Origin of the sequence: Nonomuraea sp. NPDC049750 (assembly GCF_040659625.1) — a bacterium.
Classification (GTDB): Bacteria; Actinomycetota; Actinomycetes; order Streptosporangiales; family Streptosporangiaceae; genus Nonomuraea.
The window spans coordinates 172,159-229,700 of the sequence record NZ_JBFANB010000008.1; the positions used below are offsets into that span (position 1 = coordinate 172,159).

Below are 57,542 nucleotides of genomic sequence, written 5' to 3' on the forward strand. Positions count from 1 at the left end.
GTTGTAGTGGATCTGCATGATGAGCTTGCTGCCCGGCGGCAACGCGTAGCCATAGCGCGAGTCGAGCAGCGTCTCGTTGGTCCCCGGCGCCCAGTGCGCCACCCAGGAGGCGTCGTCCACGCCGGCGTCACCGAAGCACGTCCAGCCCTGACCGGGGGTGCTGTCGTCGAGCGTCTTCGCCTTGGCCGCCTGCCGGGGGTCGACCCGGAAGAAGATCGCGTGGTGCACGATGTCGGCGTTCTGCGGCTGGAACTGGGCTCCGGTCAGGAACGCCTGCTTCGTCAGCTTGGGGTCGATGACGAAACACCGGTAGTCGTCCGTGCCGCCGTTGGGGGCGTGCGGCGTGTAGGGCTCCGCCATCGTCAAGGACTCGAACCGCTCGCCGTCGCGTAAGGGGGCGGTCACCGGCGCGACCTTGGCCCCATGTCCCCCGGCGTGGCTCGGGTGGGCCGCCGGGGTGGCCGTGGTGGCCGTCCCGCATGAGGCGAGCAGGGCGACCACGGCGCACGAGGCGGCGATACGGGCTAGTCGAATCATGTTTCCACGGTCCCGCGTGACCCGGCGCGGGACATCCTTCCGGAGGACGTTCCGTGTCCTTCCTTGGAATGACCGCCGAGGTCCGCCTTCCGAATGCGGGGGAGTGCAACGTTAGTTGTAGATCGCCGTGCTCGTCAGCGGTAGATCACCGGCAGGCGAGCCGCGGATCACCGGCTTGTCAGCTGTAGATCACTGACAGGAAGCGCACCAGCACCGCCTCCCGCCGGGGCGCGGGCAGCGCGTCCAGGACCGCGTTGACCAGCGCCATCTCCGGCTGTCCCGCGCCGGGCCGCAGGTCCACCCCGACCGCCGCGGCCAGCTCGGCGAAGGCCGCGTCGTCCAGTGCCTCCAGGTCGAGGTCCACGACCAGGTCGATCAGCCCGTCGGGGAGTACGGCCGGACCGCGCGTCCGGGCGGCCGCCGCCGCCTCGCCGATGACCTTCAGCAGCGCCTCGATCCCCGAGAGCGTCACCCCGGTGACCGTGATGTGCAGGTTGGCCGGGATGCCCGCGTACGACAGCTGCGGCTGGAGGTACCAGCCGCGCCGCCGCGCCTCGTCGGCCAGGACGAACACGTCGAGCTCCGCCGAGGTGAACGCCACCAGCGAGCTCTCCGGATCGCCCAGCACCCGCAGCCCCGGGATCGCCGCGATGCCCGCGCGTAATCTGGCCGTCGCCTCCAGCGTGGTCCGGCCCAGGGCCAGGTAACCGTCGCGGCCCAGAGCCTGGAGAGTGGCCCACGCCCCGCCGAGCGACCCCGCCGACCTGGAGCTCTGCACGGTGGCGTTGATGACGGTGTAGCCGGGCCAGGCGGCCGAGGCGAAGTACGCCTTTCGGCGCGTCGCCGGGTCGGCGAACAGCACGACCGAGGCGCCCTTCGGGGCGTACCCGAACTTGTGCAGGTCACAGGAGAGCGAGGTGACCCCCGGCACCGACAGGTCGAATGGCGGGATCGCCGCGCCGGCCGCCCGCAGCCACGGCAGCAGCCACCCGCCCACGCACGCGTCCACATGGCAGCCGACTCCCGCGGCGGCGGCCACGGCCGCGATCTCCTCGACCGGGTCGATCACGCCCTGGGGGTACGACGGCGCCGAGGCGACGACCAGGACGGTGTCGTCGTCCATCGCCGCCGCCACGGCCCGCGCGCCGGCCTTGAACGTGACCGGATCGACCGGCACCGGCCTGACCTCGAGCCCGAGGTAGTGCGCCGCCTTGTGGAAGGCCGGATGAGTGGTGACGGGGAGCACCAGGTTGGGCCGGTCGCGCCCGGCCGCGTCGCGGGCGGCCTTCACCGCCAGCATGATCGACTCGGTGCCGCCGCTGGTGAAGATGCCGTGGCCGCCGCCCAGCAGGTCGGCGACGGCGCCGACGACCTGCCTCTCCATCTCCACCACGCTGGGGAACGCCGTCGGGTCGAGGCAGTTGACCTCCAGCATCTCCGCGTAGGCGCGGGCCGCCGCCTCGTGAACGCCGTCCCGGCCGCTGTCGTAGACATAGGCGGTCACCTGGCTGCCCCTGACCGGCAGATCGTGCTCCTTGAGCCGGGCCACCTCGGCCAGCAGTTCGTCGGCGGCCCTCCCGGTGTCGGGCAGGTTCACACGCTCTCCTCGTATCATGGCGCCGCCGTGGTCACGGGGTTTCGCCGGGCAGCCCGAGCATGCGGTGCACGGTCAGGTGCAGGTGGGCGCGGAAGCGGCGCAGCGCCACCGTGTCGCTCCCGCCCCTGCGGTGGCCCTCCTCGTCCAGCACGCCGCCCTTGGCGAACCCGTGCACGCACCAGATCACCGACCACATGGCGTACTCCAGGTCGACCGCGCGGTCGATCACCCCGGCCGCCACCGAGGGACGCAGGGCGTCGGTCACCATCACCACCAGCGGCTGGACGTAGTGGCGTTCGAGCTCGGTGAGGTCGCTGGCGTCGGAGAGCCAGCGGTGCATCCACAGCGCCGGCACCTCGGGATGGACCACGCAGAACTCCAGGTAGTCGTCGATCAGCCGGTGAATCCCGGTGACCGGGTCGTCGCCGCCCAGGCGGCCCAGCGCCCCCTCCAGGGCGGCGCGCTCGGCCTGGTGGGCGCGCTCCATCACGGCGAGGTAGAGCTCCCGCTTGCCGCCGACGTGGTAGTTGACGGTGGCGATGTTCAGGCCCGCCGCGTCGGCGATCTGCCTGGTGGAGGTGCCGTCGAAGCCGAGTGCGGCGAAGAGCTGTGTCGCGACTTTCATGATCACGGTGACCTGGTCACTGTCTCTCATGGAACGAAACTAATCCGGCCTCCGCCGCTCCGTCAATCACTTGATGGAGTCACTTTAGGTGCCATCTCAATTACTTCTCGTGACATTCCTTTGAGGTGGCTGTTACTGGTAATCCATGACCATCTTCTCAGGGCGGTTCGTGGTCCCCTTCCTCGCGACTCTCCTGCTCGTCCCGCCGGCCGGCGCCGCCGCGACCGCGCGCACGATGCCCGTCCCGATCTCGGTGACCGAAGCCCGTACGGCGCTCGACGGCCTGACCGTCGGCGAGAGGGGCACACTCCACGGCTACAGCCACACCCGCTTCATGCCCGAATGGGCCCCGCAGCGGGGCGCGTGCGACACCCGAGAGATCGTCCTGAACCGTGACGGACAGGCCGTCCGGCGCGACGCGTCCTGCCGTGTCATGGCCGGCACCTGGTACAGCCGCTACGACGGCAAGCTGCTCACCAGCGAGGCGAACATCGACGTCGACCACCTCGTCCCCCTGGCCAACGCCTGGCGTTCGGGCGCCGACACCTGGACCGACGCCCAGCGCCACGCCTTCGCCAACGACCTGATCCGCCCCGAACTGGTCACCGTCAGCGCCACCGCCAACATCGACAAGGGCGGCAGCACGCCGATCACCTGGCGGCCGCCGGTCGTCGCCTATTGGTGCACGTACGCCCGATCGTGGATCACCGTCAAGCGGCACTACGCGCTGCGGATCACGAAGGCGGAGAAGGCCGCGCTGCATGAGATGCTCGGCACCTGCTCGCCCTGATCACCGGGATAGGGTCGGGTGATGTTCACCCAGTAGCGCCGCCACCAGGTGCGGGCCCAGCTGATCGAGCGGGCCCGCGTGGACGACCGGATCATCGGCGCCGCGCTCACCGGCTCGGCCGCGCACGACGCTGAGGACCGCTGGTCCGACATCGACCTCTTCTTCGGCGTGGCCGACGGTGTCGAGCCGGAGGCGGTGCTGGGCGACTGGAGCGACTTCGCCTACCGGGAGCTCGGCGCGATCCACCACTTCGACCTGCGCGGCGGCTCGGCCGTGTACCAGGCCTTCCTGCTCGGGGACTCGCTCGAGGTGGACCTGGGGTTCACGGCCGCGACCACGTTCGGGCCGGTGGGTGAGGGGGCCTTCCGCACGGTGTTCGGCGCGGCGGCCGAACGGCGGTCGGCACCGGCCGATCCCGGGCATCTGGTCGGCCTGGCCTGGCATCACGTGCTCCACGCCCGCGTCTCGATCGAGCGCGGGGCACTGTGGCAAGCCGAACACTGGATCAGCGGCATCCGCGACCACACCCTGGCCCTGGCCTGCCTGCGCCTCGGCCTGCCCGCCGCCTACGCCAAGGGCGCCGACCGGCTGCCCGCCGAGATCACCGAACCCGTCGGCGAAGCGCTCGTCCGCGCCCTCGACCGCGCCGAGCTGGCCCGCGCGCTCGGCGCGGTCACGCGGGCCCTGCTGCGCGAGCTGCGTGAGACGGACCCGCGGCGCGCCGTGGACCTGGAGAAGCCGCTCCTCGACCTGGCGGCCCTTTCCTAGGGCAGGACGCGGCGCTCATCACGGAATGCGGGCCTCGATCTGCTCGCGGGCGTGTGGGCATTCGTCGAAGCGCAGCGGGCACGCCAGCGCGTGCTCGATCAGCTCCTTCGCCGTCTGCGCCTGCGCGATGCGCTGCTCGAGCACGGCGAGATGCCCCTTGAGCAGGTCGGCGTGGTCCATGGGATCGGGCGAGCCGAGCACCTCGCGCAATGCGCCCAGGCCCAAGCCGGCCTCCTTGCCCAGCAAGATCATGGCTACGCGCCGCAGATCGGCCGGGCCGTAGCGGCGGTGGCCGCTCTCGTGCCTGGCCGGATCCAGCAGCCCGGCGCTCTCCCAGTGCCGCAGCACGTGCGTGGGCAGCTCGAACCGGGCGGCCAGCTCGCCGATGGTCATGCTTGACTTCATGTGCACATTAACCTTCATCGTGGCCGCATGAGCAACCAAGCCGCACTGGCCGTCACGCGCGTGGCCAACTCGTGCGTACTCCTCGAGATCAACGGCCATGCCGTACTCACCGACCCGTTCTTCACCGAACGCTGGCACCTGCACCGAGGCGAACCGCTCGGCATGACCGTGGCCGAGCTGCCCCGGCTGGACGCCATCATCGCCAGCCACTCCTACCCCAACCATTGGGACCTGCGCGCGCTGCGGACGTTCCCCCGCAAGGCGGCCACGCCTGTCTTCGTGAGCAGCGCCCGGATGGCCCGCCAGGCGCGGGACCTCGGCTTCCGGCAGGTGGAACACCTCGAATGGGGGCAGAGCGGCCACCCCACCGAGGAGCTTTCGATCGAGGCCACCCCCGCCGGGCGCACCCTCCTGTGGCGCCACAACGCGTACGTGCTCAGCGGCGGCGGGCTCCGCGTCTTCTTCGGCGGCGAGATCCGCGACGTGTCGCTTTTGGAGCGCTACCGGGCCGAACATCCGCCGGTCGACCTGGCGCTGTTGCCGGTCAACGGGTTGCGGGCGTTCGTCGGGCCGCCGATCGTCATGGGGCCCGAGCAGGCCGTGGCCGGGAGCAGCGCCCTGGGGGCGCGCGTCCTGGTACCCGTGCACGACGCCCACAGTGACGACGACCTGCTCGCCCGCGTGATCCGCCGCAACGGCACCGGTATTGAGGCCAAGTCCCTGGCGGACGCCCGCGCGGAGGGACCCGACGTGGTGAACCTGCCGACGGGCCGGAGGTGGACCTACCCCGCGGTCAGCCGTTCGTGATCGACAATGGGGAGGTCTGAGCCCAGCTGGAGGAGATCGGCATGACCATCGCCGCGTACACCGTGACCGCACCCGTCGCCGAGCACGGGGAGGGCCCCGTGTGGTCCGCTCGCTGGGGCGGCCTCCGGTTCGTCGACATGATGGCCGGCGACGTGCTGGCGCTCGACCCGGACGGCTCGGTCCGCCGCCGCCACGTCGGCGCGGTCGCGGCGACGATCCGCCCGCGCGCCGCCGGCGCGGGCTACGTGGTCGCGGCCGAGCGGGAGCTGCTGCTGGCCGACTCCGACGAGCTGGACGCGCCGCTGCGCTCGCTCGGCGAGGCGTGGAGCGATTCGTCGGTACGCATGAACGACGGCGGCTGCGACCCCGACGGCCGCTTCTACATCGGCAGCATGGCCTACGACGAGACCCCGGGACGCGGCTCCCTCTACGTGGCCGAGGCCGGTGGCGGGCTGCGCGTGGTGCTGCCGGAGGTCACGATCTCCAACGGCCTGGACTTCAGCCCGGCCGGCGACCTCGCCTACTACGCTGACACGACGACCGGGCGGGTCGACGTGCTGGACTACGACCGGGAGAGCGGGCTCACCGGACGGCGGCCGTTCGCGGTCGTGGACCCGGCCGACGGCGCCCCCGACGGGCTCACGGTCGACTCCGAGGGCGGCGTGTGGGTGGCGCTGTGGGGCGGCGCCGCCGTACACCGCTACAGCCCGGAGGGCCGTCTCGAGGCCGTCGTCCGGCTCCCGGTTCGCAAGGTCACCGCGGTCGCCTTCGGCGGCGACAACCTCGACCAGCTGTTCATCACCACCTCGGCCCTCGACGTGGACCGGGTGGAACAGCCGGCCGCGGGCGCCCTCTTCGCCGCCGAGCCCGGCGTGCGCGGCCGCCCCGTCCTGCAGTGCGCGCTCTGAACGGCCGCACTGTGGGCGCTCTGAAGGGACTCGCTGTGCGACGGCCCCTCAGCTTGACGAGCCCGCGCGGGCGCGGACGCCGTTGGCCAGGGCGACGCGGGACGACACGCCCAGGCGGGCGTACACCTGGCTGATGTGGTACTCGACTGTCTTGACGCTCAGCAGCAGCTCGCGGGCGATCTGCCGGTTGGTCAACCCGGTGGCCACCAGCTGGGCCACGGCGTCCTGCTGCGGCGTCAGGCCGAGGGGGGAGACCGCGTGCTGCTGCCCGCACGCCGCCAGCTCGATCTCGCAGCGTTGCGCGTAGGGCACCGCCTCCAGGCGGTCCAGCTCCCGCAGCGCCTCCTTGAGCTGTTCGGCCGCCGCAGCCCGGCGGCCGAGCCTGCGCAGGAACGAGCCGTACGCCAGCAGGGTCCTGGCCCGGTCGAACGGCTCCCCGGTCTCCGCGCACGCCACCTCGAACGCCGTCGTGGCCGACTCGGTCTCGTGCCCCGCCGCCAGCAACCGAGCCCGGACACCGGGAGAGACGGCCGGTACGTCACCGGCCCGGCGCAGGTCGCCCTCCGTGATGAGCGCGTCCAACAGCAGATCGCCCCACGGCAGCAGCCCGCGCTCGGCCTGGTTCGTTGCGTCGGGCAGACCAAGCTGGGGATAGGCCGTCGCGTCGGGCTGGGCGGACGCGGTGCGGTTGGGCGAGACGTTCGCGGTCCGGTCGGGTGAGGCGGACGCGGGCGCGGTGACCAGGTCGAGCAGCGGTGTCAGCAGGGCGATCACCTCGTCCGGCCGGTTCCGGGCGGCGGCCAGGTGGGCCGCGGCGTACGCGGGGCCGATGACCGCCACCGGCGCCGTCGCGTCCCTGGCCAGCCGCCGGGCCGCCTCGGCGTGCTGTCCGGCGCGCTGCCAGTCGCCTCTGGCCGCGGGCACGAGTGACGCCACCGCGTGGGCGTGCGCCGACATCCAGCAGGGACCGAGCTCGTCGGCGACCGCGGCGGCGAGCTGCCCCAAGGCCGCGGCCTCGTCCCAGCGCCCCTGCTGGAAGTCGGCCAGGCTGCCCATCACAGCGGTGAGCAGCCTGGCCGGTGGCGAGCCCCCCAGCCCGCCGGAGTGACGCATCAGCCGCAGATAGTCGCCGGGCTCGGGACGGCAGCTCCAGGCGTCGATCCTGGCGAGCAGCGCGGGCCGCGCGCACCGCTCCCGCGCCTCGGCCAGCGCCGCCACCGCCTCATCGGTACGGCCGGCGTAGTGAGCGAGTACCCCTCGCGCGAAACGACCGTCCGCTGTGTCGACCCTGAGGGCCGTCGGGGAGGCCGCGCCGACGCCGAAGGTCGAGGGGGACGCCGCACCTGGGGCAGGGCCGGTGCCGGGTTCGGCGGGCGTCCCTGAGGAAGCCGTCGCAGAGGTGCCTGGCCGGGTGGTCGGCTCGTTGGCGCCGAGCCGTACCGCCAGAGCGTGGGCCTCGGCCGGGCGGCCGTCGAACAGGAGGGCCTCGACGGCGTCGGCGCCCGGCTCCCGGTCCAGCCGGGCCGCCTGCGCGAGCAGCCGCGCCGCCTGCCCCCACTCGCCCGCCGCGGCCCTGCGCCGCCCGGCCGCCGCGATGTCCCGCACGAGCTCCGGGCCGGGACGTTCGGCGGCTCGCAGCAGGTGCTCCAGCCGGGTGGTCTCGTCCTCGGTCAGCGTCGCCGCCGCGGCGTGCAGCCGCAGCCGCTTGGTCGGGCCCATGTGCTGATAGACCGCCCCCTTGAGCAGCGGGTACGAGAAGCGGATCAGGATCCCGGCACCGGTCGGCCGCTCCACGAGCAGCCCGGCCCCCAGCGCCTCCTCCAGCGCCGAGAGCGGCGCCCCGACGCCCGCCAGCTTGGCGGCCGCACCGAGCGAAACCTCGCCCACCGCGCGTCCGGACCCAGTGAGCGAGATCTCGACCCCCGCCCGGCCGGTGCCGCCCGGCGCGATGTCGCAGGCCAGGACCGCCGCCGCCTCGACCAACGACCGGGCGGGCTCGCTGCACCAGGCCAGCCGGGCCAGGGCGTCGCGGGCGTGCTGCCCCGGCACCGGCAGCGGGACCTGCGGGTCGGCCAGCTCATCGAGGTCCGTCTCCTCCAGGACCTGCAGGATGTGCCGGGGGTTACCGCCCGTGTGCTCGCACAGCCGCCCGGCCGCCTGCTCGGTCAGGGGCAGGTGGGTCAGCGCGCGCACCTGCCGGGCGCCGATGCCGGTCAGCGCCAGCCGTACCGACATCTCGCGGGTGAGCAGCGGCTGGAGTGAGGCGGGCTGGTAGGGGTCCGGGCTGGTCAGCACGGCCAGGACGCGGGCGGGCCGCAGCCGTCGCCAGGCGAACGCGAGCGCGGTGAGCGAGACGGAGTCGGCCCAGTGCGCGTCGTCGACGGCGATCACCACCGGCCGCGCCTCCTGCAGCTCGTCGAGCCGGTCGCGGAGCCGGGCCCCAGCCTCGAACGGATCCGCGGGCTGCAGACCGGCGATCCTGGTGAGCACGCCGTACGGCAGGACCGACTCGCTCTCCACGGCGTCGGCGGCGATCACGTGCGCCTGGTCGTCCAGGGTGGCCAGGAACCGGCGCAGCAGGGTGCTCTTCCCGATGCCGGCGGGGCCGTGGATCAGGACCAGCCCCGGCTCACCCCGGCGGGCCAGCTCGAAGCGGTCCGTCAGCGATTCCAGCTCTCGTTCTCGCATGCGCACACAGTGCTCTTGCGCGCTCGCAGCTTCCTTGTCGCCGACTGCAAGCGAAGATTAAGCGGCGCGAGCTATACCAGCATCGGGAGATTTAGCGCGACATGCGAGGGGGCTTGCATGGCTGGGGAGACGTTCACGATCGTGCTGAGGGGCGGGGCGATCCGTCCCGACGCGAGGCTGGGGGTGTTCAGCAGCCTCGACGGCTGGCGGGCCCGGGTGCCCTGCCGCTATGTGGAGGGTGCGGACGAGTGGCGGGTGGAGCTCGACAGGCCGCCCGCCGGGACGGCCGTGGAGTTCAAGTTCCACTGTGACGGGGCGTGGGAGGCGCTGGACGGCAACCGTACCGCCTGGCCCGCGGACATCGCGGCGGGCGAGCGGATCGAGACGATGACCGGCACCCAGTCGGAGCTGTTCCCGACCCGTGACGACATCATCGTCACCAACCCGCTCCCGGCCCGCCGCCACTTCGCCCCCATGCTGGACGAGGCCGTGGTGTACGACTACATCCTGGTCGGCAGCGGCATGGGCGGCGGCGTGCTGGCCCATGAGCTGACGAGGATGGCCGCGGCCAAGGGCGGGCGGATGCCGCAGATCCTCGTGCTGGAGGCCGGCGGGTACCTGTTCTCGACCCACGTCGGCAACATGCCCAGGCAGCAGAGCTCCAGCGCGGAGGCCGACCGGACCGTCTGGGGCCTGTGGTACCAGTACCGGTCGGCGCGCTACCGGACGAGCTCGTCCGGGATGCAGGTCGCCGAGGCGTTCTGCCTGGGCGGCAAGTCGGTCTTCTGGGGGGCGCTGATCCCGAAGATGGACGGGCGGGAGTTCGAGTCGTGGCCGCGCGGCGTCCGCGAGGAACTGCGCACCGAGTGGTACGACGAGGCCACCGATCTGATGCACGGCACGCGCCCGACGCTCAGCGACTACCGCAGGACGATCAAGGAGTTGCTCCGCACCCAGATGAAGCGCTTCCGCCAGCACGAGGTGCAGGTGGCGGCCGAGAACTCGGTGGCGCACCGGCTGGGCATCCCCTCAGGGATCTTCTCGACGGCGGCGCTGCTGATGGAGGACCGCCTGCGCGACGGCTGGAACAAGAGCCTGCACGTCAACCTCAACCACGAGGTCGTCGGGTTCGAGTGGGACCGCTCGGGCGGCCGGACCAGGGTGGCGGCCGTGCGGGCCCGCGACCTGATCGCCGGGAAGGACCGGGTGTTCCGGGTGGCCGACGGCGGGCGGGTGATCATGGCGGCCGGCACCGTGGGCAGCGCCGTGCTGGCCCGCCGGGCGCGGGTCGACAACGAGTGGGTCGGCAAGGGGATCACCGACCACCCCACGTACGTCTGGAAGTTCACGCTGCCGAGCGACGCGCCCGGGTACGCCGCGCACGACTCGGTCAAGATCCTGCTGCGCGGCTCGGTCGGCGCGATGCCGCTCAACGTGGTGGTGGAGATGGGTGTGGGGCTCAACCAGTACCGGGTGGACGAGGACGCCGTCCCGGCGCACGCGGACGTCTCCAGGATGGACTGCGAGATCGTCTTCTTCCCTTCGGTGCCGCTGCTCGACGGCAACACCGTCGAGTTGGACCCGGACACCGGCCGGCCGGTGATCACGATGAAGCCGGTCGAGATCCCCGGTTACCTCGCCGCGGTGCGGGAGATCGGCGGCCGGATCATCCGCATCATGGGCGGCGACCCGGCGGCCTCGGAGCCGTTCGCCGCCGATCTCGGGGCGGTCGGTCACGAGGTCGGCACGCTGCGGATGAGCGAGGACCCCGGCATGGGCGTGGTCGACCCCGACCTGAAGGCGTGGGGGCACGACAACCTCTACGTCTGCGACCTGTCGGTCTTCCCGACATCGCCGGCCGCGAACCCCTCGCTGACGCTCACGGCCTTGGCGATGCGGTTGGCGGACCACCTTTCTGGTTGAGCCGGATTTAGTTGACGGGCTGGTTCGTCAGGACCAGCGCGGACGCGGGAGGCAGATCCTGCAGCTCGATGTGGCGCGAGGCACCCGGGCCGGGCAGCACGGTCACGGCCGACCTGAGCGGGTGCTTCGTCACCCCGCCGATCTCGGCCGTGTTGGCGACCACGGTGAGCTCCTGCGTGCGGGCGTTCAGGGCGCCGTCGATCTCGACAAGGGCGCCGCGCGTCTCGGTCAGGCTCGGGTTGACCACGCAGACCACCTCGGTCCCGGCCAGTACGCGCGACCAGCACAGCACGTCGCCGGGCCGGGGGAGCGCGTAGCCGCCGTCGGCCCGGCCGAGCCTGCGCAGGTACTGCCGCCCGGCCCGCAGCGCCCGGTGGGCCGCCCGCGCGGCCAGCAGCATCCTGATCCGTTGGTAGATCTCGTTGTCCTGGTCGAAGACGTGGTGGCCCGTGGTGCCGTACGGGCCGAACCCGACCATATCCATGTCGAACAGGTGCGCCGCGGTCGGCGACTCGCCATCGGCGGGCCGCCCGGCGGCGCCCGCCTTGCGCGGATGCTCCGGCCCGAACATGGCCTCCCGCAGATACCGATCCCCCGACAGCTCGCGGCGGCCCCAGCCCTCGCCCATGAGCCACCCCCGCTCGCTCTCCTCCGGGCCCGTCAGCCCCTGCTCGATGCCGTAGTAGAGGCACGGGATGCCCAGCGAGTACAGCAACAGCGCCACCCCGACCGTGACCTGGCGGGGATCGGGCTCACTGTGGCCCGGTGGCGTCAGCGCGCCGAACCGGAGCTGGGGATCGATCGACAGATCGTCGTGATCGTCCACCATCGAGACGTAGACGGAACCGAGAGAGCGATGAGAGACCCCCTGCGTGGCGAACCTGCGGAAGAACTCCTCGACGGCGTCGGGGAAGGGGAAGTCCTCCCGGCCGAGCGCGACATCGCGCAGGAGCCGCCGCGTCTCGCCGGTCTCCAGGACGGCGCTCAGATTGCGCCCGATCAGGTCCAGGTACCGCTCCTCGATCGTGTCGCCGCCGCCGACCTCTCCCACGATGAGGAAGTTCGCCTTCCCCAGCCCGTCGGCGAACTCCCTGAGCGCCCCGCAGAACAGCGTGGCGTCGCGCGGCGGCACGTGCTTGAGCGTGTCGATGCGCACGCCGTCGATGTCGGTGAGTGCCATCCAGTAGGTCCAGATCCGGATGAGCGTCTGGAGCTCTTTGGACTGGTCGAGGTCCCGGCTGAACCAGTCGGCCCGCCGGTAGGGCGCGTCCGGCTCGTCGTCGCCGCCCTGGCCCCAGCCGAGCCCGTCGCCGCCCGCCCTGGTGTAGGCGTCGGGGTCGTGCAGCTCGCTCGGCCACACGCCGTGGTCGGGCTCGGTGGGCGCGGTGCCGTGCGGCAGGCGCCCCCCGGTGCCGTCACGCCAGGCGCCGAACGGCAGCTTCCCGTCCCGGCCCGCGTACGGCGGGCGGACCACGTACTGGGGGGAGCCCGGGGTGCCGAGGTCGTAGTCCCAGTTCTCGCCGCTGTGGTTGATGAGGATGTCGAGGATGACGCGGATGCCGTGCTCGTGGGCCTTGCCGACCAGCTCCACCAGGTCCTCGCGGGTGCCGAATCTGCGGTCGACGTCCAGGAAGTGCTGGATGGAGTAGCCGTGGGGGTCGTCCGGCGCGGGGACGCCGTCCACGGTCGTGACGGGCCGCTGCTTCCACACGGGCGCGATCCACAGCGCGGTCACGCCGAGCTCGCGCAGGTAGCCGAGCTTGGAGATGACCCCCCGCAGGGTGCCGCCCTGGAAGCGGTCCCGGCCGGAGGCCGCCCACTGGTTCCACATCCACCCGGCCGGGCGGGAGCTCGCCGGCCGGGCCCGCTCGACGAGCTCGCGCTGGTGCTCGCGGCCGTCGCTGAACCTGTCGGGCAGCAGGAAATAGATGACCTCGTCCCGCCAGTCGGACGGCGACGGGTGGTAGCTCTCACGCTGGGGCCAGACGGCCTCCCAAATGCTTCGGGGCGGGGCTTGGCCGATGATCTCGTCGATGTTCGCCATGGCGCCGGGCTCCTTGGCTGTGTATTCCTGCCTGTCTGCCCAATCTGAACCGGGTTACAGTCGCAGGCAAGAGGAGAGGAGAGGCGTGGACATCCGGATTCTGGGCACGTTCGACGTCCTGATCGAGGGCGACTCCGTCGCGCTCGGCGGACCGCAGCGGATGGCCATTCTCGCAGTCCTCCTCCTCCACCAGGGTGAGGTCCTCAGCTCTGACCAGCTCATCGAGTACGTCTGGAGCGGGACACCGCCCAAGAGCGCCCTCAGCGCGCTGCACGCGCACGTGTCACGGCTGCGCAAGGCGCTCAACGGCGCCGACATCCTGCAGTCCTACGGCTCCGGCTACCGCGTCGTCGTCGAGCCGGAGAAGGTGGACGCCTTCCGCTTCGAGCGGCTGGTCGAGCAGGGCGCCCGCGCGCTGGCCCAGCAGGACTGGGCGGGGGCCGTGGCGCTGTACAGCCAGGCGCTGGAGTTGTGGCGCGGTCCGGCGCTGACGGAGTTCGCCACCGAGCCGTGGGCGCAGTGCGACGCCATCAGGCTCGAGGAGTTACGCTTCAGCGCCGAGGAGGGCAGGACCGACGCCGAGCTGGCCCTGGGACGGCACGCCGAGGCGCTGCCGCGGCTGGAGCAGCGCGTCAGTGAGCATCCGCTGCGCGAGCGCTCCGTCGCCCAGCTCATGCGCTCGCTCTACCGGTGCGGGCGGCAGGGCGACGCGCTGAACGTCTACGACCGGGTCCGCCGGATCCTGGCCGAGGAGCTCGGCGTGGACCCCGCCCCGGCGCTGCAGGCCACCCACCAGGCGATCCTGCTGCACGATCCGGGACTCGACGGCAGCCCCGCCCCGCCGCCGCGCCAGGACGCCCCGCCGCGGCGGATCATCAACCTGCCCTCGCGCAACCACGTGTTCTCCGGCCGCCAGACGATCCTGGCCGAGATCGAGGGCGCGCTGACCGAGCCGACGACGCGCCCGCCGCCCCGGGTGGTGGCGCTGCACGGGCTCGGCGGCACCGGCAAGACGCAGATCGCCCTGGAGTACGCGCACCGGCACGCCGCCGACTACGACGTGGTCTGGGAGGCGCAGGCCGCCGAGCCCGTGGCCTTCTGGAGCGTGCTGGCGGAGCTCGCGCTGCGCCTGGGCGTACGTCAGCAGGCCGATCGCGGCGAGATCCTGGCCGCGCTGGCCGAGCGCCTGGCCGGGATGGACCGCTGGCTGCTCATCCTCGACGACGTCGAGGACGGCACGCTGATCGAGGCGTTCCTGTCGTCCCTGCGGGCCGGGCACGTCATCGTGACCTCGCGCAACCCCGCCTGGGGCCAGCTGGCCGTGGGCGTGCGCGTGGGCTCCTTCTCCCGGGCCGAGTCAGTCGATTTCCTGTCCACCCGCGTGGCCAGGACCAGCGGTGCCTGGACGCTGGCCGAGCAGCTCGGTGACCTGCCCTTCGCGCTGGAGCAGGCCGCAGCCTACAGCGAGCAGACCGGCATGAAGCTGGATGAGTACGGCGACTTGTTCCGCCGCCGGGCGGACCAGTTGCTCACCCGCGACAAGGCGTTCGCCACGGTCTGGCAGCTTGCCTTCGAGCGGGTCGCGCAGGCCTCGCCGGTCGCCATCGAGCTGCTGCACCTGTGCGCGACGCTGGGCCCCGGCGGCGTCTCGCTCGACCTGCTGGACTCCATGCCCGAGGTCCTGCCGCCCGCTCTCAGGGACGCGGTCGAGGACGAGCTGGCCCTGCAGGACGCCATCGCCCACCTGCTGCGCCACTCGCTCGTCGAGCGCGACAGGGGACGGCTGCGCATGCATCCGCTCGTCAAGGCGGCGGTCTGGGCCAGGCTGCCCGACGAGGAACGGCGTACCTGGGTGACCTGCGCCGTCAAAATCCTGAGCTCGGTCGTGCCCGCCGACGCCGAGAACCCCACCACCTGGCGCACTTGGGACAGCGTCATCCCCGACGTCATCCACCTCGGCCAGGAGGCCGACAGCGCGGACATCGCCGTGCCCGGTCTGCCGCGCATGCTCTGCGGCTCCGGCCACTACCTCACGGTACGGGCGGCGTTCGAGCGGGCGCAGGAGCTGTTCGAGCTGGCGCTGCGGCTCGTCAGGCGCCAGCCGGGCGCCGACGCCGACCTGGCGGCCGTGCTGTCCGACCACGGCAACCTGCTGGAGCTCACCGGCGACGTCAACGGCGCCCGCGCCGCCCAGGAACAGGCGCTGGTGCTGGCCGAACGCGCCCTGGGCGGCGACGACCCAGCCGTGGCCCGGGTCCTGCGACGGCTCGGCAACGTGCTGGTCTGCCAGCGCCGCCTGCCCGAGGCCAGGCGTACCCTCGAACGCGCCCTGGCCATCCTGACCGCCCGGCAGGAGCCGGACCGCAGGGAGATCGCCCGCGTCAGCCGGGAGCTGGGCTTCGCCGCGTGGACGGCCGGCGACCTGCGCGCCGGCCAGGAATGGCTGACCAAGGCGCTGGCCACCGCCCGGACGATCCTCGGCCCCGACCACCCGGACGTCGCGCACACCCTGTCCGGGCTGGGGCTGATAGTCCAGGACACCGGCCGCCCGCAACGGGCCGTCAAGTTGCAGGAGCAGGCCGCGTCCATGCTCACCGCCGTGTACGGCGACGAGCACCCCGAGGTCGCCCACACGCTCGACAAGCTCGGGTACGCGCTGCGCCTGTCGGGCCACTTCGAGGAGGCCAGGGTCAGCCACGAGCGGGCGCTGTCGATCCTGGAGTTCTGCTACGGCCCCGGCCACGGCGAGGTCGGCATGCCGCTGACCAACCTCGGCCTGGTCTACCTGGACACCGGCGAGCCGAAGCTGGCCAGGGACCACCAGGAGCGGGCGATCCAGGTGTTCAGAAACGCCTACGGCGACGACCACGCCCACGTCCACCTCGGCGTCCGCCGGCTGGGCCAGGCCATGCTGGCCGACGGCCGGGCCGCCGAAGCGCGGGACCTGCTGCGCAGCGCGCTCACGGGCACCGAGCGCGTGCTGGGGAGTGGCCATCCCGACGTCGCGGGCACCCTGCTCGACCTCGCGCAGGCGTACGAGGTGCTGGTAGAGCAGGAGTCGGCCGACGCCTGCCGGGCGAGGGCCGAGCGAATTCTGGCCCGTGGCAGGAGCCCCATTCAGGGTTAGCCTTCAGCGTTGTCAGCTTTCAGCGTTGTCAGCTTTCAGCATTGAGGGTTAGCCCTCAGCCGTCACCTGAGGCCGGATTCGCTCACGGACCCGACTCTGGGGACATGCCGGATTTCACGGACGCGTCCCCGGAGCACCGGGTCATCTCCGCCGAGGTGGAGCCGGTGCCGGGACGACGGCACCAGGCGGCGGCCGTGTTGAGCCGGCTCGGCCTGCGCGTTCTGCACCTCGGCCCGACGATCAGCGTGAGCGCACCGGAAGAGGTCTGGGAGCGGACGTTCGGCCTGCCTGAGCCCGCCATCCCTCGCGAACTGCGGGGACTTGTCACAGGGATCCATCTCGCCGGGCCTCCCGACCTGCACTGACCCACTGACATGCCCCGAGGGGGAAGCATGACCACGATCATCGAACGCCGCGAGTCCACCGTCCACTTCGAGGCAGTGGTGCGGCCGCCGGGCCGGGCCTCCATGTTCGCCGAGTCGTCGGCCGTACAGGCGGCGGGTCTGGACGACCTCATGCCGCCGCCGGAGCGGGCCGCGCAGACCGCGCTCGCGCTGCAGCGCAGAGGGTTCGTCGTCCGGCACGTCGGGACGTTCTCCATCAGTGCGGAGGGCCCGCGCCGGCTGTGGGAGGAGACGTTCAACACCCGCGTGGCCGTCAGGCCGCACACCCTGCGCGGCGCGCCGGCCGCCGAGCCGGGTGATGAAGTCTCCTATCTTTCGCATGTGTCCGGGGTCCCGTTCACGCTGCCCGCCGACCTGGAGCCGCTGGTCGAACGGGCCTACCCGCAGGCGCCACCGCAGTTCTACGGCTCGCCGCTGCCGCCCAGGGTCTCTTATCACCACCTGCGCGTGCCGGACGATGTCGGGCTCCTCCTGCGTGCCTGCCACGTGCACGAGCGGGGGGTGACCGGCCGGGGGGTGTTCGTGGCCATGGTCGACACGGGCTTCTACAAGCATCCCTTCTATCCGCATCACGGCTACAACTACAACGCCACCCTCGCGCCGGACGCCGCCCGCGTGGACCACGACGAGTACGGCCACGGCACGGCCGAGGCGGCCAACATCTTCGCCTGCGCGCGCGACGTGGACTTCGTCGGGGTGAAGATGGGCGGCAACGCCACGCTCGCGTTCAAGACCGCCGCCGACCTGTCGCCCGCCGTTCTGACCAACAGCTGGGGCTACGACCTCAACGGGCTCACCGGGCTGCCCAACTTCCTGCGGCCGCTGGAGTTAGCGGTGCTGGAGGCCGTACGGGTGCGCGGCATCACGGTCTGCTTCTCCGCGGGCAACGGCCACATCTCCTTTCCCGCGATGATGCCCGACGTCATCGCCGCGGGCGGCGTGTACGTGGAGGAGACGCAGGTCAACGGGGAGTTCAAGATGGAGGCGTCCGACTATGCGAGCAGCTTCGACAGCCTCATCTATCCGGGCCGGCACGTGCCCGACGTCTGCGGGCTGGTCGGACGGCAGCCCAGGGCGCTCTACATCATGCTGCCGACCGAGCCCGGCGATGTCATCGACTCCTCGCTGGCCGGTCCCGGCTACCCGGTCAAGGACGGCACCGCGCCCGACGACGGCTGGAGCGTGATCAGCGGCACCAGCGCCGCCGCGCCCCAGATCGCCGGGGTGTGCGCGCTGCTCAAGCAGGTCCAGCCGGGGTTGTCGCCCGACCTGGTGAAGGCGCTGCTCAGGGCCTCGGCGCGGGACGTCGTCGACGGAAAGAGCGGGACGGGGGAGCTCGCGGGGGAGAGCTTCGACGGGGCGACCGGGGCGGGGCTCGTGGACGCCGCGGCGGCGTACCGGCTGGCGCGCTCGGTCACGCCGCGCAGCCTGCACACCGTCCCGCCGCCCGTCTGACGGGCCGGACTTCTGATGGATCGACGGTCTGACGGGACGGCCCTCTGACGGGACGGCCCTCTGACGGGCTTGCCGTCTGATGGGTTGACGGTCTGGCGGGCCCAATGACTGGCGGCCCTGCCGAGGGGCGGGGTTCGACCGGCGGGGGCCGCGATGGTGACGCGGGGGCGGCCGCCGCGGCCCCGATCGCTCTTCCCGGGACGCTGCGCTCGTTCCGGGAAGAGCGCCGGGGGTTCGCCGGTTGCATCCGTACGTGGACGAGATCGACGTCGTGGTGATCGGGGCGGGGCAGGCCGGGCTGTCGAGCGCGTACTTCCTGCGCCGGTTCGGCTTCGAGCCGCTGGTGCTGGACGCGGACGACGGGCCGGGCGGGGCATGGCGGCACCGGTCGCCGTCGCTGACCATGGACAAAGTGCACGGCATCTTCGACCTTCCCGGTGCACGGCGCTCCGATCCACCGGTCGCCGCCTCGCCCGGAGCTGGTCGGGCTGATCTGTCCGGGGCCGATGGGCGGCGGCCCGCCGCCGTGGTCGTCCCCGAGTACTTCGCGGACTACGAGCGGGAGCTCGGGTTCGCTGTGCTACGGCCGGTCAAGGTGACGGCCGTGGCGCCGGGGGAGGGCGGGCGGCTCCTCGTCACCTCCGGGGCGGGGGAGTGGGCGGCGCGGGCCGTGGTCAACGCCACCGGCACCTGGACCCGCCCGTACTGGCCGTACTATCCGGGCGCGCGTTCCTTCCGCGGCCGTCAGCTGCACTACGCGGCGTACCGGGGGCCGGAGGAGTTCGCCGGGCGGCGGGTGGTCGTCGTTGGCGGTGGGACCTCGGCCGCGCACGTGCTCTCCGAGATCGCCGGCCTCGCCGCGAGCACGCTCTGGGTCACCCGCCGGCCGCCCGTGTTCCGCCCGCTGGACGACTTCGGCGAGGACGCGCGCCGCGACGCCGTCGCCCTGGTCGAGGCGCGGGTACGCGCCGGGCTGCCGCCGCAGAGCGTGGTCGCCGTGACCGGGCTCGGGTACACGCCGGTCGTCCGGCAGGCGCTGGCCAAGGGGGCGCTGGAGCGGCTGCCGATGTTCGGCCGCATCAGCGCCGACGGGGTGAGCTGGGATGACGGACGGTACGTGGAAGCGGACACGATCATCTGGGCCACCGGCTTCCGCTCGGCACTCGACCACCTCGCCCCACTGCGGTTGCGCGAGCCAGGGGGCGGGATCAGGGTGGACGGCACCGAGGTGATCGCCGAGCCGCGCCTGCAACTCGTCGGCTACGGCCCTTCGGCGAGCACGATCGGCGCCAACCGTGCAGGCCGCACCGCCGCCCGGAACATCCGCCGCCTCCTCGCCCAGACCCCCTCCGTTCCGGCCGCCTGACCTATTGACGTCCCCGCCTCCTCGCCGCGCCCCTCCATTCCAGCTGCCTGACCTACTATGAGAAGTAGTAAAAATACCGATTGAGGCAGAGGCCGGTAGCACTCTCGACACGGGGTGTTACCACGGGATAGCGTCGGGTGAAAGGATCTTTATCCGTCTCTGGAGGTCCCCCCGATGGATGTTCCCGGCTACACCGAAATTCGGGAACTCGGACACGGCGGGACCGGACGGGTGATGCTCGCGTTACGCACGTCCGACGGGACGCCTGTGGCGATCAAGCACCTCGCCGCGCGATTACGCGACGACGAGCTGTTCGTCGAACGCTTCCGCGCCGAGGCCGGGCTGATCCGCGAGCTCGACAGCCCGCACACGGCCCGCCTGCTCGACTACGTCGAAGGCCACGACGACGCCTGCATCGTGATGGAGCTGGTGGACGGCATCACCTTGCGCCGCCTGTTGCAGCACGCGGGCGCCACCGGCCCCGAGGCGGCGCTGGCCGTACTGAAGGGCGCCCTGCTCGGGCTGGCCGAGGCGCACCGGCACGGCGTCGTACACCGTGACTTCAAGCCCGAGAACGTGATCGTCTCCCAGGACGGCCAGAGCAAGCTCGTCGACTTCGGCGTCGCCGCCCACACCGGCGAGAACGCCCCACTCGCCGGAACCCCCTCCTACATGGCCCCCGAGCAGTGGGCGGACGCCCCGGCGGGGTCGGCGTCGGACGTGTACGCGGCGGCCGTGGTGTTCTTCGAGTGCCTGTCCGGGCACCGGCCGTTCATCGCGGACAATTTCGCCGCCCTCGCCTACCAGCACCAGCACGCCGAACCCCCGCTGGCCGACATCGAGGAGCCGATGCGGGCGCTGGTCGGGCACGGCCTGGCCAAGGACCCCGCCGAACGGCCGGAGTCGGCCGAGGCGTTCCTGGCGGAGCTGGAGGAGGTCGCCGACTCCGCCTACGGCACCGGCTGGGAGGTACGCGGCCGCGCAGGGCTCGGCCTGCTGACCGTCCCGCTGACCTCTTTGCTACCTCTGTCGCGGCCGCTGCCCACGTCGGGGAACGGCGGCACGAGCCTGTTCAGCAGCGCGCTCGCGCCGGTGACCAAGTTCGCGGTGACGGGCGGCCTGGTGGTCGCGACCGCCGCCGCGGTGGCGTCGGCGTTCGTGATCTGGAACGACGCGCCGGCGGAGCGCCTCGCCGGGCTCCCGCCGGTCAGCGCGCCCGCCGAGTCGGCCCTGATCCCCACGCCATCCGGTACCGCGGAGCCGTCCATCCGCACCCCGGTGCCCAGCGACCTCGCCAGCCCCCCGCCCACCACCGACGCCGCGGACCCGGTGGTCACCGGGGACCAGACCGAGCCCACCGAGCCCACCGGCACCCATTCGCAGGAGCCCACCCGTACCCGCTCGCAGGAGCCCACCCGCAGGCCGGAGCCGACGCGGACTACGCGCCCAGCCACCTCCGCACCCGCCACTTCCAAACCGACCACCCAGCCGCCCACCAAGCAGGCGTCGCCGACGAAGCCCGCCACCAGCGAGCCCAAGCCCTCCGCCCGCCCGGCCACCACCAGCCCCCCGGACACCCAGGCCCCCGCTCCGACCAAGGCCGCCGGGCCGCTGGTCTCGGTTTCGGTCAAGGTGTCGATCGACGTACCCGTGCTCAAGGGCAAGGACGGCCTGCTCGACGTCGACCTCGGTCTCGGGCTCGGGAGCGGCCTGCTCGGCTCCGTGCTGGTCCCCGGTTCCGCGCTGCTCGGCCGCCACTGGGCCGTCCGCAGAGCCAGGCGGGCGCGGTCCTCGCACACGTCGTCCTGTCCTCCGCCGGACATCGACAAGCCGTGATCCGCGCCGCCCGCCGGCAGCGAGGCGTTCGCGGAGACCGCTGTACTACGGAGACCGCTGTACCGCGCGAGCCCGCCCAAGCGCCCGCTTGCCGCCCCACCGCCCGACATTTCGCCCATACCAAAATTTGCTGATTTGCCGACCGATACAGGTGATCCCCTACTATCTAGCCTCGGATAGGGGGCGTACTTCTGGGCCCCGCAGTTCGGGCGAAGGAGAAGTGTGGCGGTTGCATGCCCCGCCGACCGGCGGCGCCGTCCGATCCTCACCAACGCGCTCACCGCGATGATCACGGCGGTGTTCCTGTTAGTGAGCCTGGCCACGCCCGTGCACGCGGCCCCCAAGCCGACGATCAAGCAGCTCAAGAAGGAGCTGGCCGCCCTGGGGAAGCAGTCGGACAAGCTGATCACCGAGTACTACAACGGCCGCATCGCCCACCAGAAGGCCGAGAAGGCGGAGAAGGCCGCCCAGGACAAGCTGGCCGCCGCCCAGGAGGTCTATGACCGAGAGTCGGCCGAGCTCAGGCTGATGGCCGTCGCCCAGTACACCAACGGCGGCCCCCCGAGCCCCGCCACCATGCTCTCGGCGAACGAGGACCCCTCCGCGCTCATGAGCCGCCTCGCGCTCTCCAACCACCTGGTCGACCAGCAGAGCGCCAGGCTGGCCGGCTTCGCCAAGGTCAGGGACGACCGCAAGCAGGCTGAAGGGGAGGCGGCCGCCCGCGCCAAGGAGCTCGGCGACCAGGTCGCGGACCTCGGCAAACGCAAGGACAAGGCCGAGCAGCTGATCAAGAAGATCAAGGACAAGATCGACAAGCTCTACCAGGCGCCCGGCGTCCGGCGGTCGGACGGCACCTGGGTCCCGCAGCTTCCCGGGGGCTCCGACAACATCACTCCCCGGATGCGCCTGGTCAAGACCCTCGTGAAGGAGCGCTTCGCCGTACCCAATGGAATCGGTTGCTACCGGGCGATCCAGGACGGCGGCGAGCACCCGCTCGGGAGGGCATGCGACTTCATGCTGAGTCGCGGCGGCTCGATGCCGACGGCCGCGGAGGTGGCGCGCGGCAACGAGATCGCCGCCTGGGCGATCAAGAACTCCAAGCGGCTGGGCATCATGTACATCATCTACCGCCAGCGGATCTGGCACGCCAGGACCGGTGCCTGGCGCACGATGTCAGACCGCGGCGGCACCACGGCCAACCACTACGACCACCCGCACATTTCGGTGTACTGAGTGTGCTCCCGCTCTCCGGACCGGACTCCCGCACGAGGGGCGCGTGAACGGCGCGTTCGCTGAGGGCGGTTCGGATGCCGAGAATCATGGACAAGCATCGGCCGTCGCGTCGAGTTCCGCGTATCGGGCCTGGCAATCGCGATAGAGCGGAAGCAGCCCGCGCTCCTCGGCTTCGCGCAGGGAAGGAGCGGTCCTGTCCATGTCGGAGAGAATGAATTCGTGCTCCCGCGGCCAGGGCACGTTCAGCTCCGGGTCCAGCGGGTTGATGGACACGGTCGTGCTCGGCGAATAGAGGCTGGAGCAGAGATACCAGACGGTCACCTCCTTCGTCAGCGCGAGGAATCCGGCGGCGAGCCCCTCCGCGACGTAAAGGGCCTTCCTACTCTCGGCGGTCAGTTCGACCGCGATGTGCTCGCCGTAGGTGGGCGAGCCGATCCTGGTGTCGAGTACGACGCAGAGCATGGCCCCGTGCGCGCAGCAATTCAAGACTCGCGCTGAGAGAGATCATCGACATCTCCGAACACACGATGTCTCCGACACTGCATCGCATCGTCGAGAGAATCGCCGGACTGCGTGAGGAGTTCCCAGAGTACGACGGCGTGATCAAGCCACCGTCGTTCGTGGCCCGGCTCATCGAAACGCCGGAGATGGGGTACGCGATCATCGTGGCCACCAAGCCTGAGCGCCTGGCGGGGAGCTAAGCCTTCGCCAGGGCCGCGAGCAGCCGATCCTCGGTCACCTCGGCGCCGTTGAGCTGCTCGCTGATCGCGCCGTCGCGCAGGACCACCACGCTGTCGCAGTTGCCCGCCAGCTCGGCCACGTCCGAGGAGATCAGCAGGATGGCCAGCCCGTCGACGGCCAGCTCGTCGAGCAGCGCCTGCATCTCCAGCTTGGTGGCCACGTCGACGCCGCGGGTCGGCTCGTCGAGCAGCAGCACCTTGGGGTGCATGGCCAGCCAGCGGGCCAGCAGCACCTTCTGCTGGTTGCCGCCCGACAGCTCGCCCGCGGGCTGCCGGGGTGAGACGGCCTTGATGCCGAGCCGCTTCATGAAGGTCGCCACGATGCCGTCGATCTGCGCGTCGGAGACGATTCCGGCGCGGGACAGTCGGGGGAGCGCGGCCAGGGCGATGTTGTCGCGCACCGAGAGGGTCGGGATGATGCCCTCGGTCTTCCTGTTCTCGGGCACGAGGCCGACGCCGGCGCGGATGGCGCTCCTGATCGACCACTTGCGGGCCGCCGCCCCGGCCACGGTCACCTGGCCCGCGTCCACCGGCATGACACCCGCGATCGCCCTGGCGGTCTCGCTGCGTCCGGCGCCGAGCAGGCCGCCGAGGCCGACGACCTCGCCCGCGCGCACCGCCAGCGACACGCCGTCCAGCACGTGGTGGCGGGTGAGCCCCTTCGCCTCCAGGACGGGGTCGTCGCCTGGTTCGTCGGGCTGGGCAGCGGAGTACGGCTCCTGGACGGGGTGGAACGGCCTGCCGAGCATGAGCGACACCAGCCGGAGGCGATCCAATCCGGCCAGCGGGCCGGTGTGTACGACGCGGCCGTCACGCAGCACGGTGACGCGGTCGCAGACCTCGTACAGCTCCTCCAGCCGATGGGTGACGTAGACGACCGAGCGGCCCTCGTCGCGCAGCCGGGCCACCGCGCCGAACAGCGTCTCCAGCTCGGCGTGTTCGAGTGCCGAGGTGGGCTCGTCCATGATGACCAGCCGGGCGTCCGCGGTGGCCGCTCTGGCCAGGGCCACGAGCTGCCTGGCCCCCTCGCCCAGCGTGCCCAGGGGTCTACGGACGTCGGTGCGCAGGCCGTACTCGGCCAGGATCCGCTCGGCACTGGCGTTGGTGGCCGTGAAGTCGATCAGCCCGAGGCGGCCGCGCGGCTCCCGGCCGAGCAGCAGGTTGCGGGCGATGCTCATGGTCGGGACGAGGTTCGTCTCCTGGTGGATGGTGGCGATGCCGGCCCGCCTGGCCTCGGCCGGGCTGCCGAACCTGACGGGCTCGCCCAGGTAGCGCAGCTGGCCCGCGTCCGGCTGGCACACGCCGGAGAGCACCTTGACCAGGGTGGACTTGCCGGCGCCGTTACCGCCGATCAGCGCGTGCACCTCGCCGGGGCGCACGGAGAGCGTGACGTGGTCGAGCGCGGTCACGCCCTGGAACGTCTTGAGAACTCCAGCCACCTGTAGCACGGTTGCCTCCGCCTCGATCGTGGTCGCGGTAGGAAACAATCCAGTAACAGAAGTGTCACATTCGATCAGATCCGGGCGACGTGCAGCCTGACGCCCCTGCCGCTCAGCTCGTCGAGCACGTCGCCGGGGGCGCCCTCATCGGTGACCAGGTGGTCGATCTGCTCGGCGGCGACGGTCTGCACCATCGTGTCGACGCCGATCTTGGTGTGGTCGGCCAGCACCACGACCTCCTCGGCCGCCGCGGCCAGCGCCCGGTCGACGCCCGCCACCTGCATGTTGGGCGTGGACAGGCCGCGCTCGGCGGTGAGCCCGTTGCCGGAGATGAACGCCCGGCGCACCCGCAGTCCGGACAGCGAGTGCTCGGCCGCACTGCCCACCAGGGCCAGGATCGAGCCGCGCAGCGTGCCGCCGGTCAGCATCACCTCGATCCGCGGCGAACCGGCCAGAACCTGGGCGACGAGCAGGGAGTTGGTCACCACGGCGAGCTCGGCGTGCCTGGTCAGGCGGCGGGCGAACTCCTGCGTGGTGGTGCCAGGGCCGATCACGATGGCGTCGCCGTCCTCGACCAGCGCCGAGGCGAGGTCGGCGATCGCGCCCTTCTCGGCGGACTCCAGCGAGACCTTGTGCGCGTAGCCCGCCTCCCGCGACAGCTCGCCGGGCAGGGTGGCACCGCCGTGGTGGCGGTTGAGCAGGCCCTCCGACTCCAGCGCGCGCAGGTCGCGGCGGACGGTCACCTCGGAGGAGTGCACGGACTGGGCGAGTTCGCGCAAGGACACGGCGCCGTTGGCGCGCACCAATTCGAGGATGCGCTGCCGGCGTTCTGCGGCGAACACCGGCCGTCGGCCGTCGCTCTGCGTGTCGCTCACGTCCCGATCATAGTCGAATGCTCAACTCCGGCTCACCTCTGATCATATGAGAACGAATTTGATCGGAAATCTTGACCGGCTCGGTCCATCGGTGCTTATTTGGGAGCCAGGCAGGGTCATAACCTGTCCGATCCTGATCGAAGGACATGCCATGCGTCTTGTCTGTCCGGTCGTCATCCCGCGGTCCTCCGCTTGCTCCCTCCGCCCCCCAGCGTGAAAGGACACTCCGTGCGAAAGTCACTCGCGGCTATGATCGCCGTGCTGCTGGCCGTGTTATGGCAGGTTCCCACCCCCGCGGGCGCCGCGGCCGAACGGCACGGGCTGCGCGGCGACTACTACCTCGCCTCGGCGCCCGGCGCGTTCGACTTCGGCGAGCTCAAGGCCAGCGTCGTGGATCCGAGCCTCGAACAGGGCGATCTCAACCCCGTGTTCAAGCTGCTGGCCGGCCGGGAGGACGACGTCACCGTCCGGTGGACCGGCAAGATCCGGCCCGCGTACTCCGAGACATACACCTTCTCGATCATCGGTGACAACGGCTTCCGGCTCTGGGTGGACGGCAAGGCCGTCATCGACCACTGGGTGGACGACTGGGACAGGGAGCAGGTGAGCATCCCCATCGTGCTGGAGGCCGGCAAGGACTACGACGTCAAGGTCGAGTACTTCGAGCACTTCGGCGGGGCGAACCTGCACCTGCGCTGGCAGAGCCCCAGCCAGCCGAAGGCCGCGGTCCCGGCGACGGCGTTCACGCTGCCGGACGGGTTCGACCCGCCCGGACCGGCGGCCGCGTCGGTCGGCGCCTCCGGTGATCTGGCCACGCTGACGTTCGCCAAGCCCCTGAGCTCGCTGCCGACCACCCTGACCGACCACCTGGCGCTGACGGTCGCCGGCACCAAATGGCCTATAGCCTCCACAGCCCTGAAAAATCGGGACACGGTGGTGCTTAAGCTGCAATATCCGGTTCCGGCAAAGGCGGGCAACACACTCCGCGCCACCTACGACGGCACCGGTCTGAGCTACGCCGACGGCACGCCGGTGGCGGCCTTCCCGTACGCGTACGTCCTCAACGACTCCACATACATCCTCAGCACCCGCTGGTCCAAGGACGTCGACCGGAAGAACCCGCTGCCCGAGTATCCCCGCCCTCAGCTGGTCAGGGACAGGTGGCGCAGCCTCAACGGCGTCTGGCAGTTCGCCGTTGCCAAGCAGGGCGAGGCCGCCCCGACGGGCCGCGACCTGGCCGAGCGCATCGTCGTGCCGTACCCGGTGGAGTCGCAGCTGTCGGGCATCGGCCGCCACGAGGACCGCATGTGGTACCGCAGGACGTTCGAGGTGCCGCGCTCGTGGAGCGGTGACCGACTGCTCCTGCACCTGGACGCGGTCGACTGGGACGCCACGATCTACGTCAACGGCAAGCAGGTCGGCACGCACAAGGGCGGCTACGACCGCATCACCGTGGACGTCACCGACGCGCTCAAGCGCGGCGGCCGGCAGGAGCTCGTCGTCGGCGTCGCCGACCCGACCGACTCCGGCGCGCAGCCGATCGGCAAGCAGCGGCTCGACCCGAGCGGCATCTGGTACACCGCCGTCTCCGGCATCTGGCAGACGGTCTGGATGGAGCCCGTCGCCAAGGACCACATCGAGCGGGTCGACACCGTCCCCGACGTCGCGGGCCAGGCGCTGCGCGTGACCGTCCAGGGCGCGGCGGGCACGGCCACCGTGGTCGCCAAGGACGGCCACCGCGTCGTGGGCACCGTGACCGGCCCCGTCGGCACCGAGCTCAGGCTGCCGGTCCCGAACCCCAAGCTGTGGTCGCCGGACAAGCCCTTCCTGTACGACCTGAAGGTCCGCACCAAGAAGGACGATATTTCGTCTTATTTCGGGATGCGCTCCATCGAGCTGAAGAACAACCGCATGCTGCTCAACGGCCAGCCCGTCTTCCAGCTCGGCCCCCTCGACCAGGGCTTCTGGCCAGACGGAATCTACACCGCCCCCACCGACGAGGCGCTCAAGTACGATCTCACGCAGACCAAGAAGCTCGGCTTCAACACCGTACGCAAGCACACCAAGGTCGAATCCGACCGCTGGTACTACCACGCCGACAAGCTGGGCCTGCTCGTCTGGCAGGACATGCCCGCCATGTTCAGGACCAGCGACAAGCCCCAGTTCGAGGCCGAGCTGCGGGAGATGGTCGACCAGCACCGCAGCGTCCCGTCGATCGTCATGTGGGTGCCCTTCAACGAGGGCTGGGGCCAGTACGACCAGGCGCGCATCGCCGACCTGGTCAAGAGCTGGGACCCCTCGCGCCTCGTCGACAACATGAGCGGCATCAACTGCTGCGGCGCCCAGGACGGCGGCAACGGCGACGTGAAGGACTACCACATCTACCCGGGCCCCGGCGTCCCCGGAAAGCCCACCGGCACCCGCGCGGTCGTCATCGGCGAGTACGGCGGCCTGGGACTCCCGCTCATCGGCCACACCTGGTCGGGCGGCGGCTGGGGCTACGCGGTCGAGCCGGACCCGGCGGCCCTCACCACCCGCTACGTCGGCATGATCCAGGAACTCCAGAAGCTGCACGCCTGCGACCAGCTCAGCGCCGCCATCTACACCCAGACCACCGACGTCGAGACCGAGCTCAACGGCCTCATGACCTACGACAGAGCCGTCACCAAGCCCGACGTGGAGCGGGTCAGCGCCGCCAACCGGGCGCTCACCGGGCAGATCAGCCCGGCCTGCGCCTGATAGGAAGGAACCCCCATGAATCTCCGGACAGCCTGCCTGGCGCTGGCCGTACTCCTGACCGCGTCGGCCTGCGCCAAGGCGGAGGAGCCGCAGAGCGCGCCCGCCGCCACCAGCACGGCCGGGCAGCAGGTCGTGCAGAGCCCCAGCGGCACGGCCGGGCCGACGTGCACGCTCGACCAGTTCGGCGGCAAGAAGTTCGACCTCAAGACGGCCGCCGTCGGCTTCTCCCAGTCGGAGAAGGAGGCCAACCCGTTCCGCATCGCCGAGACCAAGTCGATCAAGGACGAGGCGGCCAAGCTCGGCATCGCCAATCTCAAGGTCACCAACGCCCAGTCGCAGTTCTCCAAGCAGATCACCGACGTACAGCAGCTCATCGCCCAGGGCGCGCAGCTGCTGGTCATCGCGCCGCTGAACTCCGACGGCTGGGAGCCGGTGCTCCAGCAGGCCGCGGCCAAGAAGGTACCGATCATCACGGTCGACAGGAAGATCAACGCCAAGGCGTGCAGCGACTACCTGACCTTCATCGGCTCCGACTTCTACGAGCAGGGCAAGCGGGCCGCCGACCGGATGATCGACGCCCTCTCCGGCAAGGGCAAGGTCGCCATCCTGCTGGGCGCGCCCGGCAACAACGTCACCACCGAGCGGACGAACGGGTTCAAGGACCGGATCAAGGAGAAGGCCCCCGGCATCACGATCTCCTTCGAGCAGACCGGTGAGTTCGCCCGCGAGAAGGGTCAGCAGGTCACCGAGCAGCTCATCCAGTCCAACCCCGACATCAACGGCATCTACGCCGAGAACGACGAGATGGCGCTCGGCGCCGTCACCGCCCTGAAGGGCGCGGGCAAGGAGGCGGGCACCATCAAGATCGTGTCCGTGGACGGCACCCGCAGCGCCGTCCAGGGCATCGCCGACGGCTGGCTGCACGCGGTCATCGAGTCGAACCCCCGCTTCGGGCCGCTCGCCTTCGAGACCGCGCGGAAGTTCCTCGACGGCCAGGCCATCCCCGACAAGGTGATCATCTCCGACCGCGACTACGACACGTCCAACGCCAAGGACTCCCTCGGTGAGGCGTACTGAGTTGGCAGCGGTTCTCGAGGCGAAGGGGATCAGCAAGCGCTTCCCCGGCGTACTCGCTCTCGACGGTGTGCATCTCGCCCTCCTCCCCGGCGAGGTGCACGCCCTCGTGGGGGAGAACGGCGCCGGCAAGTCCACCCTGATCAAGGTCTTCACCGGCGTGTACCATCCCGACGGCGGCGAGCTGCGCCACCACGGCGCGCCCGCCGCCTTCGGCACGCCGCTCGACGCGCAGCGCGCCGGGATCTCCACCATCTACCAGGAGGTCAACCTCGTCCCGATGATGAGTGTCGCGCGCAACCTGCTGCTCGGCCGCGAGCCACGCGGCCGATTCGGGGTCATCGACGCCACGAAGATGTACGCCGAAGCCGCCCGCGTCCTGTCCGGCTACGGCGTCGAGACCGACGTCCGGCGGCCGCTGCGAACGCTCGGCATCGGCGCCCAGCAGATGGTCGCCCTGGCCAGGGCCGTGGCCGTCGACGCTCGCGTGGTCATCATGGACGAGCCCACCTCCTCCCTGGAACCGCGCGAGGTCGAGACGCTGTTCGGGGTGATCAGGCGGCTGCGCGACGAGGGCATCGCCGTCATGTACGTCAGCCACCGGCTCGACGAGCTCTACCAGGTGTGCGACCGGGTCACCGTGCTGCGCGACGGCCGCGTCGCGCACACCGGGCCGCTGGCCGGGCTGGACCGGCTCAAGCTCATCTCGCTCATGCTGGGCCGCGACCTGAACGATGTCAAAGCGGACGGCCTGACCAGGTTCTCCCGCGACCGCCACCGCGCCGCCGACGGCCAGGAGCCACCGGCCGTCGAGGCGCGCGGCCTCACGCGGCGGCACGTCCTGGACCGGATCGACGTGTCCGTACGGCCCGGCGAGGTCGTGGGTCTCGGCGGCCTGCTCGGCGCCGGCCGTACCGAGACCGCCAAGGCCATCGTCGGCGCGATGCCCTTGGACGGCGGGCAGGTGCTCGTGGCCGGGCTGCCGCTGCGCGGCGGCTCCACCACCGCGGCCATCAGGGCGGGCGTCAGCCTGCTGCCCGAGGACCGCAAGGCCGAGGGCATCGTCCCTACCCTGTCCGTCCGCGAGAACATCGCGCTGGCCGCCCTGCCCGCCCTGGCCAGGGCGGGCGTGGTGTCCGACGCGAAGATCGACCGGATGGTCGAGATCTTCATGCGGCGGCTGCGCATCAAGGCGGCCTCGCCGAACCAGCTCGTGTCGGAGCTGTCCGGCGGCAACCAGCAGAAGGTGCTGCTGGCCCGCTGGCTGGCCGTCCGCCCCAAGGTGCTGCTGCTCGACGAGCCCACCCGCGGCATCGACGTGGGCGCCAAGGCCGAGGTGCAGGCGCTGATCGACGAGCTGGCCGAGGAGGGGCTGGGCGTGCTGCTGATCTCCTCCGACCTGGAGGAACTGGTCGAGGGCGCCGACCGCATCCTGGTGCTGCGCGAGGGCGCGGTCGTCGGGGAGCTGACCGGCGACGAGGTGACCGAGGAGAGGATCATGGCAACGATCGCGGATGACCGTGGAGTGACCTGATGACTGAGCTCGCTTCGAAACCGGCCCCTCGGAGCGGGGGGATGGCGGACCTCAAACCGCGGATCTTCGCCTGGGTGCAGGACTACGGCGTGTACGCGGCCGTGCTGGCGCTGCTGCTGTTCAACGTGCTGTTCACACCGCACTTCCTCGACGCCTCGAACTTCCGCACCCAGTTCGTCCAGGTCACGCCCATCGTGATCGTGTCGCTGGGCATGGCGCTGGTGATCGGAACGCAGGGCATCGACCTGTCCGTCGGCTCGGTCATGGCGCTGGCCGCCGCGCTCGTCGCCCTCTACCTGGGGTACGGCGCGTTGCCCGCGCTGATCGTCGCCGTGCTCGGCGGGGCCATTGTCGGCGCGGCGGGCGGGGCCCTGGTCGCCTACGTGGGCGTCCAGCCGATCGTGGCCACCCTGGCGCTGCTCGTGGGCGTACGCGGCATCGCCAACGTCCTGGTGCCGCAGCTCGTGGAGTTCCGCAACCCGGACCTGATCGCGCTGGGCAGCAGTTCGATGGCCGGGATCCCGGTCATCGTGCTGATCGCCGCGGGGCTGACGCTGATCGTGCTGTTCGTGGTGCGGCGCACGACGTTCGGCCGCCAGGTCGTCGCGATCGGCGGCAACCGGTCGGCCAGCGAGCTGTCCGGGCTGCCGGTCAAACGGGTGCTGCTGATCGTGTACGTCATCTCCGGGCTGCTCGCCGCGCTGGCCGGGGTGCTGGCCACGGCCCGCCTGCAGGCCAGTGACCCGACGTCGCTCGGCCTGTTCATCGAGCTGTCGGCGATCACCGCCGTCGTGGTCGGCGGCACGCCGCTCACCGGCGGGCGTATCAGGGTGCTCAGCACGGTCATGGGCGCGCTGCTCATGCAACTGCTCGCGGCTACGTTGATCAAGCACAATCTGCCGCAGTCGTGGACCCAGATGGTCCAGGCGGTCATCATCCTGGCCGCCGTCTACGCCACCAGGGAGCGTGCGAACCGATGACCTCTGCTTCTTCCGCTTCATTTGCTTCTTTGCGACGTGAGCAGGTGAGCCGGGTGCTTCAGCAGCACGGGGCGCTCATGGTGCTGGCGCTGCTGGTGATCGTGGGCAGCGTGGCTTTCGACTCCTTCGCCACGGCGGGGAACGCGGCCAGCGTGGTGGTCTCGTCGTCGTTCCTGGCGATCATCGCGATCGGGATGACGTTCGTGATCATCAGCGGCGGGATCGACCTGTCGGTGGGGTCGCTGTTCGTGCTGGGCGGGGTGCTGGCGGCCTATGGGTCGCAGTACGGCCTGCTCGTGGCGCTGGCGCTGCCGCTGGGCGCGTGCGGGATTGTCGGCTTGCTGCAGGGCTTGGTCATAGCTCGCACCGGTATGGCTCCTTTTATCGTGACATTGGCGGGTTTGCTGGGTGTGCGGGGGTTGATGCTCGCCATCTCGGATGAGGGTGCAACCACCTATTTGGTGAAAAATCCCGCTTTCGCGGCCTTGGGGCAGGGAGAGTTGCTCGGACTGACGTACCCCGTATACATCACCGCGGCGCTGGCGCTGGTCGCGATGGTGCTGCTGCAACGCACCGGCTTCGGGCAGAACGTCTACGCGATCGGCGGCAACGAGCAGGCGGCGGCGCTCATGGGCGTGCCCGTGGCGCGTACCAAGGTGACCGTGTACGTGATGTCGGCCCTGCTGGCCGGCCTCGCCGGCGCGCTGAACGCGGCACGGCTCTCGTCCGGGGTGACGATCCTGGGTATCGGCCTGGAACTGGACGCGATCGCCGCCGTCGTCATCGGCGGCACCCTGCTGACCGGGGGCGCGGGCGGGATCACCGGGACGGTGGCGGGAGTGCTGCTGCTGGGCGTGATCCAGAGCCTGATCAACCAGGTGGGGAACCTGACATCGGCCTTTCAGCAAGTAGTCAGCGGGGCGTTCCTGGCGCTGGTGGTGGTGGCGCAGCGGCTGCTGAGCAAGGCACAGCGGCTGTCGTAGTGGTGGCGTGGCCCCCGAGTCGCGTCTGGTGCCGTGTCCTCCCGAACCGAGACAGTCGATGCTGAGGCTTTATTCACCTTTGCTTTCCCTGTCCGGGGAAGTCCCTTTCGGCGTGGCGTCGAGGGGAGCCTGGCTGTGACTGTAAGCATCTTTATCGTCACGCTGGGTTGCTCAGCGGGCAGGAATGGGCCGTCTTCCGGCCAATGGGTTAGCCGCGACCGCTGGCCGCGCTCCAAAAGAAACGGTACCTCTATGTTCACGCACACTCCGAGAGCCGACGCCACAGGCATACCGACCCGCCCGGCGAGGTGGCGGGCCAGAAGACGGATGATGCTGGCCGTGGCGGCCCCTCTGTCCGTGGCGCTTGCGGGCATCACGACCACCCCGGCCAACGCGGATCCGCTGCCGGATCATCGGTTCCACCGCAACCACCACTTCTTCCATAGGTTCCACAAGCCAGTTCTGACCGACAGCGGGAATGGCTGCGAGCCGGGAACCTTCGTCAGGGCTCACTCTCTGAGACCCCACAACTTCTTCATTCCTCGCACCAGGTACACCGATGGTCCCGGCGGCTCGATGACCGTCTCGGTCCACCACGAGTATGAGGTGCTCGCGTTCGTGGAGGCCGACAAGATCAAGACCAAATCGGTCAGCGACTCGGTCGCCAAGACGATCGGCAGCACGGTCACCACCGAGGACATCCTGCGCGCGCTCACCAGGGAGGTCACGCCACACCTGGAGAAGAGGCACATGATCTTCACGGGGCACGACTACACGCAGACAATCCACGACGGCAAGTACGGAAACATGTGGTACCGCGTCTTCGGTTACCGCATCGGCTGGGGTCAGTGGGCCCGGCTCCACAACTGTGCCGAGGTCAGAATCGCCACCGGTATCGCCGACATTCCATCGAGAGTCGAAGGCTGGCGATACTGGGAGACCGACCATCCGATTTTCCGCGGCCACAAGCTTTCCGACAAGTAAGGGCCGACCTGCCGCCCGGGGCCTCCCGGCCCCGGGCACCAAAAGACGAAGCCGGCTATCCGTTTTTCCTCTCCCCCGAAGGGGGCATCCCTCCATGGGGACCCCAGCTATGACGGGCCGTCTTCCTCGGCTCCCCCGGAGGGGTATCCCTCCATAGGGCCCATGTCGCGGCGAGCCGTCTTCTTCTCCTCCTCCGGAGGAGGCATCCCTTCAGAGGGCCTGTGCCGCGACGGGCCGTCTTCTTCCTGTTCCCCGAAGGGGTATTCCGCTAAAAGGACCCCAGCCACCACGGACCGTCACGGGCATCGGGACGGTCGCGTGGCGAACTGCCCTGCCATCGTGGTCGCTGCACTAGTTGTGCTGGGGCTCTTCGGTGGGGAGAGGGATGCCGAAGTGGGCGAACAGCGTCTCGAACATCCGAGTGTGCATGGCCAGCGTCTGGGTGTGCTCGGCTAGCGTCTGGGTGTGTCCGGCTAGCGTCTGGGTGTGTCCGGCCAGTGTCTGGGTGTGTCCGGCCAGTGTCTGGGTGTGTCCGGCCAGTGTCTGAGTGTGTCCGGCCAGTGTCTCACTGTGCCCGCCCACCACCGTGGCGAGTTTGCCGACCTTCTCGTCTAGCCTGTCGAACTTCTCGTCCAGTACGTCGATTTTCTGCGTGTGCGTACGCTGGACCTTCAGGATCTCGTCCTGAGTCAGAAGGATCTTGGAGGCCTCTGAGCCGATGACCCGGATGTCTTCTCGCTGGTTGTCCGAGCGCTCTTCGAGGCGCGTCACCCGGATCTCCAGCTCCTGGAGGGTTGTCATGCCGAGAATCCTAACGGCGATCGGTACATCACGCTGCGTCACAAGTCGAGATCGAGGAGGGCATCTTTACTCCCGGGATGAAGATCCTGTAACTGCGGCTCGGCCCCCGTCATAAGCGCAGCGGAGAGGAAGCTCGCCACGAGCAGGCCGCCCGCGACGCAGCAGGTCACCTGGATCGCGCCACCAGGCGAGCCGGCCGTGGAGCCGTTGAGGTAGACGCTGCCCAGGACGGCGACGCCGAGCGTGGCGCCGAGTTGCTGGACGGCGTTGAGCAAGCCGGCGGCTGAGCCGATCTCTTGAGGCTTGAGCGGTTTCAGCGCGGCGGTGAAGAACGACGGGGTGAAGACCCCGACGCCGAGACCCGCGACTCCCAGGGCGCCGAGCAACGGCGTGAGGTAGGCCATGGGGGAGGCCGCGTGGTAGACGGCGATGGCGGCCACTATGCCCACCCCCAGCGTGGCGAGTCCGGCGAACATCACCCGCCGCCCGTAGCGAGGAACCAGATACGCGCCCGCCACCCACGACGACACCGCCAGGCATACCGACCAAGGCGTCATGGTCAGGCCCGCGGTGCGCGCGTCGGCGCCGACTCCCAGCTGAAGGTGCAGGACCACGACGAACATCAGCCCGGTCGTCACCGCGAAGAACAGGGTGGACGTCATCAGCGCGGCCGGGAAGGCGCGGTGCGCGAACAGGCTGGTCTCCACCAGCGAACTGCGGCCGAGCCTGGCTCGCCGTCGCTGCTGCAGGCCGAAGCCGAAGACGGCCGCCAGGCCGATGCCGATGGCCACCCAGTTCCCCGTCGACACGTGCGCCGTCCCGGCCCCGATCAGGGGGTAGACGATCAGGGCGGTGCCGAGCATCGCCAGTGCGGTGCCCGTGGGGTCGAGACTCGGCCGCCGCGGCGCGTGGTCCTCGATCAGGGTCGGCGCGACGGCCAGCACGGCGACGCAGAGCGGGACGTTGACCAGGAACGTCGACCGCCATGACGAGCCGAACAGGTCGGCCTGGGTCAGCACGCCACCGAGAATGGGCCCGCAGACAGCGGCCAGACCCATGACGGGACCGATGCTGCCCAAGGCCTTGGACATCTCCTCGCCGTCGAACATGGCGCGGATCAGGCCGATGGTCTGCGGAATGATCGCCGCGGCCGCGGCGCCTTGCACGGCGCGGAAGCAGATCAGCGCGCCGACCGAGTCCGCCAGCGCGCAGGCCAGCGACGCGGCCAGGAACCCCGCGACACCGATCCGAAAGACCAGCCGCCGACCGGCGATGTCACCCAGCCGGCCCCCGGTGATCAGCAGCAGGGCGAAAGGCAAGGTGTACGCCGTACTGAACCACTGCATGTCCGACCCCGACCCGCCCAGGTCGGCCCGGATCGCCGGTGTGGCGACCTGCACGATCGTCGAGTCCAGCAGATTCATGGCCTCGGCCAGCAGCAACGCCGCCAGCGCCACCCACCGCCACCGGTAAGCCGCCCTCGGGGGCGATGACACATGTACTGACATCCCACGTTCCTCTCCGACTCCGCGAACCCGCGCCGTCGACGGGCGGGGTCCCAGCGTGAAAGAGGCCGGGTCGGTTGTTCCATCCGGAGCGTATAGTTGGCGACTATCTTCCAAAACTGATGGATCAGTGAGGGAAATGCTCACGCTCGACGATGTGGACCGAGGGCTGATCCACGCCCTGAGCATTGACGGGCGAGCACCCTTCGGCCGTATCGCCGAGGTGATCGGCACCTCGGCGCAGACCGTGGCTCGCCGCTATCGGCGACTGCGCGCCGAGGCCGCATTGCGCGTGGTCGGGCTCCCGAACCCGGACCGGGCAGGCCAGACCCAGTGGATGATCCGGCTCACCGCCACCCCGTCCACCGTGCGAGATCTTTCGCATTCGCTGGCCCGGCGAGCCGACACCTCGTGGGTCAAACTGGCCTCCGGAGGTACGGAGATCTTCGCCGTCATCCACGCGCCGAGCGGTGCGCAGGCCGTACCGTCGCTGCTGCTGCACGACATCCCCCGAAGGGCCGGCATCACCGCGGTCTCCGCCCACTGCCTGCTGCACACCTACCTGGGCGGGCCGACCGGGTGGCGAGGCCGCCTCGAGACCCTCACCGAACAGCAGCAACAGCGGCTCGCACAGGCCCGCGACACTGATTCGCCAGCCCGCCGGCCATCGTCGACCCATCAATCGGCCTACCCGCCATCGTCCACCCATCAGTCGGCTCGCCAGTCATCTCCGGCTGATCGGCCGACTGATCAGTCGACTGGTCGGCCGACGGATCAGCCGGCTGATCAGCCGACCGATCTGTCGGCCGGTCGGCCGCCGCTGGCGCGCGTCGATCACGACCTGATCGACGCTCTGCGTCACGACGGCCGGGCCACGTACGCCGACCTCGCCGCGGCCACCGGACTGTCTCAAGCCACCGTCGCCCGCCGTCTGGCCGAACTGCGCGCCAGCGAGACGATCTTCTTCGATGTCGAGGTCGCCCCCGCCGTTCTCGGGGCCACCACCCAAGCCCTGCTCTGGATGTCCGTTCAGCCAGGACACCTCGACCGCGTCGCTACCACCCTGGCCGGCCACCGTGAACTCGCCCTGGTGGCCGCCACCACCGGCCGGACCAATCTGCTGGCCAACGCGCTCTGCCGCAGCCCTGCCGATCTGCACGATTACCTCACCCATCGGCTGGGTGGCCTCGACGCCATTCACACACTCGAAACGGCCCCCGTACTGCACACCGTCAAGGCCGCGGGCCCGCTGGTCCCGATGGGTATGCGCGCTCCGTCGTCCATGCCGTACTGACACGAAATTTCCGGACAGGGCAAGTTAAGCCATTCGCAAGAAGCACGACCATAATTTGGTCATGCCGTCGATGAGTGAGCTGAGAGCAGGAGATCCCGCCGGTCTCGGAGGTTATGAGATCCGCGGACGGCTGGGAGAAGGCGGACAAGGCGTCGTTTATCTAGGCGTCGACGAGCAGGGCGACCAGGCCGCCATCAAGTGGTTACGGCCGAACCTGGCGGGCGACGAGGTCGCGGCCGAGCGGTTCGCGCGGGAGGCGGCCGTGGCGCAGCGGGTGGCGCCGTTCTGCACCGCGAAGGTACTGGCGACCGGGGTGCACGAGGAGCGGCCGTTCATCGTCAGCGAGTACGTCGAGGGGCCGCCGCTGCGGCAGGTGGTGACCAAGGAGGGGCCGCGCGCGGACGCCGCCCTGTACCGGCTGGCCATCGGGAGCGTCACCGCGCTGGCCGCCATCCACCAGGCGGGCATCGTGCACCGCGACTTCAGCCCGAACAACGTGCTGCTCGCCGGCGAAGGCCCCCGGGTGATCGACTTCGGTATCGCCAAGGCGCTCGACGCCACCTCGACGATCACCTCCACCCCGGTGGGAACGCCCGCGTTCATGGCGCCGGAGCAGGTTCTGGGGCAGCCGGTGGGGCCGGCCGCTGACATGTTCGCGTGGGGGAGCACCATCGTGTTCGCCGCCACGGGCGCCGGGCCGTTCGAGGCGGAGTCGGTGCCGGAGATCGTCGACCAGGTGCTGTACAACGAGCCCGATCTGTCCTCCCTGACCGGGCCATTGCGCGAACTCGTGGCCGCCTGCCTGTCGAAGGACCCCGTCCGGCGGCCCACCGCCGAACAGGTGATCATGCGGCTGCTGGAGCATCCCACGTCGAACCCCGCAGAGCTGGAGCAGGCGGCCGCCCTGGTCAGCGGTTCCCCACCCCATCCCTCGGCTCCGCCTCAGCCTCCGTCCCAGCCCCAGCCTCCGTCCCAGCCGGGGTCAGGGTTCCCCATGCAGCCCCCATATGGACAGCCCTCTTACGGTCAGCCTCCGTACGCGCAGTCGGGGCCATACCCCCAAGGGCCGTACCCGCAGGCTCCGTACGGGCAGCCGGGGTCATACTCCGAAGGACCGCAACCGCAATCGGCGCCGCACCCTCAGGGGCCGTACCCGCAGGCTCCGTACGGGCAGCCGGGGCCATACCCCGAGGGACCGCAACCGCAGTCGGGGCCATACCCCGAGGGACCGCAACCGCAGGCGGCGCACCCGTACGGACCACCACCCCAAGGTCCGATCCCGCAGGGCCCGCCACTACAGGGCCCGTCTCCGCAGGGCCCGCCACTACAAGGTCCACCTCCCCAGGGTCTGCCACCGCAAGTCCCGTCTCCACAGGGTCCGTACGCGGAGTCGGGGCCGCACCAGCAGGCGCAGTGGGTCTCTCCGACCACGCAGGGGCAGTCCCCGCAGTACGGCTCCGGCCCGCAGGTGCCGCCGCCTCGATCGGGCGGGAAGAAGAGCTACGTGGTGGCGGCGGTCGCCGCGGCTGTGGCCATCGTCGCGACCGTCGTCGTGGTGGCCGTCGCGCTGACCAACCTGCCCGGCCCGCTGACCCCGACCTCCTCCCCGAGCGCCGAAGGCACGGCCACATCCGCGGCCCCGGCGGTCGTTCCCACCGCGAACCTGGTCACCTCAACGCTTCCCGGCACCGACGCGGTCATCTACGAGAATCCGGGCGACGCCGTCAGGCTCACCACCTACATGGTCCGCGACGCCAAGACTCAGAACTGGATCTACTACGCCCGGGACTCCCTGACCGGACCATTCACAAAATATCCGGACATGTGGGAGAGCATGCTGTCGCCCAACGGCCGCTATCTGGCCCAGCGCGGCAAGAACTTCGCCGACGGCTACGACAGCGTCAAGATCACCGACAAGGTGTCGGGTGAGGCGTTCACGGTCAAGACCTCGCGCCAGCCGCTCAGCGCGTACGTGCAGGGCTGGTCGCGTGACAGCGGCCGCCTGCTGTTCAACGTCGGCAACCCGGTGAAGGGCGTCTGGCAGTCGACCGGGTTCGCGATCGTGACCGTCGCCACCAGGCAGGCCACGGTCGCCTCGCTCAGGGAGGGCTCGCTGCACGGCATCCGTTACGGCTTCGACCAGGCCGACACGGGCGTTGTGGCCCTGTCGAACGACGCCAAGCAGCAGGCGCTGCGCTTCTTCGACGCGAACGGGCTGCGGCTGCGCCGGATCCCGAACGTGGGACCAGGCATCGCCGATTCGCTGTTCTCGCCGTCGGGCAAGCAGTTCGTCACCAACTGCCCCGGTCTGAGCAACGGCAACAACTGCGTCTACGACACCCAGACCGGTGCCGAGTTGAAGCGCTTCGAGTCGCCCTGCACCGGCCTGGCCACCTGGTACGACGACAGCCACCTGGTCTGCTGGATCAGGCCCGACGCGAGCGCGGAGAAGCAGCAGGTGCAGGTGGTCGATTTCGCGGGCGCCGCGGTGCGCCTGCTGGCCGAGATGCCGACGAACGGCACGAACATGGACGTGATCTACACCTTCCCACACCGGAACTAGCCCTGTTCCCGCACGTCAACGGACCTAGCCCGGTTTTCTGTACGCCACCGGAACTGGTCCTGTTGTCCGCACGTCACCCGTCACTGTCCCCTTGTCCGCACGTCAATGTCCCCGGGCGGCGCCGATGACATCGAGACTGTCCCCGGGCAGCGCCGATGACATCGAGTGCTGGATCAGCCATGGCGGCTGACCTGCGGCAAGGCGGGCGGTATGGGCGGGAAACGGAAAACTAGCGGACACGGCCCCTGGGCCGCAGCCGGGTGCCCGGCAGGACGGGCGCGGGGAGCGGGCCGCCGTCGAACCCCTCGACGGCGCCGAACCCCTCGCCCTCCATCCACTCCTTGCGGAACGCGACGATCTCGTCGTGGTCGCGGCCGACGAAGTTCCACCACATCACGATCTCCTCGGCGAACGGCTCGCCGCCGATCAGCAGCACCCGCCCGCGCCCGCTCAACCGCAACAGGCTGCGGCCCGGCGGCAGATAGAGCAGCGGTCCCGCCTCCAGCGGCTCGACCTCCCCGTCGAGCAGCAGCACCCCGTGCTCGAAGCCGGGGTCGAGCGGCACTTCGGCGTTCCCTTCGACGGCCACCTCGGCGCCCACCAAGGGGCTGTAGGTGGTCGCGGGCGAGGTCACGCCGTCGAGCGACCCCATGATCACCGTGGCGTCGAACCCGGCGCCGGACCGCACGGGCAGTGACGAGTGGTGCTCGAACCCGGGCCCGGTACGCCGGTCCGCGCCGGGCAGCGCGACCCACAGTTGAACGCCGTGCAGCAGCGTCTCGGGCGACTCCTCCGAGTGGGAGATGCCGCGTCCGGCGGTCATCAGGTTCAGCTGGCCAGGGCGTACCTCCTGGAGACTGCCGACACTGTCGCGGTGCAGCACCTCGCCGGCGACCAGCCAGCTCACCGTCTGCAGGCCGGTGTGCGGATGCGGAGGCACCCGCATCACCGCCACCTCGGGGCCGTAGGCGTCCACGAAGCACCACGCGCCGATCATGCGGCGGTGCGCGTTGGGCAGCGTCCTGCTCACCGACATGCCGCGCGGACCGCCCAGCGGCACCGCGCGCCCGGCGAGCAGCTCGGTCTCACCACCGCTCTCGGCGCCGCAGCGGATCTCGTCGGGGTCCTGCTCCAGGTTGCTCACGTATGAACTGTACGACGGCACTGTACGGCGGCATGGATCAGCACTGAGCGGGTGCGGGTGTGCGAGCGGGAGCGGAGCACGGCATGGGTCAGCTCTCGGCGGGTGCGGGTGCGGAGGTGTGGCGGCGGGCCAGCAGGGACTGCGCGATGCCCACCACGACGACCGCGAGCGGGAAGACGGTGCCGACCAGCAGCCCGGCACGGAGTCCGGCGCCGTCGCCGAGCAGGCCCCCTTGAGCGACGGCGCCCTCCCCGAGCAGACCGCCTTGGGCGACGGCGCCCGCCAGCCACGGGCCCGCCGCCGCCCCCGCGTCGCCGAACATCGCCAGGACCCCGAACATCGCGGTCCCGCCCAACGGGAAGCGGGCGGCCGTCAGGCTGAACGTCCCCGGCCACATCAGGCTGACCGCCAGCCCGCACACCGCACACCCGACCAGGCTGAGCACCGGGTCCCGGGCCAGGGCGGCGGCGAGGTAGCAGGCGGTGGCCAGCGCGCCGCAGGCGATCACGGCGGGCAGCAGGGGGATCCAGCTGCCCCAGAGACCGTAGGCGATCCGGCCGAGCCCCATGAGCACCGCGAACAGGCACGGTCCCGCGAGGTCCCCCCACACCTTGGCCACGCCCAGCCCCTGCTCGGCGAAGAGCGAGGACCACTGCGACATGGTCAGCTCGGCCGCGCCCGCGCAGAGCATGAGCAGCAGCGCCGCCCCGAAGAACGGGGTCCGCAGCAGCGCCCCGAGCCCGGTCCGGTGCTCCTCGGGCACTGTCGCGGGCAGCGGGACGCGCAGGAAGAGCACGAGCCCGGCCAATGGTACGAGTGCCCACAGCAGCGGCAGCGCCTGCCAGGCCGCGTCGCCGATCCAGGCCAGCACCAGCGTCGTGCCCAGCACGACCGCGACCTGGCCCCAGCAGTAGAAGGAGTGCAGCAGGCTCATCCTGGCGGCCCGGTGCTCAGCCGGTGCGGGCAGGGCGTCCACCACCGGGCTGACCAGGACCTCCAGCAGCCCGCCGCCGATCCCGTAGACCACCACCGCCACGGCCAGCCCTGTGTACGGCGATGGCAGCGCCGACGGAGCGACCGCCAGCAGCACCAGCCCGGCCACGCTGAACACATGCGCCAGTGCCAAGGGCACCCGGTAGCCCGTCCGGTCCACCACCTTGACCGCGATCAGGTCAGTGACGAGTTGGGTGGCGAAGTTGAGCAGGACCAGGCGGCCCAGCATCTCGTACGGCACCTGATAGCGCGTCTGGAAGACGATGAACAGCAGTGGCGCCAGGTTGTTGACGATGGCCTGGGTGACATATCCGGCGTAGCAGGCCCGCCGGGTGTGGTCGAAGGTGGTCAGCCCAGGGTCTCCCACCAGCCGTCGACGGCCGGAGCGCCGTCGGTGTCGACGGCTTCACCGGGGCGTGGCACCGCGATCTCGACGTCGCGAGCCTTCGCCTCGCGCCACAGCCGCTCCACCGGCTCCGCCCACGGGTGCAGCGCCAGCGTGAACGTCGCCCAGTGCACCGGCAACAGCAGCCTGCCGCCCAGGTCGAGGTGCGCGTTGATCGCCTCTTCCGGGTTCATGTGGATGTCGGGCCAGGAGGGGCTGTAGGCGCCGATCGGCATCAGCGTCAGGTCGAACGGGCCGTGCGCCGACCCGATGCCCCGGTAGCCCTCGAAGTAGCCGGAGTCGCCCGCGTAGAAGACCCGCTTGCTCGCTCCGGCCACCACCCAGGAGCCCCACAGCGTGTCGTTGCGGGTGAGCACGCGGCCGGAGAAATGGCGGGCGGCCGTCGCGATGAAGCGCAGCCCGGCCACCTCGGCCTCCTCCTCCCAGTCGAGCTCGATGATCCGGTAGGCGGGCACGCCCCATCGCTCCAGGTGGGCGCCGATGCCCAGCGGGACCAGGAACGGCGCCTTCTGCGTCGCGGTGAGCGTGCGCACGGTCCCCATGTCGAGGTGGTCGTAGTGGTCGTGCGAGATCGCGATCGCGTCGACCTGCGGCAACCGGTTCAGCGGGACGGGCACCGGGTGGTGCCGCTTCGGCCCGACGAGCTGCGACGGCGACGGCCGTCTGCTCCACACCGGATCGAACAGCACCCGACGCCCCTCGATCTCCACCAGCGTGGAGGCGTGGCCGTACCAGATCGCTCTCAGCCCGGTCGGCGACGGGTCGCCGGTCGGCGGGACACGCAGCGGAACGGGGCCGGACGGGCGGCGCAGGTCTCTGTCCTTGGACATCTCACGCAGCAGACCCGGGGGCGGCGCGGACAGCATGGTGGTGGATTCCGGCATCGGGTTGTAGAAGGCGCCGTCCTTGAACTGCGGTGAGCGCCGCACTCTGGCCGCCCGGTCCGGTCCTGAGGTCAAAGGCCGCACGCCCAGCTCGGCGGGTACGTCACGCAGGGCCCAGCCCGCCGCGGCCAAGGCCGCCCCGCCTACGAGAATCCGTCGTATCGTCCGCAGTCTCGCCATCGCTCACACTCCCCTGAAAGTCGGTCCACACCACTCAACTGATCGCGATATCCCCGATGTTCCCGATTTCGACGATATATCGCGATAGATTCAGACCGTCTTGATCGCGCCGCCGTCGATGACGTAGTCGGCGCCGTTGACGCTCGCGGCGTGTGGCGAGGCCAGATAGGTCACCAGGGCGGCGACCTCCTCGGGAGCGACGAACCTACCCGTCGTCATCCCCGTACTCGACGGCAGCCCCGCCAGGAGCTGATCGTGCTCCAGGCCCATCTTGGCGGCGAGCGCCGCGCCGTAACCGTTGGGATCCTCCCACATCGACGTGCGGCTGGCACCGGGGGAGACGGTGTTGACCCGCACCCCCTGCGGCCCGAACTCCTCGGCCAGCGCCTTGCCGAACGCGGTCAGCGCGGCCTTGGCCGTGGTGTAGGTGATCGGGCCGGCGTGCGGCATGCGGGCGCCGTTGGAGGAGATGTTGATCACGGTCCCGCCCCGGCGCAGCAGGCTGGGCAGGGCGGCCCTGGTGGCGCGGACCGCGCTGAGGAAGTTGAGATCGTGGGCCTGGCGCCAGTGCTCCTCGGTGAACCCCAGGAACCCGTCCAGCTGTCCCTCGCCGCCGTCGCCGCCGCCCACATTGTTGACCAGCAGATCGAGCTCGCCCAGCTCGGCCAGGGCGGTGCCGATCAGCTCGGCCGGGCCTTCGGCGCTGGACAGGTCGACCGCGATCGCCGTCGCGCCGGTCTCCTTCAGCTCGGGCGAGATCGTCCGCGAACCGGCCACGACCCGCATCCCCTCCGCTCGCAGCGCGGCGACGATGGCGAGACCGAGGCCCCTGCTGGCGCCGGTGACGACGGCGGTCTTGCCGGTGAGTCGCATGTCCATGGTGACGCCTTCCTCCGTAAGTGCATCGCTAATGATGCCAAGAACGTAGCACTTGCAACATCAGTGTTGCAACTATGGAGTGTATGGTTGCACTGTGGAAGCGATTCAGCAGGGGCGCGCGCTGCGTTCCGACGCCGAACGGACCGTACGCACGATCCTGGAAGCGGCCGAGCGGGTGCTCAGCAAGAATCCGTCGGCCAGCATGGAGCAGATCGCCGAGGCGGCCGGGGTCGCCCGCACGACCGTGCATCGGCGCTTCGCGTCCCGCGATGCCCTGGTCAGCGCGATGGAGGGGTGGGCCACGCGGCAGTTCGCGGCGGCGGTCGAGTCCGCCAATCCCGAGACCACGCCGCCGCTGGTCGCGCTCTACCAGGTCACGGCCAGCGTGTTGCGGGTGAAGATCGATTGGGGATACGCGATGAGCCGCGCGTCGTCGGACCCCGAGGTGGCCCGTGTGCACTCAGAGGTCGAGGACAGGTGCGACCGGCTGTTCCGCAAGGCGCAGGCCACCGGCCTGCTGCGGGCCGACGTGGATCCGGCGTGGGCCAGACGCGTCTACTACGCGCTGATCCACGAGGCCGCGCAGAGCCAGGGCGACGACGCCGACACCCTGGCCACGCTCCTGGTCGACACCCTGCTACGGGGCGTCGGCACCGACCGGGGCCTGGGATAGCCCTCCCGCAACGCGTCGGCACCGACCGGGGCCTGGGTTAGCCGTTCTGCCGTACGGCGTCGGCGCCGACTGGGGGCCTGGGTTGGCCCGTCCTGCCGTACGGCGTCGGCGCCGACCGGGGTCTGGTCGACACCTTGCCATGCGGTGTGGGCACTGACTGGGCCTGGGGTTGAGAACTGGGTCTCAGGCCGCTGACCATTTATGATGATCTTGTCACGATCGGTTCAAGGGGCATGCGACCTGACGAACACCGAGTGGGAGTGGCGCAGGCCGCTGCCGCCCGAGAGTGGGCGGTGGAATGATGACCGAGCCGCCCGGCTGCTCTCACCGAGGCGGCGCCGGCGATGCGGTCGCATGTTCGGGCTCAGCTTGCTTTGACCAGCAGCCGGCGTGGCCAGTAGACGAACCCGTCGCTCCACACGACGGCCGACAGGTCCTCCTGCGCGTGCAGTCCTGGCAGGCGCGTCACCAGAGCGTGGAACGCCTCCCGCAGTTCCATTCTCGCCAGGTTCGCGCCTAAGCAGTAGTGAGGGCCATGGCCGAATGCCAGGTGCGGGGTGGACCGGGCATCGGTGAACCTCTTCACGTCGAACCGCAGCGGGTCCTGGAACACCGACGGGTCGTGGTCGGCGGCCCAAAGGTTGGGCAGCACGACCGTGCCGGCCGGGATGGTCCCGCCGGACACCTCGACGTCCTCAGTGATCCGCCGGAGCATGCCGTTGGAGCCGGGCCCCTCGTGACGCAGGATCTCCTCCACCGCCGGCTCGACCAGTTCGGGATGGGCCGCGAGTGCGGCGTACTGGTCGGCGTGGCAGAGCAGGCGGAAGCCGCCCCGGGCGATCATTGAGGCGGTCGTCTCGTGCCCGGCCATGATCAGCGTGAACACCATGTTGGTCAGCTCGTCCTCGCTGAGCCCATCGCCTTCGTCGCGTGCCGCGATGAGCAGGTCGATCAGGTCGTCGCCGGGCTCGGTCCGGTGCTGCTCGATCAGCTCCCGCGCATAGGCCGTGAACGCGGCGAATCCCTGGGCCCGAGCGTCGGCGCTCGCGTCCGAGGCGGACAGAAACATCTCCGTCCAGCCGCGGAACTGCTCGAAGCGGTCCATCGGCACGCCGAGCAGCTCGCAGATCACCCGGGCGGGCAGCGGCAGCGCGAAGTCCGCGACCATGTCGAACTCATCACCGACCGCGTCGATCAACTCCCCGGCGATGGCCGCCACGCGGGGCCGCCAGCGTTCGATGTGCCGGGGTGTGAACGTGCCGTGCATGATGCGCCGGTATCGGGTGTGCTCCGGCGGATCCTGGTTCATCAGCGCCGCCGGGTCGTCGTCCAGGAACGTGCCGCTGACCATCCTGGGCAGGCCGGGCTCGCGCAGGTTACGGCTGCTGGCCGGCGAGGTGAGCACACCGCGGACATCCGCGTACCGGACGATCATGGGCACCCGGTCGCCGCTCGGCAGCGTGGCCGCCGCCATCGGCGCTTCAGCGTACCGGCGGGTCAGGTCGGGCGACGGGGTGCCGTACGGTCCAGGGGGAAGGTCCGGCCAGGTCGATGTGGTGCTGGACTGTTCTGTCAAAGCCGCCTCCGGGCGATGTCGTCGTCCAAGCTCGCCGGGAACGTACGAAACAAGCCGCCGACGGTCAAGACCCATCCATGCGTGGAAGGGTGCGTGGAGCGGCTGGCCTGGTCGTTTGGCTCCAAACCTGATCCAAGGAACAGCTCTCAGTCGTCCTGCCCGCCGTCTGAGGGCCGGATGTCGATGGGCTGACTCAGGCGGGGAGGCGTGCGTACGGGTTGATGTCGATGGGCTGACTCAGGCGGGGAGGCGTGCGTACGGGTTGATGTCGATGGGCTGGCTCAGGCGGGGAGGCGTGCGTACGGGTTGATGTCGATGGGTGGGCTCAGGCGGGGAGGCGTGCGTACGGGTTGATGTCGATGGGTGGGGATTCGCCCAGTGCGAGAGCGGCGGCGATCTGGCCGGTGAACGGGCCGGCCGTCAGGCCGTACGCGCCCAGGCCCGTCGCCACCACCACCCGGTCGGTGAGCCGGTCGATGAGTGCCGTGCCCGCCGCGTACACCGGACGCAGACCCACCCTCGTCTCCACCACCCTCGCGCCGTCCAAGCCCGGCGCCAGTCGCAGGCCCGCCGCCAGCACCTCGTGGATGCCGCCGATGGTGACGTACGGCGAGAACCCGGCGTCCTCCACGGTCGCGCCGACCACCAGTCGCGAGCCGGGGAAGCCCAGCAGGTACGGCCCACTCCGGGGCAGCACGATCGGCCAGGAGGTGGTGTCCACGCCGTCGACGGCGGCATGCACGATCTGCCCGCGTCTGGGGGACACCGGGATCTCCACCCCAAGTCCGCGGCACACCTCCCCGCTCCAGGCTCCGGCGGCCACGATCACCACATCCGCCTCCACTCGCACCCCGGCCTCCCCGACCCGCGCCTGCGCGCTCGGCTCCGGGCCGGGCGCGCCGGTTGTGGTGCGGCGGAGCGGATCGCCGTCGGGTGTGGTGCGGAGAAGCACGCCGCCGTCGGGGGTGAGGGTCGCGGTGCCCGTACGGAGGTCGGCGCCTTGGTGGATGGCGGCGCGGAGGAGGGCGTCACGTACCGCCCGACCGTCCACCCGAGCGGCCCCCGGCACGTGGATCGCGCTCAGACCGTCCCTGAGCGGCGGGAACAGTGCCGACGGAGCCGCCACATCCGTGATGTCCCCCATTTCGGGTGCCTCCGGATGGCGGCGCAGCAGGAGGGCGCGTATCGGCTCCAATTCGACCGGATCCGTGGCCACCAGCAGGGCTCCCACCCGCGCGTACCCGATGTCCTCGCCCAGCGCCGACACCAGATCCGGGTAGCGGCGAGCCCCCTCGCGCGCCAGCCTGTACCAGGCGTCGTCGTCGGGATGGTCCACCCACGGGCACACGATGCCCGCGCCGGCGTCCGTCGCCCGCCCGCTGAAAGCCCCGTCCACCACCGTCACGGACACTCCGCGCCCGCTCAGGTGCCAAGCCGCGGCCGCACCGACGATCCCGCTCCCGATCACCGCAACACGCATGTCCCCATGATCGCAGCCAGGAGGACGCCGAACGAAGCGGGTCAGCCGCCGGCGGTCCAGCCGTACGTCTTCATGAGGTGAGCCGCCACGCGGGCGAAGCGCGTACCGTCGAGCACCGCGCCCTCACGCCTGATGTCGTCCTCGTCCAGGCCGAACACGCGGTCCAACCGCAGGTAGGACGTCTTGCCGTCGCGCCCCCACACGCCGACCTCCAGCCAGTCGGGGCCGTCGTCGCCCTGGCTGGACAGCATCATGCCCAGCAGTCTGCGTCCGGTGCGGCCCACGATCAGCAGCGGGCGGTCCTTGCCGCGCTCCGGGTCCTCCTCGTAGGGCACCCAGGCCCAGACGATCTCGCCGGGGTCGGCCAGTCCGTCGAGGTCGGGGGAGTAGGACAGGGTCGCCGCCTGGCTGAGTGAGTGGATCTCCCGCACCGCACCGCGGGCGGGCCGGGGGTCCTCACCTGAATCGCGCACGCCAGGGAGCTTACGCCACCGGGCCGTCGTTGATCGAATCCGGTGCGGCTGTCCGCGAAGAGGACCACGACGTCAACATGTCAAGCGGGCCCTCCGTCGGCGGCCCCTGGAGGGGCGAGCAGGCGGCGCAGCGCCGCGGGGGTGCGGCCGGCGTGGCGGCGGACCGTGCGGGTCAGGTGGGCCTGATCGGCGAACCCCAGCTCGGCGGCCAGCAGCGCCAGGTTCGCCGCGCCGCCCTCCAGGTGATCGAGGGCCCGCCCGACGCGCACCCGGTTGCGGTAGTGGGTCAGAGATATGCCGAGCTCTCGGGTGAAGGCCCGGCTCAGCTGGTACGGCGAGACAGCCAGGAACTCCGCCAGCGGCAGGAGCCCATCGGCGGCGGGATGGCCCGCGGCGATGGCCTCCCGGGCACCCTCCACGATCACCTCCGAGCTCGCCGGAGCCCGGCCGCGCCGGGCCGGCGCGGGGGTGAGCTGGTCGAGGGCGGTGGAGAGGAGGGGCAGCAGGGCCTCGGCGAGCTCGAAAGCCGTGTCGCCGGTGCGGGCGGCGGCCAGGAAACGGCGGTGCGCCAGGTCGAGGCGGGCGTCCACATAGATCGTGGAGCGGGAGGGCACCACGTTGTCGCCCGCGAGCGAGCGCCACAGGTCCGGCGTCACGCACAGGGAGGTGCACACGTCGCCACCCGCCGGGTGCGCGTAATGCTCCTCCTCGCCAGGAACGCCGAGATAGGCCATCGTCGGATCCACCACGGCGGCCCGCCCGTCGGCCTTGCGGCGGAAGCGGCCGCGGCGCACCAGCACCACCCGGTAGGCGGAGCTCGTTTCGGGCGGCGACCACCTGCGGTGATCGTCGTGGCAGGTCACCGCGTCGAGGGTGAACCCGGACCCGGTGCCGAGACGGACTGCTGAACGCACCTGCCGAACCCTACGCTCCGGCTACGACAATCCTGCCGCCGTCGCACGAGGGTATGCCCAGCGCCGCCGCGGCCAGGCGGCGAAGACCCAGCGGTGGTGCAAGGATGTTCAAGACCCGGCCGCCCGCCCCGCCCCACCCTGGACTCATGACAACAACCATCACGGTCTCCACCGTGATCTTCGACTGCCAGGACCCGGCCGCTCTCGCCGACTTCTACGCCAAGGCCACCGGCGGCCGGATCGCCCACAGCGACGACGACTTCGCCACCGTCGAGGGCGGCCCCGTCGGGCTGGCGTTCCAGCGTGTCGCCGGCTACCGCGGCCCCGGCTGGCCCGCCGACGCCAAGCACGTCCACCTCGACCTCCAGGTGACCGACGTCGAGATCGCCGTCAAGGAGCTGGTCGGGCTCGGCGCCGCCGTACCGGAGTTCCAGCCCGGTGGCGCCGACTGGACCGTGCTCACCGACCCTGAGGGCCACCCGTTCTGTGTCGCGGCAGGTGGCTGACCCCATGGCCGCCATTCACAAGGAGACGGTGCTCGACGTCCCCGCCGAGCGGGTGTGGGCGGTTCTGCGCGAGGCCGGCCGGGTTGATCTGCTCGCTCCCGGGTTCGCGCTCGAGTGCCGTATGGAGGGCGATGTCCGGATCGTCACGTTCTTCAACGGAGCCGTCGCCCATGAGCTCATCCTGGACGTCGACGACGAGGCCCGCCGCATCGCCTATGCCATGGTCGACAGCCCGCTCGGGCTGCGGCACCACAACGCGTCCTCGACGGTGGTGGACGAGGGCGACGGCCGTTCGCGGTTCGTCTGGCACGCCGACCTCTACCCTGAGGAGGCGGTGCCCGTCGTCGCCGAGTTCATGGATCGGGGGCTGAGCGCCATGAAGAACGCCCTGATGTCCTCGGCGAGCAGCAGCGGCGCCTGAAGCGCGGCGTAGTGGCCGCCGGCGGGGAACTCCGACCAGCGCACCACGTTGTGCGCGACCTCGGCGTAGCGCCGCACCGAACTGTCGCCGGGGAAGACCGCCACGGCGGTCGGTGTTCTGCCCGGCTCGGCGGGTGGCTCCCAGGCTGAGGCGCCCTCACGGTAGAGGCGCGCGGAGGAGCCCGCCGTGTCCGTGAGCCAGTAGATCATCACATTGGTCAGGATGTCGTCGCGCGACAAGCCGCCGATGTCCTGACCCCACGAGGCGTACGCGTCGAGGTTCCAGGCGAGCTGCCCGGTCGGCGAGTCGGCCAGGCCGTAGGCCAGGGTCTGCGGCCTGGTCCCCTGGATCATCGCGTACCCGGAGTAGTGACGGTGCCAGCGCTCCACCCCCTTGGCCCGCTCCACCTCGGCCGGGCTCAGCCCGGCCTGGTCGTCGTTGACGAGCGTCGTGAGCGCGTTCAGATGCACTCCGACGACGTGGTCCGGGTCGAGTCTGGCCACCTCCGGGGAGATCAGCGAGCCGAAGTCGCCGCCCTGCGTGCCGTACCGCGGATAGCCGAGCCTGCTCATCAGCTCCGCCCAGGCGGCGGCGACGCGCCGCACGCCCCAGCCGGTCTCCGCCGTCGGTCCCGAGAAGGCGAAGCCGGGGATCGACGGGATGACCAGGTGGAAGTCGCGGCTGAGGGGTTCGGCGACATGCGCGAAGTCGGCGAACGTGCTGGGCCACCCGTGCGTCAGCAGCAGCGGCAGCGCGTCCTCGCGGGGGGAGCGCAGGTGCGCGAAGTGCACGCGCTGCCCGTCGATCACGGTCGTGTACTGCGGAAGGGCGTTCAGCCTGGCCTCGTGTTCACGCCAGGAATAGCCGTCGAGCCAGTAATCGGCCAGCTCGCGTACCGCTGGAAGCGGTACGCCGTAGGACCAGCCGACGCCCTCCAGCGCGTCGGGCCAGCGCGTACGGCGCAGCCGCTCGGCCAGGTCGGTCAAATCGGCCTGTGGGACATCGATCACGAATTTCTCCATGTCGCCCAAGCTAGGCGGCATCGCGGCCAGGATCAGGACACAATTGCCCTTGTGTTGGACACCTCCGCCAGGCTGCTCCGCCTGCTGTCCCTGCTGCAGGCGCGGCGCGACTGGCCCAGCGCCGACCTGGCCGAACGGCTCGGCGTCGCGGTCAGGACCGTGCGCCGCGACGTCGAGCGGCTGCGCGGCCTCGGGTATCCGGTCCACTCCACGCCGGGTGTCTCCGGCGGTTACCGGCTGGGCGCGGGCGCCGAGTTGCCGCCGCTGCTGCTGGACGACGACGAGGCCGTAGCCGTCGCGGTGGGCCTGCGCACGGCCGCGGGCGGCACGGTGACGGGCATCGAGGAGACCTCCCTGCGCGCCCTGGCCAAGCTGGAGCAGGTGCTGCCCGCCCGGCTGCGGCACCGGGTCAACGCGCTGCAGACCCACACCGTGCCGATCACCACCGACGGTCCGACGGTCGCCCCCGAGGTGCTGACCGTCGTGGCCGCCGCCTGCCGCGACCACGAGCAGCTCCGCTTCGACTACACCGGCCGCGACGGCGTCACCACCGAGCGCAAGACCGAGCCGCTCACCCTGGTCAACTGGTCGCGCCGCTGGTACCTGGTCGGCTGGGACGTCGACCGGCGGGACTGGCGCACCTACCGCGTCGACCGCCTGCGCCTGCGCACGCCGAACGGTCCCCGCTTCACACCGCGCGAGCCGCCAGGCGGCGACGTCGCGGCCTGGGTCGAGCGCCGGCTGGGTCACGACATGTGGCCGATCCAGGCGCGCGTCCTGCTGCACGCCCCTGCCGATCAGGTCGCGGGCCGTACGGCGGGTGTCGTCGAGCCGGTCGGGGAGGACACCTGCGTGCTCACATTGCGCGGTGACGACCTGCATCTGATCGCCGTGGTCGTGGCCTTCCTCGACCTCGACTTCGAGGTGCTGGAGCCGGCCGAGCTCAAGGAACGGCTGCGCGGGCTCGGGCGGCGACTCACCACCCTCTAGAATCTCATTCTGTGACGTCAGCGTTCTTCACGCGTAAGACGGGCGAGTTCGTGCCCGCTCCGCACGCCCGCAGCCCTTGGTCGCCCGACATGCTCCACGGCCGCCTGCTCGGGGGCCTGGCCGCCATGGCCGTCGAGCAGGAGTACGGCGAGGCGGATCTGCGGTTCGCCCGGCTCACCGTCGATCTGTTCCGCAACAGCCCGATGCTCCCGGTCACCGTCGAGACCGAGCTGGTCAGGGACGGGCGCCGGATCCGGGTGGCCGACGTGACGATCCGTACCGACCAGGGTGTGATCGGCCGGGCCAGCGCCGTGCTGCTCAGGCAGAGCGAGCAGCCGGACGGCGAGCGGAACGTCACGCCCGCGTGGGACGAGCCGCCGCCCGCCGGACCGCCTGTGACGGGCGGGGAGTGGGAGCCGCCGTTCGACCTGTGGCGGCTGACCGACTGGAGCGAGCCGGGCCCCAACCGGGTCTGGCTGCGCGAGACCCATCCGCTCGTGGACGACGAGCCGGTCACGCCGTTCACCAGGGTGGCGCTCGCGGCCGACTTCGCCAGCCCGCTCAGCACCGGCGGCACCGGTGGTGTGCACTTCATCAACGCCGACTACACGATCACCCTCGGCCGGGTCCCCGAGGGAGAGCTGGTCGGCGTGGAGGCGACCGGGCACCTCAGCGATGGCGGCGTCGCCACAGGGCAGTGCACCCTGCACGACGCCGCCGGGCCGATCGGCTTCTGCCTCGTGACCGCCGTGGCCAACCCGATCCCCCTGCGGACCCGCTGAAGAACAGCACGAAGCCGCTCGAAAACGGGCCCGCTTCAGAACGCGGCCGCTGGGGACTACGCGGGGCGCTCGGAGCGGTCGCCGGACCAGTCGGTGTGGTAGGCGCCCTCACGGTCCACCCGAAGGTAGGTGTGCGCGCCGAAGAAGTCGCGCAGACCCTGGATCAGCGCGGCGGGCAGCCGCTCGCGGCGCAGCCCGTCGTAGTAGGCCAGCGCCGAGGAGAAGCCCGGCGTCGGCACGCCGATCTGCACCGCCGTGGTCACCACCCGGCGCCAGGACTCCTGCGCCAGGTTCAGTGCCGCCGCGAACGTCGGGTCGGCCAGCAGCGTCGGCAGCGCCCGGTCGGTGTCGTAGGCGGCGCGGATCCGGTCGAGGAAGCGGGCTCTGATGATGCAGCCGCCTCGCCAGATCGTGGCCATGGCGCCCAGGTCCAGGTCCCAGCCGTACTCCTTGGAGGCGGCGGCCATCTGGTCGAAGCCCTGCGCGTAGGCGACGATCTTGGAGGCGTACAGGGCCTGCCGTACGTCCTCGATCAGCTCCCGCCCGCCGACGCCCGACAGCTTCGGCCCCTCCAGGGACGCGGCGGCGGCGCGCTGCTCCGGGTGGCCCGACAGCGCGCGGGCGAACACCGCCTCGGCGATGCCCGTCACCGGTACGCCCAGGTCGAGCGCGCCCTGCACGGTCCAGCGGCCGGTGCCCTTCTGCTCGGCCTGGTCCACCACGATGTCCACGAACGGCTTGCCGGTGGCCGCGTCGACCTGGTCGAGCACCTCGGCGGTGATCTCGATCAGGTAGGACTCCAGCTCGCCCTGGTTCCACTCGCGGAAGACCCCGGCGAGCTCCGCCGGGGTGGCGCCGAGAGCCTGACGCAGCAGGTCGTAGGACTCGGCGATGAGCTGCATGTCGGAGTATTCGATGCCGTTGTGCACCATCTTGACGAAGTGCCCGGCACCGTCGGGGCCCACGTGCACCGCGCACGGGACGCCGTCGACCTTGGCCGAGATGTCCTGCAGGATCGGGCCGAGCGCCTCCCACGACTCCTTGGAGCCGCCGGGCATGATGCTGGGGCCGTTGAGCGCGCCCTCCTCGCCGCCGGAGATGCCGGTGCCGACGAAGTGGATCCCCTTGTCACGCAGGGCCGCCTCGCGCCGCCGGGTGTCGGCGAAGTGCGCGTTGCCGCCGTCGACGATCATGTCGCCCGGCTCCATCAGCTCGGCGAGCTGGTCGATCACCGCGTCGGTGCCCGGACCCGCCTTGACCATGATGATCGCCCGACGCGGCCGCTTGAGCGAGGCCACGAAGGCCGCCAGCTCCTCCGACGGTACGAACGTGCCCTCGCCGCCGAACTCCTTGACCAGCTGCTGCGTCCGGCTGGGCGTGCGGTTGTGCACGGCCACCGCGTAGCCGTGCCTGGCGAGGTTGCGCGCCAGGTTCCTGCCCATGACCGCCAGGCCGGTGACCCCGATATCTGCCAAGTCCATATCAAGCTCCTCTGTGGGGGATACGCATGATCCAGCGGTAGAGGTTCGGCTGGATATTCCAATATTTCAGTCGCTTTGGCGTACGCCCAGCTCGTCGAGCCGATGCAGCATGTCAGCCGGATCGGAGTACACGCGGAAAGCACCCGCGCGCTCCAGTTCGTCCCTGCCGTATCCGCCGGACAGCACCCCGATCCCGAGCGCCCCCGCCCGGCGGGCGGCGAGCAGGTCCCAGACGCTGTCTCCTACCACCATCGCATGCCGCACGTCCACCTCCAGCAGCGCCGCACCCGCAAGGAACAGGTCGGGGTCCGGCTTGGCCCGGCGCACCATGTCGCGGGTCACCATCGGAGTGTCCTCCGGCAGGCCCAGCATGCCCAGCGCCAGCCGGGCCGTACGCGCGTAACCGCTGGTCGCGATCGCCCACGGCACGCCGCGCGAGGTCAGCTCGCTCAGCAACTCGGCGGCGCCCGGCAGCGGGCGGACGGAGTCGATCTGCTCGGTGTAGGCGTCACCGTGGATCGTCTGCAACTCGTCGATCTGCTCCGTCGACAGTTTCAGCCCCGTCTCCCGCAGCAACGCGCTCACGAACAGCCCGCCGCTCATTCCGATGCGGCGGTGGATGCGCCACACCGACAGGTCGATGCCCAGTCCGGACAGTGCCTGGCGCCAGGCGATGACATGCTGGTAGACGCTGTCGATCAAGGTGCCGTCGAGGTCGAAGAGGAAGGCCGGTGTGGGTGCGTGCGGGAACTCCGTCATGGCTCCATGACACCACGGCCGCCATGAACGCCCTCATCGCGGTGCGGCTGCCCGCCGCCCAGGCGGTCATGCCAGAGTGAGGGGCATGACGGAATATCGGGTACTCGGACATACCGGTCTCAAGGTCAGCCCTCTTTGCCTCGGCGCGATGATGTTCGGCGGGTTCGGTGAGGAGTCGGCCGAGAAGTCGGCCGACATCATCGACCGCGCCCTCGACTCGGGCATCAACTTCATCGACACCGCCGACGTCTACTCGCGTGGCCAGTCGGAGGAGTTCGTCGGCAAGGCTCTGGCCAGGTCGGGCAAGCGTGACGACGTCGTCCTGGCCACCAAGTGCCACGGTGCCATGGGTGACGGCCCCAACGAGGGTGGCAACTCGAGGCGCTGGATCTTCCAGGCCGTCGAGAACAGCCTGCGCCGCCTCGGCACCGACTGGATCGACCTCTACCAGATCCACCGCCCCGACCCCGCCACCGACATAGACGAGACGCTCGGCGCCCTCACCGACCTGGTCCGGCAGGGCAAGGTCCGCTACATCGGCAGCTCCACCTTCCCCGCGCACCAGGTGGTCGAGGCCCAGTGGGCGGCCGAGCGGCGCGGGCTCGAACGCTTCGTCTGCGAGCAGCCGCCGTACTCCCTCCTCGCCCGCGGCATCGAGGCCGACGTGCTGCCCACCGTCCAGAAGTACGGCATGGGCGCCATCGTCTGGAGCCCGCTGGCGGGCGGCTGGCTGAGCGGCCGCTACCGCAAGAACCAGGAACTGCCGGAGAGCCGCCGCGCGAGCCGGCTGCCGCACCGCTACGACATGAAGCTGGAGGTCAACCAGCGCAAGCTGGATGCCGTCGAACAGCTGGCCGTCCTGGCCGAGGAGGCCGGGCACACACTGATCGAGCTGTCCCTGGCGTTCACGATCAGGCACCCGGCGGTCACCTCGGCCATCATCGGGCCGCGCACGATGGAACACCTGGAGGGCCAGCTCAACGCCCCCGATGTACGGCTCAGTGACGACGTCCTGGACAGGATCGACGCCATCGTGGCGCCGGGCGTCACCATCAACCCGGGCGACGAGGGCTGGCAGCCTCCGCAGCTGTCGGACGCGAAGCTCCGCCGGCGCCCCTGACCGTCACCGGGCGAGTGCCGCCAGTTCGCGGCACTCCTCCAAGGTGTGCTGGGACAGCTCCTCGCGTACGGACGGCACGCACACCGCCGCCATGGACAGGCTCGTCACCCCCAATCCCACCAGCACCGGGGCGAGCCGGGGATCGCCGGCGGCCTCGCCGCAGACGCCTACCGGCTTGCCGGCGGCGCGGCCGGCGTCCGCGCAGGCGGCGATGAGCTTCAGCAGTGCGGGCTGCCACGGGTCCAGGAGGTCGGCCAGGCCGGGGTGCTGACGGTCGGCCGCGAAGGTGTACTGGCTGAGGTCGTTGGTGCCGATGCTCAGGAAGTCCACCTCCGCCAGCAGGCGGTCGGCCAGCAGGGCGGCGGCCGGCACCTCGACCATCGCGCCGACCCGGGTCAGGCCCCGGGCGCGGGCGCGGCGGGCGAAGCCGGCCGCCTCCGCCGGTGTGGTGACCATCGGGGCCATCACCCAGGCGTCGGCACCCGTCGAGCGGGCCGCCTCCGCTATCGCGTCGAGCTGCGTATCCAGTACGGCCGGGAGCACCCGGTCCACCCGCAGGCCGCGGATGCCCAGCGCCGGGTTCGGCTCCGGCGGCAGGCCGAGGAACGGCAGCGGCTTGTCCGTGCCCGCGTCGAGCGTGCGCACCACGACCGTCCCGGCCCGCGCGAACACCTCGGTGTAGGCGGCCACCTGCTCCTCGAACGACGGCTCCTGCTTGCGGTCCAGGAACAGGAACTCGGTCCTGAACAGCCCGACCCCCTCCGCGCCCGGCCGGAGGTCGTCGGCCGAGCCGATGTTGAGCAGCAGCTTGACCGGGTGGCCGTCGGCCGTCCTG

At 70.8% G+C, this 57,542-nt stretch carries 49 protein-coding genes (2 of these 49 only partly in view); 26 read left to right on the forward strand and 23 right to left on the reverse strand.

Features of this window, described 5'->3' with window-relative positions:
- The 3 genes from AB0J16_RS22855 to AB0J16_RS22865 form a co-directional block, all read right to left on the reverse strand.
- A protein-coding gene (locus AB0J16_RS22855; protein WP_358542639.1) for a monooxygenase crosses the window boundary here: on the reverse strand, positions 1-537 show its 5' portion. 603 nt of this gene lie to the left of the window's left edge; the window shows 537 of its 1,140 coding nt (coding positions 1-537); its start codon is at positions 535-537; the stop codon falls past the left edge of the window.
- Between the two features lie 178 nt (positions 538-715).
- Positions 716-2,134 (reverse strand): aspartate aminotransferase family protein, encoded by a 1,419-nt coding sequence (locus tag AB0J16_RS22860; RefSeq protein ID WP_358542642.1) that lies wholly within the window; start codon positions 2,132-2,134, stop codon positions 716-718.
- A 31-nt stretch (positions 2,135-2,165) separates the two neighbouring features.
- Positions 2,166-2,789, reverse strand: a complete 624-nt coding sequence (locus AB0J16_RS22865) for a TetR/AcrR family transcriptional regulator (protein WP_358542644.1) — start codon at positions 2,787-2,789, stop codon at positions 2,166-2,168.
- A gap of 115 nt (positions 2,790-2,904) precedes the next feature.
- Here AB0J16_RS22865 and AB0J16_RS22870 point away from each other — a divergent pair, with 115 nt between their 5' ends.
- Together AB0J16_RS22870 and AB0J16_RS22875 are read left to right on the forward strand one after the other, a co-directional pair.
- Positions 2,905-3,549, forward strand: coding sequence for an HNH endonuclease family protein (locus AB0J16_RS22870; RefSeq protein ID WP_358542646.1), 645 nt, complete (start codon positions 2,905-2,907; stop codon positions 3,547-3,549).
- 48 nt (positions 3,550-3,597) lie between these two features.
- The gene (locus tag AB0J16_RS22875) at positions 3,598-4,317 is read left to right on the forward strand and encodes a hypothetical protein (protein ID WP_358542648.1); all 720 of its coding nucleotides are present in this window, start codon (positions 3,598-3,600) and stop codon (positions 4,315-4,317) included.
- An 18-nt stretch (positions 4,318-4,335) separates the two neighbouring features.
- On the opposite strand, the gene AB0J16_RS22880 is transcribed toward AB0J16_RS22875, so the two are convergent.
- A complete protein-coding gene (locus AB0J16_RS22880; RefSeq protein WP_358542650.1) occupies positions 4,336-4,710 on the reverse strand; it encodes a MerR family transcriptional regulator in 375 nt (124 codons plus the stop codon).
- A gap of 39 nt (positions 4,711-4,749) precedes the next feature.
- Here AB0J16_RS22880 and AB0J16_RS22885 point away from each other — a divergent pair, with 39 nt between their 5' ends.
- Together AB0J16_RS22885 and AB0J16_RS22890 are read left to right on the forward strand one after the other, a co-directional pair.
- A complete protein-coding gene (locus AB0J16_RS22885; RefSeq protein ID WP_358542652.1) occupies positions 4,750-5,529 on the forward strand; it encodes an MBL fold metallo-hydrolase in 780 nt (259 codons plus the stop codon).
- Between the two features lie 41 nt (positions 5,530-5,570).
- Complete coding sequence (locus tag AB0J16_RS22890) at positions 5,571-6,437, forward strand: SMP-30/gluconolactonase/LRE family protein (RefSeq protein WP_358542654.1); 867 nt, start codon at positions 5,571-5,573, stop codon at positions 6,435-6,437.
- Positions 6,438-6,485: 48 nt separating this feature from the next.
- Here AB0J16_RS22890 and AB0J16_RS22895 read toward each other — a convergent pair whose 3' ends face one another.
- Positions 6,486-9,125 carry an AAA family ATPase gene (locus AB0J16_RS22895; RefSeq protein WP_358542656.1) on the reverse strand — a complete coding sequence of 880 codons (2,640 nt, stop codon included), beginning with the start codon at positions 9,123-9,125 and terminating at the stop codon, positions 6,486-6,488.
- A gap of 117 nt (positions 9,126-9,242) precedes the next feature.
- Between AB0J16_RS22895 and AB0J16_RS22900 the strand changes: the two genes are divergently transcribed.
- Positions 9,243-11,048, forward strand: a complete 1,806-nt coding sequence (locus tag AB0J16_RS22900; protein WP_358542659.1) for a GMC oxidoreductase — start codon at positions 9,243-9,245, stop codon at positions 11,046-11,048.
- Between the two features lie 7 nt (positions 11,049-11,055).
- Here AB0J16_RS22900 and AB0J16_RS22905 read toward each other — a convergent pair whose 3' ends face one another.
- Positions 11,056-13,092, reverse strand: a complete 2,037-nt coding sequence (locus AB0J16_RS22905) for an alpha-amylase family glycosyl hydrolase (RefSeq protein WP_358542661.1) — start codon at positions 13,090-13,092, stop codon at positions 11,056-11,058.
- 85 nt (positions 13,093-13,177) lie between these two features.
- Here AB0J16_RS22905 and fxsT point away from each other — a divergent pair, with 85 nt between their 5' ends.
- The 6 genes from fxsT to AB0J16_RS22935 all read left to right on the forward strand — a co-directional run bounded on the left by fxsT (position 13,178) and on the right by AB0J16_RS22935 (position 22,513).
- Positions 13,178-16,219 carry an FxSxx-COOH system tetratricopeptide repeat protein gene (gene fxsT, locus AB0J16_RS22910; RefSeq protein WP_358542663.1) on the forward strand — a complete coding sequence of 1,014 codons (3,042 nt, stop codon included), beginning with the start codon at positions 13,178-13,180 and terminating at the stop codon, positions 16,217-16,219.
- A gap of 104 nt (positions 16,220-16,323) precedes the next feature.
- On the forward strand, positions 16,324-16,584 hold the full coding sequence (locus AB0J16_RS22915; protein WP_358542665.1) for a hypothetical protein: 261 nt from the start codon (positions 16,324-16,326) through the stop codon (positions 16,582-16,584).
- 27 nt (positions 16,585-16,611) lie between these two features.
- The gene (locus tag AB0J16_RS22920; protein WP_358542667.1) at positions 16,612-18,078 is read left to right on the forward strand and encodes a S8 family serine peptidase; all 1,467 of its coding nucleotides are present in this window, start codon (positions 16,612-16,614) and stop codon (positions 18,076-18,078) included.
- Between the two features lie 253 nt (positions 18,079-18,331).
- Positions 18,332-19,444, forward strand: a complete 1,113-nt coding sequence (locus AB0J16_RS22925) for an FAD-dependent oxidoreductase (RefSeq protein ID WP_358542670.1) — start codon at positions 18,332-18,334, stop codon at positions 19,442-19,444.
- A gap of 174 nt (positions 19,445-19,618) precedes the next feature.
- Positions 19,619-21,280, forward strand: coding sequence for a protein kinase (locus tag AB0J16_RS22930; protein WP_358542673.1), 1,662 nt, complete (start codon positions 19,619-19,621; stop codon positions 21,278-21,280).
- A gap of 222 nt (positions 21,281-21,502) precedes the next feature.
- Positions 21,503-22,513 (forward strand): hypothetical protein, encoded by a 1,011-nt coding sequence (locus tag AB0J16_RS22935; protein WP_358542675.1) that lies wholly within the window; start codon positions 21,503-21,505, stop codon positions 22,511-22,513.
- 84 nt (positions 22,514-22,597) lie between these two features.
- Here AB0J16_RS22935 and rfbC read toward each other — a convergent pair whose 3' ends face one another.
- Positions 22,598-22,999, reverse strand: a complete 402-nt coding sequence (gene rfbC, locus AB0J16_RS22940; RefSeq protein ID WP_358542678.1) for a dTDP-4-dehydrorhamnose 3,5-epimerase — start codon at positions 22,997-22,999, stop codon at positions 22,598-22,600.
- 41 nt (positions 23,000-23,040) lie between these two features.
- Between rfbC and AB0J16_RS22945 the strand changes: the two genes are divergently transcribed.
- Positions 23,041-23,214: a hypothetical protein gene (locus AB0J16_RS22945; protein WP_358542680.1), complete on the forward strand. Its 174-nt coding sequence runs from the start codon at positions 23,041-23,043 to the stop codon at positions 23,212-23,214.
- On the opposite strand, the gene AB0J16_RS22950 is transcribed toward AB0J16_RS22945, so the two are convergent.
- Positions 23,211-24,692 carry a sugar ABC transporter ATP-binding protein gene (locus AB0J16_RS22950; protein WP_358542683.1) on the reverse strand — a complete coding sequence of 494 codons (1,482 nt, stop codon included), beginning with the start codon at positions 24,690-24,692 and terminating at the stop codon, positions 23,211-23,213. The two genes, AB0J16_RS22945 and AB0J16_RS22950, sit on opposite strands and share 4 nt — an antisense overlap.
- Positions 24,693-24,766: 74 nt before the next feature.
- The gene (locus AB0J16_RS22955; RefSeq protein WP_358542685.1) at positions 24,767-25,567 is read right to left on the reverse strand and encodes a DeoR/GlpR family DNA-binding transcription regulator; all 801 of its coding nucleotides are present in this window, start codon (positions 25,565-25,567) and stop codon (positions 24,767-24,769) included.
- A gap of 228 nt (positions 25,568-25,795) precedes the next feature.
- Here AB0J16_RS22955 and AB0J16_RS22960 point away from each other — a divergent pair, with 228 nt between their 5' ends.
- The 6 genes from AB0J16_RS22960 (at position 25,796) to AB0J16_RS22985 (ending at position 33,861) form a co-directional block, all read left to right on the forward strand.
- A complete protein-coding gene (locus tag AB0J16_RS22960; protein WP_358542688.1) occupies positions 25,796-28,306 on the forward strand; it encodes a PA14 domain-containing protein in 2,511 nt (836 codons plus the stop codon).
- A 15-nt stretch (positions 28,307-28,321) separates the two neighbouring features.
- Positions 28,322-29,383, forward strand: a complete 1,062-nt coding sequence (locus AB0J16_RS22965; protein ID WP_358542692.1) for an ABC transporter substrate-binding protein — start codon at positions 28,322-28,324, stop codon at positions 29,381-29,383.
- Positions 29,370-30,914, forward strand: a complete 1,545-nt coding sequence (locus AB0J16_RS22970) for a sugar ABC transporter ATP-binding protein (RefSeq protein WP_358542695.1) — start codon at positions 29,370-29,372, stop codon at positions 30,912-30,914. Before AB0J16_RS22965 ends, AB0J16_RS22970 begins: the two co-directional genes overlap by 14 nt.
- A gap of 41 nt (positions 30,915-30,955) precedes the next feature.
- Positions 30,956-31,894: an ABC transporter permease gene (locus tag AB0J16_RS22975; protein ID WP_358542698.1), complete on the forward strand. Its 939-nt coding sequence runs from the start codon at positions 30,956-30,958 to the stop codon at positions 31,892-31,894.
- Positions 31,895-31,971: 77 nt separating this feature from the next.
- Positions 31,972-32,877 carry an ABC transporter permease gene (locus AB0J16_RS22980; protein WP_358542700.1) on the forward strand — a complete coding sequence of 302 codons (906 nt, stop codon included), beginning with the start codon at positions 31,972-31,974 and terminating at the stop codon, positions 32,875-32,877.
- Positions 32,878-33,012: 135 nt separating this feature from the next.
- A complete protein-coding gene (locus AB0J16_RS22985; RefSeq protein ID WP_358542702.1) occupies positions 33,013-33,861 on the forward strand; it encodes a hypothetical protein in 849 nt (282 codons plus the stop codon).
- A gap of 351 nt (positions 33,862-34,212) precedes the next feature.
- Here AB0J16_RS22985 and AB0J16_RS22990 read toward each other — a convergent pair whose 3' ends face one another.
- Positions 34,213-34,662 (reverse strand): hypothetical protein, encoded by a 450-nt coding sequence (locus AB0J16_RS22990; RefSeq protein WP_358542705.1) that lies wholly within the window; start codon positions 34,660-34,662, stop codon positions 34,213-34,215.
- A gap of 38 nt (positions 34,663-34,700) precedes the next feature.
- Positions 34,701-36,170, reverse strand: a complete 1,470-nt coding sequence (locus AB0J16_RS22995) for an MFS transporter (RefSeq protein WP_358542708.1) — start codon at positions 36,168-36,170, stop codon at positions 34,701-34,703.
- Positions 36,171-36,306: 136 nt separating this feature from the next.
- Here AB0J16_RS22995 and AB0J16_RS23000 point away from each other — a divergent pair, with 136 nt between their 5' ends.
- Positions 36,307-37,461: an AsnC family transcriptional regulator gene (locus AB0J16_RS23000; RefSeq protein ID WP_358543056.1), complete on the forward strand. Its 1,155-nt coding sequence runs from the start codon at positions 36,307-36,309 to the stop codon at positions 37,459-37,461.
- A 61-nt stretch (positions 37,462-37,522) separates the two neighbouring features.
- Positions 37,523-40,024, forward strand: a complete 2,502-nt coding sequence (locus AB0J16_RS23005; protein ID WP_358542711.1) for a protein kinase — start codon at positions 37,523-37,525, stop codon at positions 40,022-40,024.
- A gap of 229 nt (positions 40,025-40,253) precedes the next feature.
- Here the strand turns inward: AB0J16_RS23005 and AB0J16_RS23010 are convergent, their stop codons facing one another.
- From AB0J16_RS23010 to AB0J16_RS23025, 4 genes are all read right to left on the reverse strand, one after another.
- The gene (locus AB0J16_RS23010; protein ID WP_358542714.1) at positions 40,254-41,168 is read right to left on the reverse strand and encodes a pirin family protein; all 915 of its coding nucleotides are present in this window, start codon (positions 41,166-41,168) and stop codon (positions 40,254-40,256) included.
- Positions 41,169-41,256: 88 nt separating this feature from the next.
- Positions 41,257-42,528 carry an MFS transporter gene (locus AB0J16_RS23015; protein WP_358542717.1) on the reverse strand — a complete coding sequence of 424 codons (1,272 nt, stop codon included), beginning with the start codon at positions 42,526-42,528 and terminating at the stop codon, positions 41,257-41,259.
- The gene (locus AB0J16_RS23020) at positions 42,510-43,631 is read right to left on the reverse strand and encodes an MBL fold metallo-hydrolase (protein WP_358542719.1); all 1,122 of its coding nucleotides are present in this window, start codon (positions 43,629-43,631) and stop codon (positions 42,510-42,512) included. Before AB0J16_RS23020 ends, AB0J16_RS23015 begins: the two co-directional genes overlap by 19 nt.
- 90 nt (positions 43,632-43,721) lie before the next feature.
- Positions 43,722-44,510, reverse strand: a complete 789-nt coding sequence (locus tag AB0J16_RS23025; RefSeq protein ID WP_358542722.1) for an SDR family oxidoreductase — start codon at positions 44,508-44,510, stop codon at positions 43,722-43,724.
- Positions 44,511-44,604: 94 nt separating this feature from the next.
- Between AB0J16_RS23025 and AB0J16_RS23030 the strand changes: the two genes are divergently transcribed.
- Positions 44,605-45,183 (forward strand): helix-turn-helix domain-containing protein, encoded by a 579-nt coding sequence (locus AB0J16_RS23030; RefSeq protein ID WP_358542724.1) that lies wholly within the window; start codon positions 44,605-44,607, stop codon positions 45,181-45,183.
- A gap of 364 nt (positions 45,184-45,547) precedes the next feature.
- Here the strand turns inward: AB0J16_RS23030 and AB0J16_RS23035 are convergent, their stop codons facing one another.
- The 4 genes from AB0J16_RS23035 to AB0J16_RS23050 all read right to left on the reverse strand — a co-directional run bounded on the left by AB0J16_RS23035 (position 45,548) and on the right by AB0J16_RS23050 (position 49,626).
- Positions 45,548-46,759 (reverse strand): cytochrome P450, encoded by a 1,212-nt coding sequence (locus tag AB0J16_RS23035; RefSeq protein ID WP_358542726.1) that lies wholly within the window; start codon positions 46,757-46,759, stop codon positions 45,548-45,550.
- Between the two features lie 325 nt (positions 46,760-47,084).
- Entirely contained in the window at positions 47,085-48,239 is a 1,155-nt protein-coding gene (locus AB0J16_RS23040; protein WP_358542728.1) for an FAD-dependent oxidoreductase, read from the reverse strand.
- A gap of 41 nt (positions 48,240-48,280) precedes the next feature.
- Entirely contained in the window at positions 48,281-48,712 is a 432-nt protein-coding gene (locus AB0J16_RS23045; protein WP_358542730.1) for a type II toxin-antitoxin system PemK/MazF family toxin, read from the reverse strand.
- A gap of 80 nt (positions 48,713-48,792) precedes the next feature.
- Positions 48,793-49,626, reverse strand: coding sequence for an AraC family transcriptional regulator (locus tag AB0J16_RS23050; protein WP_358542732.1), 834 nt, complete (start codon positions 49,624-49,626; stop codon positions 48,793-48,795).
- Between the two features lie 146 nt (positions 49,627-49,772).
- On the opposite strand from AB0J16_RS23050, the gene AB0J16_RS23055 reads away from it, so the two are divergent.
- Together AB0J16_RS23055 and AB0J16_RS23060 are read left to right on the forward strand one after the other, a co-directional pair.
- The gene (locus tag AB0J16_RS23055) at positions 49,773-50,132 is read left to right on the forward strand and encodes a VOC family protein (RefSeq protein WP_358542734.1); all 360 of its coding nucleotides are present in this window, start codon (positions 49,773-49,775) and stop codon (positions 50,130-50,132) included.
- A 4-nt stretch (positions 50,133-50,136) separates the two neighbouring features.
- Positions 50,137-50,553 (forward strand): SRPBCC family protein, encoded by a 417-nt coding sequence (locus AB0J16_RS23060; RefSeq protein WP_358542736.1) that lies wholly within the window; start codon positions 50,137-50,139, stop codon positions 50,551-50,553.
- Here the strand turns inward: AB0J16_RS23060 and AB0J16_RS23065 are convergent.
- Positions 50,451-51,575 carry an epoxide hydrolase family protein gene (locus tag AB0J16_RS23065; RefSeq protein ID WP_358542738.1) on the reverse strand — a complete coding sequence of 375 codons (1,125 nt, stop codon included), beginning with the start codon at positions 51,573-51,575 and terminating at the stop codon, positions 50,451-50,453. The two genes, AB0J16_RS23060 and AB0J16_RS23065, sit on opposite strands and share 103 nt — an antisense overlap.
- A 51-nt stretch (positions 51,576-51,626) precedes the next feature.
- Here AB0J16_RS23065 and AB0J16_RS23070 point away from each other — a divergent pair, with 51 nt between their 5' ends.
- Together AB0J16_RS23070 and AB0J16_RS23075 are read left to right on the forward strand one after the other, a co-directional pair.
- On the forward strand, positions 51,627-52,565 hold the full coding sequence (locus AB0J16_RS23070) for a YafY family protein (RefSeq protein ID WP_358542740.1): 939 nt from the start codon (positions 51,627-51,629) through the stop codon (positions 52,563-52,565).
- An 11-nt stretch (positions 52,566-52,576) separates the two neighbouring features.
- Positions 52,577-53,347: a thioesterase family protein gene (locus tag AB0J16_RS23075; RefSeq protein WP_358542743.1), complete on the forward strand. Its 771-nt coding sequence runs from the start codon at positions 52,577-52,579 to the stop codon at positions 53,345-53,347.
- 56 nt (positions 53,348-53,403) lie between these two features.
- Here the strand turns inward: AB0J16_RS23075 and gndA are convergent, their stop codons facing one another.
- Entirely contained in the window at positions 53,404-54,828 is a 1,425-nt protein-coding gene (gene gndA / locus AB0J16_RS23080) for an NADP-dependent phosphogluconate dehydrogenase (RefSeq protein ID WP_358542745.1), read from the reverse strand.
- 66 nt (positions 54,829-54,894) lie between these two features.
- A complete protein-coding gene (locus AB0J16_RS23085) occupies positions 54,895-55,587 on the reverse strand; it encodes an HAD family hydrolase (protein WP_358542747.1) in 693 nt (230 codons plus the stop codon).
- An 85-nt stretch (positions 55,588-55,672) separates the two neighbouring features.
- On the opposite strand from AB0J16_RS23085, the gene AB0J16_RS23090 reads away from it, so the two are divergent.
- Entirely contained in the window at positions 55,673-56,707 is a 1,035-nt protein-coding gene (locus AB0J16_RS23090) for an aldo/keto reductase (protein ID WP_358542750.1), read from the forward strand.
- 3 nt (positions 56,708-56,710) lie between these two features.
- Here the strand turns inward: AB0J16_RS23090 and ptsP are convergent, their stop codons facing one another.
- On the reverse strand, positions 56,711-57,542 hold the 3' portion of the coding sequence (gene ptsP / locus AB0J16_RS23095) for a phosphoenolpyruvate--protein phosphotransferase (RefSeq protein WP_358542752.1). Its footprint extends 776 nt past the window's final position; only the last 832 of its 1,608 coding nucleotides appear in the window; its start codon lies off the right edge, out of view — the gene reads right to left on this strand; the stop codon is at positions 56,711-56,713.

What these genes read in the sequence shown, in the direction of transcription:
- AB0J16_RS22995 (WP_358542708.1), bottom strand. Translation starts at nt 36,170, where the DNA reads ATGTCAGTACATGTGTCATCGCCCCCGAGGGCGGCTTACCGGTGGCGG.
- AB0J16_RS22915 (WP_358542665.1), top strand. Translation starts at nt 16,324, where the DNA reads ATGCCGGATTTCACGGACGCGTCCCCGGAGCACCGGGTCATCTCCGCC.
- AB0J16_RS23065 (WP_358542738.1), bottom strand. Translation starts at nt 51,575, where the DNA reads ATGGAGAAATTCGTGATCGATGTCCCACAGGCCGATTTGACCGACCTG.
- AB0J16_RS23055 (WP_358542734.1), top strand. Translation starts at nt 49,773, where the DNA reads ATGACAACAACCATCACGGTCTCCACCGTGATCTTCGACTGCCAGGAC.
- AB0J16_RS23020 (WP_358542719.1), bottom strand. Translation starts at nt 43,631, where the DNA reads ATGGCGAGACTGCGGACGATACGACGGATTCTCGTAGGCGGGGCGGCC.
- AB0J16_RS22895 (WP_358542656.1), bottom strand. Translation starts at nt 9,125, where the DNA reads ATGCGAGAACGAGAGCTGGAATCGCTGACGGACCGCTTCGAGCTGGCC.
- AB0J16_RS23025 (WP_358542722.1), bottom strand. Translation starts at nt 44,510, where the DNA reads ATGGACATGCGACTCACCGGCAAGACCGCCGTCGTCACCGGCGCCAGC.
- AB0J16_RS23000 (WP_358543056.1), top strand. Translation starts at nt 36,307, where the DNA reads ATGCTCACGCTCGACGATGTGGACCGAGGGCTGATCCACGCCCTGAGC.
- AB0J16_RS22885 (WP_358542652.1), top strand. Translation starts at nt 4,750, where the DNA reads ATGAGCAACCAAGCCGCACTGGCCGTCACGCGCGTGGCCAACTCGTGC.
- AB0J16_RS23085 (WP_358542747.1), bottom strand. Translation starts at nt 55,587, where the DNA reads ATGACGGAGTTCCCGCACGCACCCACACCGGCCTTCCTCTTCGACCTC.
- gndA (WP_358542745.1), bottom strand. Translation starts at nt 54,828, where the DNA reads ATGGACTTGGCAGATATCGGGGTCACCGGCCTGGCGGTCATGGGCAGG.
- AB0J16_RS22900 (WP_358542659.1), top strand. Translation starts at nt 9,243, where the DNA reads ATGGCTGGGGAGACGTTCACGATCGTGCTGAGGGGCGGGGCGATCCGT.
- AB0J16_RS22975 (WP_358542698.1), top strand. Translation starts at nt 30,956, where the DNA reads ATGGCGGACCTCAAACCGCGGATCTTCGCCTGGGTGCAGGACTACGGC.
- AB0J16_RS23040 (WP_358542728.1), bottom strand. Translation starts at nt 48,239, where the DNA reads ATGCGTGTTGCGGTGATCGGGAGCGGGATCGTCGGTGCGGCCGCGGCT.
- AB0J16_RS23005 (WP_358542711.1), top strand. Translation starts at nt 37,523, where the DNA reads ATGCCGTCGATGAGTGAGCTGAGAGCAGGAGATCCCGCCGGTCTCGGA.
- AB0J16_RS23090 (WP_358542750.1), top strand. Translation starts at nt 55,673, where the DNA reads ATGACGGAATATCGGGTACTCGGACATACCGGTCTCAAGGTCAGCCCT.
- AB0J16_RS22905 (WP_358542661.1), bottom strand. Translation starts at nt 13,092, where the DNA reads ATGGCGAACATCGACGAGATCATCGGCCAAGCCCCGCCCCGAAGCATT.
- AB0J16_RS22870 (WP_358542646.1), top strand. Translation starts at nt 2,905, where the DNA reads ATGACCATCTTCTCAGGGCGGTTCGTGGTCCCCTTCCTCGCGACTCTC.
- AB0J16_RS22930 (WP_358542673.1), top strand. Translation starts at nt 19,619, where the DNA reads ATGGATGTTCCCGGCTACACCGAAATTCGGGAACTCGGACACGGCGGG.
- AB0J16_RS22980 (WP_358542700.1), top strand. Translation starts at nt 31,972, where the DNA reads ATGGTGCTGGCGCTGCTGGTGATCGTGGGCAGCGTGGCTTTCGACTCC.
- AB0J16_RS22865 (WP_358542644.1), bottom strand. Translation starts at nt 2,789, where the DNA reads ATGAGAGACAGTGACCAGGTCACCGTGATCATGAAAGTCGCGACACAG.
- AB0J16_RS22890 (WP_358542654.1), top strand. Translation starts at nt 5,571, where the DNA reads ATGACCATCGCCGCGTACACCGTGACCGCACCCGTCGCCGAGCACGGG.
- AB0J16_RS22945 (WP_358542680.1), top strand. Translation starts at nt 23,041, where the DNA reads ATGTCTCCGACACTGCATCGCATCGTCGAGAGAATCGCCGGACTGCGT.
- AB0J16_RS22965 (WP_358542692.1), top strand. Translation starts at nt 28,322, where the DNA reads ATGAATCTCCGGACAGCCTGCCTGGCGCTGGCCGTACTCCTGACCGCG.
- AB0J16_RS22920 (WP_358542667.1), top strand. Translation starts at nt 16,612, where the DNA reads ATGACCACGATCATCGAACGCCGCGAGTCCACCGTCCACTTCGAGGCA.
- AB0J16_RS22990 (WP_358542705.1), bottom strand. Translation starts at nt 34,662, where the DNA reads ATGACAACCCTCCAGGAGCTGGAGATCCGGGTGACGCGCCTCGAAGAG.
- AB0J16_RS23060 (WP_358542736.1), top strand. Translation starts at nt 50,137, where the DNA reads ATGGCCGCCATTCACAAGGAGACGGTGCTCGACGTCCCCGCCGAGCGG.
- AB0J16_RS22880 (WP_358542650.1), bottom strand. Translation starts at nt 4,710, where the DNA reads ATGACCATCGGCGAGCTGGCCGCCCGGTTCGAGCTGCCCACGCACGTG.